Source organism: Marinobacter aromaticivorans, assembly GCF_002806975.1.
GTDB lineage: Bacteria > Pseudomonadota > Gammaproteobacteria > Pseudomonadales > Oleiphilaceae > Marinobacter > Marinobacter aromaticivorans.
Window position 1 is genome coordinate 1 of record NZ_NIHD01000015.1, and the last position, 57,671, is coordinate 57,671.

General features: G+C 55.5%; 54 protein-coding genes (1 of these 54 running past the window's edge). 20 read left to right on the forward strand and 34 right to left on the reverse strand.

The annotated features are described in order from the left end of the window. Positions 1–645 (forward strand): ATP-binding protein (locus CDH48_RS16485; RefSeq protein WP_157807855.1); only part of this gene is annotated, 645 nt, incomplete at its 5' end. A gap of 290 nt (positions 646–935) precedes the next feature. Here CDH48_RS16485 and CDH48_RS16490 read toward each other — a convergent pair. From CDH48_RS16490 to osmF, 5 genes are read right to left on the reverse strand one after another with little or no spacing between them, the layout of a single operon-like run. Beyond that, on the reverse strand, positions 936–1,553 hold the full coding sequence (locus CDH48_RS16490) for a hypothetical protein (RefSeq protein WP_100689833.1): 618 nt from the start codon (positions 1,551–1,553) through the stop codon (positions 936–938). Positions 1,554–1,604: 51 nt separating this feature from the next. Then, a complete protein-coding gene (locus CDH48_RS16495) occupies positions 1,605–2,336 on the reverse strand; it encodes an ABC transporter permease (protein ID WP_100689834.1) in 732 nt (243 codons plus the stop codon). Further along, complete coding sequence (locus CDH48_RS16500; protein ID WP_100689836.1) at positions 2,336–3,283, reverse strand: ABC transporter ATP-binding protein; 948 nt, start codon at positions 3,281–3,283, stop codon at positions 2,336–2,338. Before CDH48_RS16500 ends, CDH48_RS16495 begins: the two co-directional genes overlap by 1 nt. Then, entirely contained in the window at positions 3,280–4,440 is a 1,161-nt protein-coding gene (locus CDH48_RS16505; protein WP_227521134.1) for an ABC transporter permease, read from the reverse strand. The genes CDH48_RS16500 and CDH48_RS16505 overlap by 4 nt, the downstream gene beginning before the upstream one ends. A 3-nt stretch (positions 4,441–4,443) precedes the next feature. Further along, positions 4,444–5,277 carry a glycine betaine ABC transporter substrate-binding protein OsmF gene (gene osmF / locus CDH48_RS16510; RefSeq protein WP_264754775.1) on the reverse strand — a complete coding sequence of 278 codons (834 nt, stop codon included), beginning with the start codon at positions 5,275–5,277 and terminating at the stop codon, positions 4,444–4,446. A gap of 448 nt (positions 5,278–5,725) precedes the next feature. On the opposite strand from osmF, the gene CDH48_RS16515 reads away from it, so the two are divergent. Both CDH48_RS16515 and CDH48_RS16520 read left to right on the forward strand, forming a co-directional pair. Next, positions 5,726–6,652 (forward strand): pirin family protein, encoded by a 927-nt coding sequence (locus CDH48_RS16515; RefSeq protein WP_100689839.1) that lies wholly within the window; start codon positions 5,726–5,728, stop codon positions 6,650–6,652. Positions 6,653–6,719: 67 nt separating this feature from the next. Then, positions 6,720–7,367, forward strand: a complete 648-nt coding sequence (locus CDH48_RS16520; protein WP_100689840.1) for an MBL fold metallo-hydrolase — start codon at positions 6,720–6,722, stop codon at positions 7,365–7,367. 31 nt (positions 7,368–7,398) lie between these two features. Here the strand turns inward: CDH48_RS16520 and CDH48_RS16525 are convergent, their stop codons facing one another. Both CDH48_RS16525 and CDH48_RS19605 read right to left on the reverse strand, forming a co-directional pair. Then, entirely contained in the window at positions 7,399–8,529 is a 1,131-nt protein-coding gene (locus tag CDH48_RS16525) for an aminotransferase class V-fold PLP-dependent enzyme (protein WP_100689842.1), read from the reverse strand. Positions 8,530–8,745: 216 nt separating this feature from the next. Then, complete coding sequence (locus CDH48_RS19605; protein WP_264754776.1) at positions 8,746–8,880, reverse strand: hypothetical protein; 135 nt, start codon at positions 8,878–8,880, stop codon at positions 8,746–8,748. Positions 8,881–8,911: 31 nt separating this feature from the next. Between CDH48_RS19605 and rnk the strand changes: the two genes are divergently transcribed. After that, complete coding sequence (rnk, locus tag CDH48_RS16530; RefSeq protein WP_100689843.1) at positions 8,912–9,295, forward strand: nucleoside diphosphate kinase regulator; 384 nt, start codon at positions 8,912–8,914, stop codon at positions 9,293–9,295. Between the two features lie 46 nt (positions 9,296–9,341). Here rnk and CDH48_RS16535 read toward each other — a convergent pair whose 3' ends face one another. Continuing rightward, positions 9,342–10,964, reverse strand: coding sequence for a methyl-accepting chemotaxis protein (locus tag CDH48_RS16535; protein WP_100689845.1), 1,623 nt, complete (start codon positions 10,962–10,964; stop codon positions 9,342–9,344). A 269-nt stretch (positions 10,965–11,233) separates the two neighbouring features. Between CDH48_RS16535 and CDH48_RS16540 the strand changes: the two genes are divergently transcribed. Beyond that, complete coding sequence (locus CDH48_RS16540) at positions 11,234–11,899, forward strand: hypothetical protein (RefSeq protein WP_100689847.1); 666 nt, start codon at positions 11,234–11,236, stop codon at positions 11,897–11,899. Positions 11,900–11,902: 3 nt separating this feature from the next. On the opposite strand, the gene CDH48_RS16545 is transcribed toward CDH48_RS16540, so the two are convergent. Together CDH48_RS16545 and CDH48_RS16550 are read right to left on the reverse strand one after the other, a co-directional pair. Beyond that, complete coding sequence (locus tag CDH48_RS16545; RefSeq protein ID WP_100689848.1) at positions 11,903–12,526, reverse strand: L-threonylcarbamoyladenylate synthase; 624 nt, start codon at positions 12,524–12,526, stop codon at positions 11,903–11,905. Then, complete coding sequence (locus tag CDH48_RS16550; protein ID WP_100689849.1) at positions 12,523–12,894, reverse strand: BolA family protein; 372 nt, start codon at positions 12,892–12,894, stop codon at positions 12,523–12,525. The genes CDH48_RS16545 and CDH48_RS16550 overlap by 4 nt, the downstream gene beginning before the upstream one ends. A 223-nt stretch (positions 12,895–13,117) precedes the next feature. On the opposite strand from CDH48_RS16550, the gene CDH48_RS16555 reads away from it, so the two are divergent. From CDH48_RS16555 to CDH48_RS16570, 4 genes are all read left to right on the forward strand, one after another. Then, positions 13,118–15,280, forward strand: coding sequence for a DNA topoisomerase III (locus tag CDH48_RS16555; protein WP_100689850.1), 2,163 nt, complete (start codon positions 13,118–13,120; stop codon positions 15,278–15,280). A gap of 128 nt (positions 15,281–15,408) precedes the next feature. Next, a complete protein-coding gene (locus CDH48_RS16560; protein WP_100689851.1) occupies positions 15,409–16,173 on the forward strand; it encodes a response regulator transcription factor in 765 nt (254 codons plus the stop codon). After that, the gene (locus tag CDH48_RS16565; protein ID WP_100689852.1) at positions 16,166–17,803 is read left to right on the forward strand and encodes a FecR domain-containing protein; all 1,638 of its coding nucleotides are present in this window, start codon (positions 16,166–16,168) and stop codon (positions 17,801–17,803) included. Before CDH48_RS16560 ends, CDH48_RS16565 begins: the two co-directional genes overlap by 8 nt. A 29-nt stretch (positions 17,804–17,832) precedes the next feature. Beyond that, on the forward strand, positions 17,833–20,400 hold the full coding sequence (locus CDH48_RS16570) for a CHASE2 domain-containing protein (RefSeq protein ID WP_100689853.1): 2,568 nt from the start codon (positions 17,833–17,835) through the stop codon (positions 20,398–20,400). Positions 20,401–20,445: 45 nt separating this feature from the next. On the opposite strand, the gene CDH48_RS19460 is transcribed toward CDH48_RS16570, so the two are convergent. The 7 genes from CDH48_RS19460 to CDH48_RS16610 all read right to left on the reverse strand — a co-directional run bounded on the left by CDH48_RS19460 (position 20,446) and on the right by CDH48_RS16610 (position 30,555). Then, positions 20,446–20,856, reverse strand: coding sequence for a fibronectin type III domain-containing protein (locus tag CDH48_RS19460; protein WP_227521136.1), 411 nt, complete (start codon positions 20,854–20,856; stop codon positions 20,446–20,448). A gap of 486 nt (positions 20,857–21,342) precedes the next feature. Beyond that, positions 21,343–22,521, reverse strand: coding sequence for a metallophosphoesterase (locus CDH48_RS16585; RefSeq protein ID WP_100689855.1), 1,179 nt, complete (start codon positions 22,519–22,521; stop codon positions 21,343–21,345). Then, complete coding sequence (locus tag CDH48_RS16590; protein ID WP_100689856.1) at positions 22,518–23,570, reverse strand: alkaline phosphatase D family protein; 1,053 nt, start codon at positions 23,568–23,570, stop codon at positions 22,518–22,520. Before CDH48_RS16590 ends, CDH48_RS16585 begins: the two co-directional genes overlap by 4 nt. 543 nt (positions 23,571–24,113) lie before the next feature. Further along, entirely contained in the window at positions 24,114–24,956 is an 843-nt protein-coding gene (locus CDH48_RS16595) for a DUF7281 domain-containing protein (RefSeq protein ID WP_100689857.1), read from the reverse strand. Continuing rightward, complete coding sequence (locus CDH48_RS16600; protein ID WP_100689858.1) at positions 24,946–26,190, reverse strand: hypothetical protein; 1,245 nt, start codon at positions 26,188–26,190, stop codon at positions 24,946–24,948. Before CDH48_RS16600 ends, CDH48_RS16595 begins: the two co-directional genes overlap by 11 nt. After that, positions 26,190–26,825 (reverse strand): condensin complex protein MksE, encoded by a 636-nt coding sequence (locus CDH48_RS16605; protein ID WP_100689859.1) that lies wholly within the window; start codon positions 26,823–26,825, stop codon positions 26,190–26,192. Before CDH48_RS16605 ends, CDH48_RS16600 begins: the two co-directional genes overlap by 1 nt. Then, positions 26,818–30,555, reverse strand: coding sequence for an ATP-binding protein (locus tag CDH48_RS16610; protein ID WP_157807856.1), 3,738 nt, complete (start codon positions 30,553–30,555; stop codon positions 26,818–26,820). Before CDH48_RS16610 ends, CDH48_RS16605 begins: the two co-directional genes overlap by 8 nt. A 125-nt stretch (positions 30,556–30,680) precedes the next feature. Between CDH48_RS16610 and CDH48_RS16615 the strand changes: the two genes are divergently transcribed. Further along, the gene (locus CDH48_RS16615) at positions 30,681–31,883 is read left to right on the forward strand and encodes an esterase/lipase family protein (protein ID WP_100689861.1); all 1,203 of its coding nucleotides are present in this window, start codon (positions 30,681–30,683) and stop codon (positions 31,881–31,883) included. A gap of 9 nt (positions 31,884–31,892) precedes the next feature. Here CDH48_RS16615 and wrbA read toward each other — a convergent pair whose 3' ends face one another. From wrbA to CDH48_RS16635, 4 genes are all read right to left on the reverse strand, one after another. Then, on the reverse strand, positions 31,893–32,492 hold the full coding sequence (gene wrbA, locus CDH48_RS16620) for an NAD(P)H:quinone oxidoreductase (RefSeq protein ID WP_100689862.1): 600 nt from the start codon (positions 32,490–32,492) through the stop codon (positions 31,893–31,895). 117 nt (positions 32,493–32,609) lie between these two features. Next, the gene (locus CDH48_RS16625) at positions 32,610–33,308 is read right to left on the reverse strand and encodes a pirin family protein (protein ID WP_100689863.1); all 699 of its coding nucleotides are present in this window, start codon (positions 33,306–33,308) and stop codon (positions 32,610–32,612) included. Positions 33,309–33,355: 47 nt separating this feature from the next. Further along, entirely contained in the window at positions 33,356–34,315 is a 960-nt protein-coding gene (locus tag CDH48_RS16630; RefSeq protein ID WP_100689895.1) for a quinone oxidoreductase family protein, read from the reverse strand. A 25-nt stretch (positions 34,316–34,340) separates the two neighbouring features. Further along, positions 34,341–34,799 carry a DoxX family protein gene (locus CDH48_RS16635; RefSeq protein WP_100689864.1) on the reverse strand — a complete coding sequence of 153 codons (459 nt, stop codon included), beginning with the start codon at positions 34,797–34,799 and terminating at the stop codon, positions 34,341–34,343. Between the two features lie 162 nt (positions 34,800–34,961). Between CDH48_RS16635 and CDH48_RS16640 the strand changes: the two genes are divergently transcribed. Next, positions 34,962–35,861 (forward strand): LysR family transcriptional regulator, encoded by a 900-nt coding sequence (locus CDH48_RS16640; protein ID WP_100689865.1) that lies wholly within the window; start codon positions 34,962–34,964, stop codon positions 35,859–35,861. Here CDH48_RS16640 and CDH48_RS16645 read toward each other — a convergent pair. Continuing rightward, entirely contained in the window at positions 35,821–36,678 is an 858-nt protein-coding gene (locus tag CDH48_RS16645; RefSeq protein WP_100689866.1) for a sterol desaturase family protein, read from the reverse strand. The genes CDH48_RS16640 and CDH48_RS16645 overlap by 41 nt on opposite strands. Before the next feature lie 141 nt (positions 36,679–36,819). On the opposite strand from CDH48_RS16645, the gene CDH48_RS16650 reads away from it, so the two are divergent. The 8 genes from CDH48_RS16650 (at position 36,820) to CDH48_RS16685 (ending at position 42,538) form a co-directional block, all read left to right on the forward strand. Next, positions 36,820–37,845, forward strand: coding sequence for an AraC family transcriptional regulator (locus CDH48_RS16650; protein WP_100689867.1), 1,026 nt, complete (start codon positions 36,820–36,822; stop codon positions 37,843–37,845). 174 nt (positions 37,846–38,019) lie between these two features. Then, positions 38,020–38,094: a pyrroloquinoline quinone precursor peptide PqqA gene (gene pqqA, locus CDH48_RS19730; RefSeq protein WP_099617646.1), complete on the forward strand. Its 75-nt coding sequence runs from the start codon at positions 38,020–38,022 to the stop codon at positions 38,092–38,094. A gap of 174 nt (positions 38,095–38,268) precedes the next feature. Beyond that, entirely contained in the window at positions 38,269–38,466 is a 198-nt protein-coding gene (pqqD, locus tag CDH48_RS16660) for a pyrroloquinoline quinone biosynthesis peptide chaperone PqqD (RefSeq protein ID WP_319826656.1), read from the forward strand. Continuing rightward, positions 38,435–39,592, forward strand: coding sequence for a pyrroloquinoline quinone biosynthesis protein PqqE (gene pqqE / locus CDH48_RS16665; RefSeq protein WP_100689868.1), 1,158 nt, complete (start codon positions 38,435–38,437; stop codon positions 39,590–39,592). The genes pqqD (CDH48_RS16660) and pqqE (CDH48_RS16665) overlap by 32 nt, the downstream gene beginning before the upstream one ends. Beyond that, positions 39,573–40,079, forward strand: coding sequence for a urate hydroxylase PuuD (locus CDH48_RS16670; protein WP_100689869.1), 507 nt, complete (start codon positions 39,573–39,575; stop codon positions 40,077–40,079). Before pqqE (CDH48_RS16665) ends, CDH48_RS16670 begins: the two co-directional genes overlap by 20 nt. Next, positions 40,079–41,170: a 3-phosphoserine/phosphohydroxythreonine transaminase gene (gene serC, locus CDH48_RS16675; RefSeq protein ID WP_100689870.1), complete on the forward strand. Its 1,092-nt coding sequence runs from the start codon at positions 40,079–40,081 to the stop codon at positions 41,168–41,170. Before CDH48_RS16670 ends, serC begins: the two co-directional genes overlap by 1 nt. Continuing rightward, entirely contained in the window at positions 41,145–42,065 is a 921-nt protein-coding gene (locus CDH48_RS16680; RefSeq protein ID WP_100689871.1) for a phosphoserine aminotransferase, read from the forward strand. The genes serC and CDH48_RS16680 overlap by 26 nt, the downstream gene beginning before the upstream one ends. A 47-nt stretch (positions 42,066–42,112) precedes the next feature. Next, positions 42,113–42,538, forward strand: coding sequence for a GFA family protein (locus CDH48_RS16685; protein ID WP_100689872.1), 426 nt, complete (start codon positions 42,113–42,115; stop codon positions 42,536–42,538). A 60-nt stretch (positions 42,539–42,598) separates the two neighbouring features. On the opposite strand, the gene CDH48_RS16690 is transcribed toward CDH48_RS16685, so the two are convergent. From CDH48_RS16690 to pedF, 12 genes are all read right to left on the reverse strand, one after another. After that, positions 42,599–44,335: a PAS domain-containing hybrid sensor histidine kinase/response regulator gene (locus tag CDH48_RS16690; protein ID WP_100689873.1), complete on the reverse strand. Its 1,737-nt coding sequence runs from the start codon at positions 44,333–44,335 to the stop codon at positions 42,599–42,601. Further along, positions 44,319–45,482: an alcohol dehydrogenase-like regulatory protein ErcA gene (gene ercA, locus CDH48_RS16695; protein ID WP_100689874.1), complete on the reverse strand. Its 1,164-nt coding sequence runs from the start codon at positions 45,480–45,482 to the stop codon at positions 44,319–44,321. Before ercA ends, CDH48_RS16690 begins: the two co-directional genes overlap by 17 nt. 61 nt (positions 45,483–45,543) lie before the next feature. Further along, on the reverse strand, positions 45,544–47,442 hold the full coding sequence (locus tag CDH48_RS16700; protein WP_227521137.1) for an alpha/beta hydrolase family protein: 1,899 nt from the start codon (positions 47,440–47,442) through the stop codon (positions 45,544–45,546). Further along, a complete protein-coding gene (gene pqqE / locus CDH48_RS16705; RefSeq protein ID WP_100689875.1) occupies positions 47,408–48,565 on the reverse strand; it encodes a pyrroloquinoline quinone biosynthesis protein PqqE in 1,158 nt (385 codons plus the stop codon). The genes CDH48_RS16700 and pqqE (CDH48_RS16705) overlap by 35 nt, the downstream gene beginning before the upstream one ends. Then, positions 48,562–48,861, reverse strand: a complete 300-nt coding sequence (pqqD, locus tag CDH48_RS16710; protein ID WP_100689876.1) for a pyrroloquinoline quinone biosynthesis peptide chaperone PqqD — start codon at positions 48,859–48,861, stop codon at positions 48,562–48,564. The genes pqqE (CDH48_RS16705) and pqqD (CDH48_RS16710) overlap by 4 nt, the downstream gene beginning before the upstream one ends. Then, complete coding sequence (pqqC, locus tag CDH48_RS16715; RefSeq protein WP_100689877.1) at positions 48,861–49,616, reverse strand: pyrroloquinoline-quinone synthase PqqC; 756 nt, start codon at positions 49,614–49,616, stop codon at positions 48,861–48,863. The genes pqqD (CDH48_RS16710) and pqqC overlap by 1 nt, the downstream gene beginning before the upstream one ends. Beyond that, positions 49,613–50,548 carry a pyrroloquinoline quinone biosynthesis protein PqqB gene (pqqB, locus tag CDH48_RS16720; protein WP_100689878.1) on the reverse strand — a complete coding sequence of 312 codons (936 nt, stop codon included), beginning with the start codon at positions 50,546–50,548 and terminating at the stop codon, positions 49,613–49,615. The genes pqqC and pqqB overlap by 4 nt, the downstream gene beginning before the upstream one ends. Before the next feature lie 56 nt (positions 50,549–50,604). Beyond that, a complete protein-coding gene (gene pqqA / locus CDH48_RS16725) occupies positions 50,605–50,676 on the reverse strand; it encodes a pyrroloquinoline quinone precursor peptide PqqA (RefSeq protein ID WP_007153157.1) in 72 nt (23 codons plus the stop codon). A gap of 331 nt (positions 50,677–51,007) precedes the next feature. Further along, positions 51,008–52,528 carry an acetaldehyde dehydrogenase ExaC gene (gene exaC, locus CDH48_RS16730; RefSeq protein ID WP_100689879.1) on the reverse strand — a complete coding sequence of 507 codons (1,521 nt, stop codon included), beginning with the start codon at positions 52,526–52,528 and terminating at the stop codon, positions 51,008–51,010. 189 nt (positions 52,529–52,717) lie between these two features. Then, positions 52,718–54,493, reverse strand: a complete 1,776-nt coding sequence (locus CDH48_RS16735; RefSeq protein ID WP_100689880.1) for a PQQ-dependent methanol/ethanol family dehydrogenase — start codon at positions 54,491–54,493, stop codon at positions 52,718–52,720. A gap of 177 nt (positions 54,494–54,670) precedes the next feature. Then, on the reverse strand, positions 54,671–55,627 hold the full coding sequence (locus CDH48_RS16740) for a substrate-binding periplasmic protein (RefSeq protein WP_100689881.1): 957 nt from the start codon (positions 55,625–55,627) through the stop codon (positions 54,671–54,673). An 86-nt stretch (positions 55,628–55,713) separates the two neighbouring features. Further along, positions 55,714–56,142 carry a cytochrome c-550 PedF gene (gene pedF / locus CDH48_RS16745; protein ID WP_100689882.1) on the reverse strand — a complete coding sequence of 143 codons (429 nt, stop codon included), beginning with the start codon at positions 56,140–56,142 and terminating at the stop codon, positions 55,714–55,716. A 357-nt stretch (positions 56,143–56,499) separates the two neighbouring features. On the opposite strand from pedF, the gene CDH48_RS16750 reads away from it, so the two are divergent. After that, positions 56,500–57,671: the 5' portion of a methanol/ethanol family PQQ-dependent dehydrogenase gene (locus CDH48_RS16750; protein WP_100689883.1), read on the forward strand. It continues 685 nt past the right edge of the window; only the first 1,172 of its 1,857 coding nucleotides appear in the window; its start codon is at positions 56,500–56,502; its stop codon lies beyond the right edge, outside the window.

Sequence of the window (57,671 nt, forward strand, 5' to 3'; positions counted from 1 at the left end):
TCTCTTGATCAACGGCTTGAGCGCTCCCGGGAGGCCCTCGCAAATCTGTCTCACAGTGTAAAAACGCCCATCGCGGCAGTCAGGCAGGTTCTCGAAGACAGCAGCCGCCCGCTGGATAACGACCTGAGGCATGAGATGGGATCGCGACTTGGCGATATCGACAGGCAGCTGGAAGCAGAAATGCGACGCAGCCAGTTTGCCGGGCCCCAGGTGGGCAAAAGCGCCTACCCCGTAAAGCAGGCCCGCGACCTTTTGTGGATGATGGGCCGACTTTACCCGGAAAAGTCCTTCGAGTTATCAACGTCACTCACTGATGAATCCCGTTGGCCAATTGAAGAGCATGACCTGAACGAAATATTGGGGAACCTGCTCGATAATGCCGGGAAATGGTCGACCTCGTGCGTTGAACTTTCTCTATCACAAGGAAATAGTATTGCCAGCATAGTTGTGACTGATGATGGCCCCGGAGTCAAAGCAAATGAAATATCCAGCCTGGGTCAGCGCGGGTTGCGTCTGGATGAACAGACACCCGGACATGGCCTTGGACTCGCCATCGTAAGAGAGATAGTTGAACGATACGGTGGGAGCATTACCTTCTCATGCACTTCTAGGGGATTGAGGGTAACCGTCGAGATTCCCGGTTAGCCTTGTATCTGACGCTTTTTATCCGCCACGTTCAAACTGGTCAAAAAAAACAGTACTTATGCTAGCCATATGCTAGGACAATTACTTAAGGGAACCATTCCAAATTACAGAAACGGTTATGGGGGTACATCTTGGGGTACATATAAAACATATGAATTTTAATAACTATAAAAAAACAATTCGGTACATATAAATAAGAGTCCTGCCGGGGGGCACCACCCCCTCATCAAACACAAACATACCGGTAAAAGCCGGCAAGCCTGCTGCTGATTAACTCGCAAATTACAAAGTTACAGGCGGAAGACACGAACCAGCGACGGGTCGTCGGCGTGTTCCAGCAGCATTTTGCGAACGCGTGCCTGCCAGAGGCGAGCAAACTCCACCTGCTGTTCAGGCGTCTCTCGGTTTTGCATAACGGCCAGCATTCGGTCGCGCTGGGATGCATCCGGGGGTATCCGGCTGGCGTCGAACCTTACGGCTACTGCCGCGCCAGTATCCATGCGCTCAAAACGCACGGCCCCGTCATTCTCGCCACTTTTGTCAGCAAAGCTCAGCAGCCCATTGCGTGCAAAGCGGCCCCCTATCCCCTTGAACCCGCCCTGAGCTGAGGCGCCCGTCAGAAGTGTTATCACCTGTGCGACAACCCCGATAGTGCCCTCTGTTTCCGGGGCGGGCATGTGCACCAGGATGCCACCGCGCTCAGGCAATGAGTCCGGGTAAAGCACGTTCAGTGCCGCCCGAACACTCAAGTAGGCACCGGCAACAGTCGGGCAGGAATGCCCCGCCAGCCTTACCGCATCGGCATAGTGATACTCTATGACGCCGCCTTCTGCCGCGCCCAACAGGTCCGCCAGCGGGTCACGCACAGTAACCACAGGTGCGTCATCAAAAAATTCCGGAAATGTCATAACTGCCTCCAGGGAACAGATGTTTTGGTTCGCTCTCCAGCCAACCTGAAATCAGATTGAAAATGCCCGAGCCCAGGCCCGCTCTGTAGCTTCAAACAAGCTGTCGGTCGCCAGCGCCAGCAGGCCGATCAGTATTGCGCCTTGCAATACGTAGGCAGTATTACCATTAACCAGCCCCGCAATCACCGGGTCGCCTAATGTGCGGGCGCCGATAGTTGAGCCGATCGCTGCGGTGGCAATGTTAATGGTGACGGAGGTACGGATGCCCGCCAGTATCACCCGCCCCGCCAGAGGAAGCTCCACTTTAAATAGCACGTGTGCGGAAGACATTCCCATTCCTTTGGCGGCTTCAAGCACCGCCGGGTTAATACCACCCAGCCCTGCGAGGGTATTCCGCAGAATCGGAAGCAAGCCATAAAGCACCAGCGCGAAGAGTGTGGGCTTTTCACCAAACCCCATGGCCGGCACCGCCAGCGCCAGAACAGCTACGGGCGGCACCGTCTGCCCGATGGAGGCTATCTGGCTGACCAGCGGCAAAAAATCGCTGCCGGCGGGGCGGGTAACAAAGATGCCTGCAGACACAGCCACCAGAGTGCCAATCGTGGCAGACACCGCTACAAGCCATATATGGCTCTGCAGCAGAAAATAGAAGCTGTCTCTGGTGTAGATCAGATTGTCGGTGCCGGGCTCCACCCAGGAAAACAGCGGTGTCATTACGGGGAGCAAGGCGGCTAATGCGCACAACAGTGCAATCCAGGCAGCCGGAGCAAGCCACAGGCGCATCAGGCTCCACCCTGCAGAAGTTGTTCGCGCTTTACTGTGCCAATCTCTTCACCAGCCTCGCTGAAAACCGGGAGTTCCGCAGAGTTTTGCCAGACCATAACGGATAACGCAACCCGCAGGCTGTCCGCCTCATTAACGCCATTGCTATAAGGCTCGGGCCGCCGGGGCTGTGGGTAGCGTTCCATCAAATCACCTACCGTGCGCAAAGCCAGGAGTTTCAGGCCGCGATCACCCTTGCCTATCAGATTTTCTACAAAGGCTGATGCGGGCCGCCGAAGAATCGCCTCTGGCGTATCGTGCTGGATAATCCGCCCCTGATCCATCACTGCGATACGGGTAGCCAGTTTCAGGGCCTCATCAATATCGTGGGTCACAAACACAGTGGTTTTATTGAGTTGTCTCTGGATGCGCAGCATTTCCTGCTGCAGATTTTCCCGGGTGATGGCATCCAGTGCGCCGAAAGGCTCATCCATCAGGAGAATATTGGGATCCCCTGCCAGCGCTCGCGCCACGCCAACGCGCTGGGCCTGGCCACCGGAGAGCTGATGGGGGTATTTGTGGGCATCGGTTGCCGGGTCCAGCCCCAGCAGAGTTAGCAATTCATTTACCCGCTCATCGCGTTTGCGGCTTGGCCATTTAAGCAGGTCGGGCACCACGCCGATATTACGGGCGACCGTCCAGTGGGGGAACAACCCGGTGCTCTGTATAGCGTAACCCATATTCAGCCGCAGTGCCTCGGGGTCGGCTTTGTTGATGTCCTCACCATCCACTAGAATTTCGCCGCTGGTGCGAGGCAGAAGACGATTGATCATCCGTAGGGTGGTGGATTTACCACAACCGGAACTGCCCACAAGAACGCAGACTTCACCGGTTTCTATGGTCAAATCGATATTATCAACCGCCACGACGTCGCCGAACCGTCGAGTGACGCCTTTCAGCTCAATCACCTTGATGCCCCCTGGAATTTCAATGCAGATAAAATGGCATCGGCCGCCAATGCCAGGAAGACTGTGGGCAAAGCACCAAGCAGCACCAGATCCATAGCCGCCTGGCCCAGCCCCTGAAAAATAAAGGTTCCAAACCCCCCGGCACCGATCAACGCAGCAACCGCGGTCAGGCCGATGGCCTGTATTGTTGTAATTCTCACGCCTTCAATAATGACCGGTAAGGCCAGAGGCAGCTTTACCTGCACAAATATCTGGCGCTCGCTCATTCCCATGCCACGCCCGGCATCGACCACAGGCTCGGGGACTTCCATCAAAGCCACATAGGTATTGCGCATGATCGGCAGCAGGCTATAGGCAATCAGCGCCAGCATCGCGGGCGCCCAGCCAATGCCCCGTATGCCGAGTGTCTGAAGGAAGGGAAAGGCTGCGGATAATGCCCCCAAAGGCGCAATCAGCAGGCCGAAAAGTGCCAGGCTGGGAATGGTCTGCATAAAACTGACCAAGCCCAGCAGAGGCCGGCGCAGCCGTTCCCGCCTCACCATGGCCAGGGCCAGGCCGAAAGCCAGCACCAGGCTGATAGCAACAGCACCCAGCGACAATGACAAATGTATGGCCAGGGCCTGGGTAAACTGATCCGCCCGGTTGGCATACTCACGGATAAGCGACAGGCTGGACAGCCCTTCACGGGTGGCGCAGAACCACCACCCAGCAACAATCAGTAGTACCGCTGATAACTGCAGGCGGCGGGATGCTTTGAGCTGCCCCAGTGTTTCCAGCAGCATCAGGGCCAGAAAAAAGGCCAGACACCAGAACCCGGCACCTATACCAATCCGGGCATACTCGGAATCCTCCGGAAGTTTGCGCAGCGCAAACACTTCAAGCAACAACGGCTGGGCCATCAGTGCGGTGGTCAACAATAATGCCAGCATCCAAAAACGGTTGTGTATGGGCTTTGTTGCGAGCACAACCGCAGCCACCAGCAGGGACGATACAACCCCTGCCCCGAGCCAACCGGTTGCAGCATAAAGGCCGTAACCGGTGCCAGACACAATGCGGTTGGGCTGTACCACACCGAGATCCAGCAACCACATGCATGCAAATGCAGCCAGCGCCAAGGCGGGTATTACACGGTTTGGTAGCCTTGATGATGAGGGCACGGGTCAATCCAGGCCAAGGCTTTCCAGATAGTCCCGGGCCACGGCCTCTGCAGGAGCTCCTTCAACCGCCACCTTCGCATTCAGCGCCTGCAGCGTTTCCAGATCAAGGGATTCAAACACGGGCTTCAGCAGCGAGCGTATTTGCGGGTATTGCTTCAATACGCTCCCTCTGATGATGGGTGTCGGCTGATAGACCGGCTGCACGCCTTTGGTATCCTCCATCACTTTCAGGCCCAGGGCATTGAGCCCGCCATCCGTGCCATAAGCCATGGCCCCATTAACGTCATTGGAATTGATTGCAGCTGCCCGCAGGGTGGCTGCGGTGTTGCCACCAGAGAGAATAAGAAGCTGATCAGACGTCAACTTGAACCCGTAGGCTTTCTGGAACGCCGGCAGGGCGCTGGGCGATTCGACAAATTCGGCACTGGCCGCAAATTTAAAGGCTTCACCAGCGTTAATATAATCCGCCAGATCCTCCAGGGTTTTAAGATTGTGCTTTTCGGCCAGGTCGCCACGCACGCTCATGGCCCAGGTGTTGTTGGCGTTCGCAGGGGTGAGCCAGACAATATCCTCAGCTTTGAGATCAAGCTCGGCTGCCATGTTGTAAGCCTTTTCAGCATCTTTCCACACCGGGCTGTCTGCTTTGTCGTAAAAGAATGCGGCGTTGCCGGTGTACTCCGGATAAAGGTCAATCTCCCCGGCTTTGATTGCACTGCGTACAATGCTGGTACTGCCAAGCTGCAATCTGTTTTCCACCGCAATATCCGCACGCTCCAGGCGCTGCAGAATCATCTGGCCGAGAACGCCGCCTTCCGTGTCGATTTTTGAGGAAACCACCACCGGCTCCTTGGCAGAAACAGCGCCCGTCACACACAGCAACGCAAGAGCAAGGCACCGCAGCAACGATTGTGAAAGCCCGCGACACGATCTGTGCTGGGCCAGGGCTCTATATTCACGCTTTACTCGACATGTTCCGGAATTTGGCAGAAACACAGGCATTCCCCTTTGTCATTGGGCCGCACGGGGCAACCCAAAGTTCATTGAGTTGTATGACTTTATTATATGGTAGACCAAAAAATCCATTTGGCTCTTGCGGCCCACCCTGTCGCATTGGCTCAACTCAGAGCGGCATTCGACGGTCAGATCTGCAAATACCACAACAAAAGTGCTATTTTCGACAGGTTCACTTTGACTGAACCCACTGTGACATGCTCTATGAACTCACCGCCAGACTGGTCGCAGCCCCGGTTGACTGGCCACGGCAATTGCAGGCAGGAGAAAAGCCATGAGTACACACGCACTGAAGCCAGATGAAGCCTTTGAACAGGATTGTATCAAGCCGGCAGGGTGCAAGGCGGTCGAGCTGTTGATTGAGCCCCGGGACCGGGATATTGGCGGCTTCTCGGTCAGGCGCCTGCTGCCCACCAGACAACGCCGCATGGTCGGGCCCTGGGTTTTCTTCGATCACATGGGGCCGGCCGAGTTTGCCGCCGGCGATGGCATCAATGTGCTGCCACACCCACATATCAACCTGGCCACGGTCACTTATCTGTTTGAGGGTGAGATACTGCACCGGGATTCGCTGGGCAGCCTCCAGCCTATCCGCCCCGGGGATGTCAATCTCATGGTCGCCGGCAAGGGCATTACCCATTCCGAACGGGAGCGTCCGGAGGTCACGCAAAGGGTACATCGCCTCAATGGTCTTCAGCTCTGGCTGGCTCTTCCCGAGGCTGCGGAAGAGATGGATCCGGTGTTTTACCACTACCCGGGTGCCGACCTTCCCCGTATTGAGGTTGATGACGTGCCGATTCGTGTGATGATGGGCAGTGCCTTCGGGGTGTCCTCGCCGGTGAAGGTGTATGCGGATACGCTCTACGTGGAGGCGCACCTTCGCGCCGGCCAAAGTATCAAGGTGCCGGATGCGGAAGAACGCGCCGTTTACGTGGCGGAAGGTGAGTTAACCTCTGGTGGGACGTCAATACCTGAGTACGCCATGGCTGTGCTCTCGAACGCACCCGGTATCAAACTGACGGCGACACGGGATGCCCGCATTGCAATTATCGGCGGGCAAAATCCGGGTACTCGCTATATGGAATGGAACTTTGTATCCAGCCGCCGCGAACGCATCAGGCAGGCGAAGTCTGACTGGAAAGCCCAGGTCTTCCCCAAGGTGGTGGGTGACGAGAAGGAGTTTATTCCGCTGCCGGAATGAACGGGCTCTGCCCACTTGGCTGTTGGAAAGAACGCATGTAATTCCCCCGGTTTATCTGAGGAACGGTATGTCATTAAAATACAAAATTATCCCGGTCACGCCTTTTCAGCAAAATTGCTCTTTGATCTGGTGCGAGGAAACCCGCAAGGCTGCTGTGGTGGACCCGGGCGGGGATCTGGCGCGGATTCGTTCTGCGATTGATCAGGAGGGCGTTACTGTCGAGAAGATTCTGTTGACCCATGCCCATATTGATCATGCCGGCGGTACGGCGGAGCTTTCCAAAACCCTGGGTGTTCCTATTGAGGGGCCGCATAAGGAAGACAACTTCTGGATTGTCGGCCTGCCCCAGCAGGCCCAGATGTTCGGGTTTCCGGCACCGGAGGTTTTCACCCCGGACCGCTGGCTGGAGGATGGGCAGCAGGTAACGGTGGGCAAGCAGATTCTGGATGTGCTCCACTGCCCCGGCCATACTCCCGGGCACGTGGTTTTCTTCCACAGGGAATCCGCTTTGGCACTGGTGGGCGATGTGCTGTTCCATGGCTCCATCGGTCGCACAGATTTCCCCAAGGGCGATCACGGAACCCTGGTCCGCTCGATCCGGGAAAAGCTGTTCCCTCTGGGCGACGAGGTTGCGTTCATTCCCGGGCACGGCCCCATGTCTACCTTCGGTCGGGAGCGGGCAAGCAACCCCTTTGTTTCCGATCATCGGGGCTGAGAAGCCCACCGGTCTCCAGGAACAAGGATTTCTAGCCGCAAATCGCCGTCAAAGCCACTCTCAGGTTCTCCACTGTCCGGTCCACATTGTTCAGCTTTTCCAGACCAAACAGCCCCATGCGGAAAGTGCGAAAGCCCTCCGGCTCACCGCACATCAGGGGCACGCCGGCTGCCGTTTGCAGGCCCTGTTCGCGGAACAGACTGGTGTTATGGATATTGATGTCATCCGTGTGCAGAACCACCACGCTGGGCGATTCAAAGCCCGGAGCGGCAGCGCTTTTGAAGCCGGCACTGTAAAACAGCTCGCGCACCCGGTTGCCCAGCTCTACCTGGCGCTGATACAGCAGATCCGGACCGGTTTCCAGGGTCTCGAGCATAGCGTCACGCAGTACCGCCAGAGTATCGGTAGGCATGGTGGCATGGTAAGCGTGATTGCCAGACTCATAGGCCTGCATAATCTGCGACCATTTGCGCAAGTCGCCTGCAAAGCTGCTGCTGGTGGTTTCTTCCATGCGCGCTATGGCACGCTCGCTCAGCGTGATAAGCGCGGCACACGGTGAGGCACTCCAGCCTTTCTGGGGCGCACTGATCAGCACGTCCACGCCACAGGCTGCAGTGTCTACCCACAAAGCGCCGGAGGCAACGCAATCCAGCACGAACAAGCCATTGACGTCTTTGACGGCTTCGCCAATGGTTTTCAGGTAATCGTCCGGCAGCACGATACCGGCAGCGGTTTCTACATGGGGCACGAACACAACTGCAGGCTTTTCTTCGCGGATGCGTGCCGCAACATCTTCGGCAGAAACCGGGGCATAAGCTGCCTGATGGGATTCATCCGAGGCCTGTGCCTTGAGCACGGTCACACTGTCGGTGATACGGCCTGCTTCGAGGATTTGCGACCAACGGTAACTGAACCAGCCGTTGCGAATCACAAGGCAGTGTTCGCCATTTGCAAACTGGCGCGCCACAGCTTCCATCCCGAAACTGCCGCCACCGGGCACAATAACCGCCCCACTGGCGTTATACACTTGCCGCATGGTGGAGGAAATATCCCGCATCACCTGCTGGAATGGTACAGACATGTGGTTCAGTGAGCGGTCGTTAAAAACCACGGAGTATTCCAGTAGTCCGTCGGGGTCAACAGAAGGATACAGTTTGGACATTGGCGATCAATTCCTTACCTGGTGCAGGCTGTGAGTGATTCGTTGTGCAGACATATTAGCAAATACGGTGCTCTGCGCTTTATTTTTCATGTTTTCTGCACGCCCACTTGTGGAACCCGACAAAAGCTTATAAATTGAACAAAGCGGGCATGCTCCCGCTTTTCCTTTTTTATTTATCCAGCTAACGCATCGGGTGAGCCTGTGAGAGCGTTTTTCTCAGAGACCATTTCTTTCCAGTTCTCCAGTATCTGCTTTCAGGCAGGCACTGCTGGTGCGTTGCCCGCTTTTCTCTTTTCTCGCTGAATCCGCTGAAGAAACGCCGGATTCGGCGCCTGAATCCTGAATTTTCAAATTATCTGTTACCTTTTTTATGGAGATTACTATGTCTGATATGCCGGCAATACTGGTTGCTGAAGAAGATTTCAACCGCTTGACGACCCTGATTGAAAAACAGGGTGATTCCGATGTTGCGGACGGCCTGGATGATGAGCTTAGCCGCGCCACGCTGGTGCCGCTGGCAGAAATGCCAGACGACGTAGTAACCATGAATTCCACTGTCCGTTTCCGGAACGAGGACAGCGGCCAGGAGCACGAACTGACTCTGGTTTATCCGCACGAAGTGGGCACCGGGGAAGGCAAGATTTCCATTCTCGCGCCGGCGGGTTCAGCCCTGCTCGGGCTTTCGGTGGGGGAATCCATCGAGTGGCCAATCCGTGGCCGCAATAATATCCATCTGAAGATCATTAACGTTACCCGGCAGAACTGATTGCCGGGAACAGATTACGGGAGCGGCCTGCAAAAACGCCGTCCCGTCAGCTGTTGTCCCGGTATAGCCGGAACTGCTCAATGGTTTCCCTGAGCGCCTCTGCCATCACAAGCAAATCCCCCGCAATACCGGCAGTTTCCTGAGCATCTGTTGACGCCTGCTCTGCAGAACGGCTGATTTCAATCACGTTCTGATTAATGGCCTCGGATACATCGCTTTGCTCGTTGGCCGCACTTTCCATCTCTTCGTTGAGCGATGCGATTTCCCGTACCGCCGCAGCAATGCTCTGCAACTCGGATTCCACTTTCAGAATGGCCTCTACCTGATGCCCCGCCATATCCGAAGCATGGCGCATTGTGGCCACACAATCGACCACCTCGCTTCTGAGGCCGTTAATGGTACTGCGGATTTCTTCTGTGGAAACCTGTGTGCGGGAAGCCAGCGCACGCACTTCATCAGCAACCACCGAAAAGCCACGGCCCTGCTCCCCTGCTCTGGCTGCTTCAATAGCCGCGTTCAGGGCGAGCAAATTGGTCTGCTCTGCAATGTTGGAAATTTCTTCCAGCATGCTCGCCATCTGGCTGGTGCGCTGGTTCAGATCCTCGATCCGTTTGGCGCCGCCCTGAACCTCGGTGTTGAGCGCCTCGATACCTTCTACTGCCGCACGTGCCAGTTGCTCGCCGCTGCTCGCAGACTCGGCTGTCTCTGCCGATTTGCAGGTTGTATGATTGGCGTTTTCCCGCACCTGCACAGCCGATGCGGCCATTTCTGTGGTTGCACTGGCAACCTGGTCGGTATTGTCTTTCTGCGCCATCACCTCATTGCCGGTGGTTTCGGCTTTTGCAGCAATACTGCGAGCCGCCTCTTCCACTCTTGCAGCGTTATCCATAACCGTGTGCATGCTCTCCCGGATTTTTGCCATCATACGGTTGAACGCCAGTGAGACAGAGCCTATTTCGTCGTTGCGGGACACGTCCAGCTCGATGGTGAGATCGGAGTTTCCGGATATCTGGTCCATACTCCTCTGGAGCCTGCGCAACCGGGAAAAAACCAGACGGTTCAAAACCAGCCCCGTCAGAAAAAATACCGCAGCAAAGATAGCCGCCTGAATACCGCCGCTGGCAAACAGCTGCCGATGCAGCCGGTCGTCGCTTTCGGCAAGAGAATAATCCACACGAATGGCTCCCAGCACATCGCCTTCCCGGGCCTGGTGGCAGCCCAGACAATTCACACCCTGATAGTCCTCCCGGGCAATCACCGGATCAATCAGCGTGTAAACGCGCCCCTCGCCGTTGCTTGAGTAGCGCTCAATCCTCTGCCCTGCGAGGGCTTTTTTGTCGTCGGAATCACGCGCCTGTTCCGCCTGCAAGCCACTGCCAAACATCTGGTTCATCTGGTCACTGCGAATCACCCTCACATCCAGAACATTCTCCGAAGCCATCACTTTGCCCCGGAGTACATCACGATTGTCGATTGTGCCGGTTACCATCATGGTGTTCAGGCCGTCAAAATAGGATTTGGCCAAACCATCCACATACTTGTGACTGAAATCTTCCATATGGTCACGCTGGGCATTCGCGCTATAGAGCACGGTGAACACAAGAATGAGGGAAAAAGCAGCGGCCAACGCGGCGAGCAGCAGAAAGCGGATGGAATAGTGTTTTTTCATAGCAACCCGGTAGAAAATCGATACAAAAAAGTTTCAGCACATTCGTGCAAGTGTCGCGGAAAGACCAACAAACACCAGATCCCAACCGGAATTTCCAGACACTGACTGTTATGACGGCAAAGCGGCGGTTAACTTTATAGATACGCGTCAAATATTTCCTGACCCAGATCAGAAAGGCACTTTTAAGACTGGCCTGAAATATGCTTATTGGGTGTTATCGACGATCACTTTCCGGCACGCGGTCTGCTGCCGGCGGAGGAGTACTGGCCATGTCATTGCTTTCATCTCTCATACAGGCAGGCACCCGCTTTCAGCAAAGCCTGGAAAACCGCCCAACCGCAAAAGGGATGAATGAACAAAAGAATCAGGGTCCTGGAAAAGCGGAGGCTGCGCCCTCCGTAAGTACGGGTGATGACCGCTTTACGCCAACGGGGGATTTCCTGAACGCAAAGGAACAACTGAAAGCGCAGAAGTTGCCGCTGGCAGATTACAAGCAAACGGTGGGGCAGGATCTTGCCTTCATCCGGGAAACACTGCGGCACAAACTTGCCGAATACAACCTGAACCCGGCCTCAAAAATAAGCGTTAACAAAAATGAGGGTGGCAGGATTGAAGTGGGCGGAAACCTTGCAGAAGAAGCACGTACCCGCATTGAAAATGATCTTAACGTGAACAGGAGTTTCGCAGATGCCTTCAGCCGCCTGAGCGTAAACGAGCCGACACTGCACTTTATGGACAATGCCCTGAAGCTCAACCAGGCTTACGGCGTCAATAATTCACTGCTGGACACACTGATCAGCGAAAACCAGCAGTTCAACGGCCTGCAGGACCTCGTGCATCGCTACGACACCCTGCGCCGCTCCGCCCGGACTGATCAGTTTAATGTTGCAGAGAACCGCTCTACCTATGCCTTCAACCTGAATACCCGGGCCTGAGCATCAGGTTTCAAACGGTGCCGGATCGCCCTTGCCCACACGGGTAACCACCGGCACTTCACCCGTAAAGTTCACCACCGTGGTGGGCTCCATACCACAGAAACCGCCGTCGATAATCAGGTCCAGTTCATGCTCCAGCGTATCCCGGATGTCATAAGGATCTGTCATGGGGTCGGACTCGCCCGGTAAAATCAGCGTGCTGCTCATGATGGGCTCGCCTAGCTCACCCAACAACGCCTGAACGATCGCGTTATCGGGAACCCTTACTCCGATCGTGCGGCGCTTCGGGTTCAGCAGACGCCTTGGCACCTCGCTCGTCGCATCCAGAATGAAGGTATAAGGCCCCGGCGTGAAGGTCTTGAGCAGCCGGTACTGGGTGTTATCCACTTTGGCATACACCCCGATATCCGAAAGATCACGACATACCAGCGTAAAATTATGCTTGTCATCCAGTTTGCGAATCCGCTTGATCTTGTCGGCAGCCGGCTTCTCCCCCAAATGACACCCAAGGGCGTATCCCGAGTCCGTGGGATACACAATCACACCGCCATTACGAAGAATCTCAACCGCCTGCCTGACCAACCGTTTTTGCGGATTTTCCGGGTGAATCTGAAAGAACTGGCTCATGAAAGCCCTCCGCTCTGATTTTTCGAACCTGAAGCCGCTGGCCGGGCATCCGCCTTGGAACCTCCCATGCAATTCGGCGACGCCGGCACCGACTGCCCGGACGCTTCCCACTCCTCCGGAGAGTATAGATGAAGTGCCAATGCATGCACGCCACCTGCCATCTCCAGCTCTTCAGAGAGCACCTTGTAAATAGCCTGATGCCGCTTGACCTTCATCTGACCCGCAAATGCCGGCGACACCATGGTCACCTTGAAGTGCGTTTCCGAGTTCGGCGGCACACTGTGCATATGGCTTTCGTTCTCCACCTGAAGAATACTGGCGTCAAACGCCTCATTCAGCTTGCTTTCAATTGCGTTCTGCATTTTCATAATTATTTAACTCTCAACATTCGCTCTGGCAACATTCGCTCTGGGTTGATTGGCGACACCCCGGTGTACGAAGACGGCGTGTTTTGAAAAGGCCAGCTGCGCGCCCGACTAACCCCAAAGCAAACAGTCTACTACAGAAGATGCACTTCCCCGAACCTTGACACCCATCCACCAAACAGCCACATTCCCTTGCCAGCCAAAGACCGGAAAACCTTACCCAGCCATGCTCCTGTACATCGCGGAAAAACCCAGCCTCGGCAGAGCCATTGCCGCCGCCCTGCCCGGCCCCTACCAGAAAGGCCAGGGCTGGATTCGCTGTGGCAAAGGCAACGAAGCTGCCACCGTGAGCTGGTGTATTGGCCACCTGCTGGAGCCGGCCGAACCGGGAAGCTACAACCCGGCGTGGAAAACATGGCGCCAGCACGACCTGCCCATGTTCCCGGACACATGGCAGCTAACCCCCAAAGACAGCGTGCGCCAGCAACTCAACACACTGGAATCCCTGATTCGGCAGGCAAATACCATTGTTCATGCCGGAGACCCGGACAGGGAAGGTCAACTGCTGGTTGATGAAGTGATCCGCTACTTCGGAACCCGGGCCCCGGTAAAACGCATACTCATCAACGACCTGACCCCGGCGGCCGTTACCAAAGCCATACAGCAACCCCGGGACAACTCGGAGTTCCGCAGGCTCTCGCATTCTGCCCTCGCCCGGCAACGGGCCGACTGGCTCTATGGCATCAACCTCACCCGTTTTTATACGCTGAATTACCAGCAGCAAGGGCAAAAGGGCGTTTACTCCGTGGGCCGGGTGCAAACACCGGTACTGGGCCTGGTGGTGGAACGGGACAACACCATCGAGAACTTTGAGCCCAAACCCTACTTTCGCATAGAAGCCCGCTTCCGGGCACAGGAAGAAGAGGCGGACCAGCAAGCGTTCACTGCCCGATGGCTGCCGAACGAACAGTTTCAGGATTATCTGGACGACGAGAACCGCCTGCTGGACCGCGCAACCGCCGGGCAGATTGCCGCCAGCATTCACCATCGGCCCGGGTCGGTGATTGAATCCCGCTTTCGCGACCGCCCGGAAGCGCCGCCCTTGCCTTTATCCCTGTCGGCGTTGCAAATCGAAGCGGGGCGCCTGTTTCGCATGGGAGCGAAAGACGTACTGGACACGGCGCAAAATCTTTACGAACGCCACCAGCTGATCACCTACCCCCGTTCCGACTGCCGACACCTGCCTGAAGGCCATTTTGCCCAGCGCGAACAAATCGCGGGTGCTATCGGCCGCGTTCTGCCAGACCTGGCTGAAACCTGTAATCAGGCCGATTTCAACCGCAAAACAGCTGCCTGGAACGATAAAAAAGTAGATGCCCACCACGCCATTATTCCCACCAGCCGAACGGCACCCAATGGCCGGCTCAGTGATGCTGAACAGAAAATCTACGATCTTGTCAGCCGTTATTATCTGATGCAGTTTCTCGCAGATGCCATACACCGCGAAGGCCGGTTGACCGTGCAGGTTGCAGAACACCGGTTCCGTGCCACTGAAACTGCCGTGCTGGAACCCGGCTGGAAGGCTCTGGAGTTAAAACTCCGGGACAACAACAAAGAAACTGAAAAACCCCCACTGCCACGCCTGGGCAAGGGTGAACCGGTATTCTGCGAAGACAGCACCGTAAACGAGCGAAAAACCCAGCCACCCCAGCACTTCACCGATGCGACGCTGCTCTCGGCGATGACCAACATTGCCCGGTTTGTAACCGACCCGGAGCTTCGGAAAACCCTGAGGGAAACGGACGGCCTGGGCACAGAAGCGACCCGCGCGAGCATTATCGACACCCTGTTCAAGCGGGACTATCTGTACCGGGACAGCCGGCACATTCGTGCGACCGACAAAGGAAAAACGCTGATCGGGGCTCTGCCGGAATCTGTCAGTAAGCCCGACAGAACGGCAGTCTGGGAAGCAACTCTGGAAGCCATACGCAGAGGTGAAGGCGACCCCAGGCAATTTCTCGAGGCACTGAAAACAGAAATCCGCCTGTTCATTGGCACCAAGGCTGAAACGCCGGCAGCAGCGCCACAAACCACATTGCCGAACTGCCCCAAATGCCGGGCACCCATGACAGAGCGAAACGGCAAGTTCGGTCATTTCTTTGCCTGCACCCGATACCCTGACTGCCGGGGAACCCGCCCGCTTGAAGACGCCAACCCGGCAGATGGCACCGGGCAAAAACCTGTGCCCTGCCCCCACTGTTTTTCCCCGCTCGTTCGCCGGAACGGCAAAAAAGGCTGGTTCTGGGGCTGCAGTAATTTCCCGGCCTGCCGACAAACACTGAATGACGACAACGGAAAGCCAGCAATTCGCTTACGCAAGTCTACATAACGATACTGAATGCCTTGCAGCAATTTGCGATAATCGACTGATATGGCGGGAGATCCTGTTTCTCACCCTGATTATGTCAGAGGGGAACAGCATCGCAACAAGGCATCATCTAGTCCGGGAGATACGCAATGCGCATTGCTCTGCTTGAAGACCAACAGGAACAGGCGCAGCACATCCAGTCCATTCTGTCTGAGCGCGGGCATCACTGCGACAGCTTCCCCACCGGCCAGAGTTTTCTGAGTGCCGCACTGCACCGCAGTTACGATCTGATGATTCTTGACTGGCAGATACCCGATATGACCGGTATCGATGTGCTGAAAAGTGTAAGGGCGCAAATTAACTGGCCTGTTCCCATTGTATTTCTCACCCAGCGCGACAGCGAATCCGATATTGTTGAGGCACTGGATGCCGGCGCAGATGACTTCCTTGCAAAGCCGGCACGGGCCGCGGAGCTGGTCGCTCGTATCAACGCCCTGGCGCGCCGTGCCAATCCGGACAACGAGAAAGAAGTGCTGCAATACGGACCTTTTGAAGTCAACACCCAACACCGAACCATTTGCCTGCACGGCGAAGAGCTCACGCTGACCGATAAAGACTTCGACCTGACCCTGTTCCTGTTCCTGTTCCAGAACCAGGGCCGCCTGCTCACCCGTGAGGTGCTGCTGGAGCGTGTCTGGGGGCTGGCTAAAGATATCAACACCCGAACCGTTGACACCCACATGAGCCGCCTCAGGCGCCGGATGGGATTGAACCCGGAGAACGGCTTCCGTATCAAGACGATCTACCAGCGCGGCTACCGCCTGGAAGCCATGAAAAGCGAAGCCGCGAACGAAGATTTAACGAAAGCGAAAGCCCCGGATTCGAACCGGGAAGCACAAATACTGGATGACTGAACACTCTATGCCATTTCTCACCAAAGCATTTCTGGTGCTGGCTTTTCTGGTGATGGGTGCGCCTGTGAGTGCGGAGCTTTCCATTACCCGTGGCTCCGCGACGGCTCTGGCAAGCCCTGCCAGCAAGACTGCGCCCGAGTGGACTTACACCCTGAAGCCCGGTGAGAGTTTTTCCGAAGTGGCCAAAGAGCTCCTGACCAGCAACCAGAGCGTAGCCCGCCTGCTTCAGTATAACGCGATCGAAAACCCCGCCACTCTGGGAGAGGGCGACCGTTTTCGCATTCCCTTGTCCTGGCTGAAAAGACAACCTGACCCAGCTCGGGTCACCTCGGTTACCGGCAGTGTGCAACTGATATCCGGCGTTGATGGCGGGAAAAAAAACCTGACCAAAGGCGCTCTTGTGCGAGTAGGTGACGAGGTGCTATCGGCTGCCGGAGCAGCGACCATCACCCTGGCAGACGGCTCGGAAGTCCGCCTCTCACCCAATTCCAGGCTGATTTTCAACCGGCTGACCCAATACGGCAAGTCCGGCATGGTAGATACCCGGCTACGCCTGAACCGGGGAGAAGCCCATACCCGCGTGAAGCCTGTAATTGAGGGTGGCGCCCGCTTTGAAATAGAAACCCCCTCGGCCGTGGCCGCCGTGCGTGGGACCGCCTTTTCACTGCAAACCGGGCCTGAGGGTACTCGCCTGCAAGTGACCGAAGGAGTCGTTGATTTCGGTGCCCCAAACCGGACCCACCGCATACCCGCCGGTTTCAGCGCCACGGTTGACAGCAGCAGTAGCAGAAACATGAGCATACGCAGAATGCCCCCGGCGCCGGAAATCAATCCGTTCCCCTCTGTGCTCACCCAGCTTCCGGCAGAAATGACCTGGAAACAGAACGCATCCACCCGCTATCGCCTTGATATTTTTGAAACAGAAAGCGGGCGGTGGGTTGAAAGCCGTGAAATCGACGGCAACCGCTTTGACATCAGCCGCCTCGACAATGGCGGGTACAGGGTTCATCTGGCTGCACTTGACCCACAAGGCGCGCTGGGAATGCCCGCCATTCTGCCTGTCGAGGTGGATTTACGGGCCCGCGCTGCAACCCTGCTGGCGCCTGAAAACGGCGGTAGCGTCAATGACGACATGCCGGAATTCCGCTGGGCACTCAACGGTGAAAACGAGGTTGCACGGGTTGAGATTGCCGAAGATGAAGCGTTTCGGAACCTGACAGCAACCAGTGAGTGGGCTCCGGACACATCTGCCCTGCCCTCGCGCCCCCTGAGTCCGGGCCAGTATTACTGGCGAGTGGTTACAGAAGCCGGCGGTAACTCCGTGGCCACCACCGAACCCCGTAAGCTGATTGTAAACGGGACCTTGCCGCCGGTTCGGATTATCAGTATCAATTACATCGACAGCCAGGTTCGGGTGTTTTGGGAGAAGATCGACACAGCTGTAAACTACCGGATGCAGCTCTCGGAAGAGCCGGATTTTGAAAGGGTTATCAAAGAAGCCACATTACCGGATACTACAGCGGCCTTGCGTCTTATTCCCGGAAGGCGGTATTTTGTGCGCCTGAAAGCACTTTCCGACGGCCCGTTGCAGAGCCGCTGGGGGCCAGGGAGGGAACTGTACCTGGAGTAACACTGAACAATTAACACACAGCAGGATTCATGAACCGGGATTGGCTGCCTTTAAAAACGACACCTTGGACACTCGGCCTGGCAATCCTGTTGATGTTTGTGCTGACCGGAACCACGGCCCTGCCACAGCGTATTGATTACTGGCTACTGGATTCAGCATTGCTCGCCCACCCCGCTGACGCCTCTTCCGATATTGCCCTTGTTGCGATTGATGATTTCAGCCTGGCTCAGCTGGGCCGCTGGCCCTGGCCACGACACACCCACGCCGGGCTGATCACCAAACTGCACGAATCAGGCGCAGAAACCATCGTTTTCGACGTGCTGTTCACCGAGCCCTCCCGGGACGATGCCGCGCTGGGACGCGCCATGCAGGCCCATGGTAAGGTTATCCTGCCAGTACACCTTTCCCCTGCAAGTTCCCGCATGCAGCTCAGTGAACAGTTACCGGCGGCCCCACTCCTCAGGGCGGCCTCAGGTATCGGCCATGTACATGTTGAGCTCGACCATGACGGTATCGCCCGAGGCCTTTATCTGTTCAATGGTATGGGACAACAGCTATGGCCCAGCCTCGCCCTTGCAGCCTCTGGCGCTGCCCCTCGAGAGACGGAGATCAACGGCTTACCGCCCTTTGTAAATGTGCGGGATGACTACCGGATTGTTCCGCTTACCGGCGGCGCGGGCACGTTGCCCACCTATTCCTACAGTGACGTGCTGAACGCGCCGCCAGCACCGGAACTGTTCCGCGGCAAAACCGTCTTCGTGGGAGCTACCGCCGCGGGGCTGGGAGACATACTGCCAACACCGTTTTCACGCCTCAGCCGGCCCATGTCCGGCGTGGAATTTCATGCAAGTACACTGTCTGCCTATCAGCAGAAACTGCTTATCAAGCCGGCACCGGCATGGGCCAGCATAGCTCTGGCCGTTATCACACTAATGGCCTTATCCTTCCTGCTACCCCGCATGCGCCCGATACGCACCGTGTTCGCATGTATCTTGGCTGGTGCGGCGATTCTCGGGCTGTACACAGTGATGCTGGGGGCATTCCGGGTGTGGCTGCCGGTAGCTCATGCGCTGATCATTGCCGCGCTGGCGTTTCCCATAGCCAGCGGTTTGCGTCTGGCCATGACCAACCGGTTCCTGAACCGGCAACTGGATGAATTGGTGCGCAGCCCGAGGATTACACTGCCCGAGCCCTCAAAGCGCCCGCCAACCCAGCTTCTGGAGCATTTTCAGGCATTATTTCAGCCGCAAAGCTGGTTATTGACAGAAGACGCAGACGTACTTTCCCTCCGGCATCTGGACCTTTCGGATGTGCCTGCAGAACTGGAACCGGGGCGTTGGCATCACACTGGCAACCAGAGCTGGATTCGGTTTTACCGAGGCAATACGTGCTACACCCTGGGTTTTTCCCTGCCCAACGATCTCAGCCGCGATGCCATACAACGCTACCTGAGCCGCCTGAAGCTTTCCAGCGACACTTCGGCTGAAATCCAACCACAGCCCAGGGAAAACATTTCGGCCCGAATCGAGCGGGTCAAAGTGGCAACCGATCGCCTGAACCACATGCAGGAATTCATTCGCCGCAGCTTCGAGCGTATGCCTGATGGCATCATTGTAACGGACGAACTCGGCATCATCCGGTTTGCCAACGGGCACATTGAAGAGTGGTTTGGAGAGCCCATGCCAAGCCTGGGCGGGCTTCCCCTGACACGACTTCTTGAAGGTTACGACCCGCGCGAAACACCACCCTGGCATGAGACCGTGTCTGAAACGCTCACCTTGCTGCAGAGCCGGACTGTAGATCTGAAAGTCCGGGAAAAAGACTTTCTCATTCATTTTGCCCCCTTCGCACTTCCGCACAGTACACAATACGGAATTATTGCCAATATCTCCGATATCTCGGAACTCAGGGAACAACAACGGCAGCACCGGGAAGCCATAGACTTTATTTCCCACGATGTCCGTTCGCCTCTGGTGTCACAACTGGCCCTTATAGAGCAGTTGAAGCGCGATCCCGGCCATATTAATCAAAGCCAGCTGGAACAGTTAGGGCGGCTGGCGCGGCGAAGCTACCATCTTGCAGAAGAGTTTGTGCAACTGGCCCGTGCCGAGCAGCTGAGCGAAACACGTTTTTATGAATGCGAGCTGCTGGCCATCGTTGAAAATGCCCGGGACAGCGTGAGCGAACAGGCGCTGGAAAAAGGTATATCATTGCAGCTTCAGGGAACCGAGGATTTATGGCTGAGAGGCAACGCAGAATTGCTCGAGCGCGCGGTGATCAACTTGTTAACCAATGCCGTTCAGTACAGCCCACCCGGGTCTGCTGTAAGCCTTCAGGTGTTTCGCGCAGGGCACCAGGCCTGCCTCACGATTGACGATGATGGCGTAGGGATTGACGCTGAAGAGCTTCCCTATCTTTTCGATCGTTATCGCCGCCAGAAAAGCAGCGAACTGGCGGGCATTCACGGTACCGGGCTTGGCCTTTCTTTCGTAAAAACTGTCATCGAAAAACACCGGGGCGAGATCTACGTAACCTCCAAACCCGGGGAAGGCTCATCCTTCACACTGAAACTTCCAATTGCAGACCCCCTGACCTGAGGCCCGGAAGGCCGGAGCCCGTGAGCCGACCGGGCTCTGCAATATTCAGGATTTGATTTCCTTGTACACAACATCAGAAGGAGCGCTCAACAAACCGTTGTAATCCTGCACCTGGATTGTGAAATACCAGACGCCGTCGTCCAACCCTGTCACTTTATGGCTCATATGCGCATTCGCCTGAGCGTCGGAAATAACAATCTTGCGATCCAGTTCGTCGGCGTTCTGACCGTAGCGGATAATATACTTGTCCAGCTCTGCCATTTTGATGTATTCGCCATTTACACGGCTCTCAGGGGCATTCCAGCTCAACACAGCAGATTTTTCTGTCTCTGGAGCAGCAGATCTAAAATCTGAACTGACGGCTTCGGAATCAGAGGATCCACCACACCCTGTGAGCAGACCAACGAAAGCAAACGCGGCAATCCATGCCTTTGACACTTTAATGACGCGCTTCATATGACTTTAACACCAATAAATCGTCGAATTCGCTAAATAATACAAAACGCGGAGAATTATCGGTGTGAAGCTTGTCATTTTATTAGTTAAAAATTCGTCAATATCCCGTCAGAAAACGGTAATAAAACGCCTGTTCCGGCGTGCGCCCTTGATTGATCAGGCAATTTTTTGCTCGGCGGAAAAGAAACTGCACAAATAGACCAACATAAAGTTAATCTGTACATTTTCGGGGGGTTGTATTCCAGCGCAAAAGGGTATCAAGACTGCACGATTGCCGGGGAGCGAATGCTGGCAGCGTACCCGCTGGGGATGATCGCCAACATCCACCCTGGCGACTTCCTCCGCACGCTCTATATTGATGACTGACATCTGACGTCCCACTTCAGGAAACCAAACAGTTCTTTCGAGGTTTGTCGCGGGCAATCCTGTCGTTCTCCATGCCATCTTCCAAAAAGCCGTGGATGGATACGACCGATTGCACAGCCATCATGCAGGTGCGGGCTCGGTTGCAGACACCGGCTTGGTCTCATCCCGGGAGTAGGCAAGGCGGAAATCGCCGGTGCTTTCATCCACCAGGTAGAACTCCACTTGCATACGCTCCTCAGTAAGGTTTACCCAGACAAAGCCCAGTTCGTTCTCTGCCTGAAAGTAAACAGGATTTCGGTCCGGGTCCTGAAACTTGTCTGTTTTCCCCGCTGCGCCAGAAACGATAATGTGAGCGGGCCCCATGCTCTCAGTCGGTTTTAACCACTGCAGCAAATGATCATGGCCTGTAACCAGCATGTCGACGTTATTGCCAAAAGCCTCCTCAAGGAAAAGCTTATAGCGTAAGCCGTCCGCGTCGGGGCTGGTGAACAGCATTCGCATCCCTTGGTCCAGGTCGCCAGCATTGCCATGCTTGCCATTTGAGAGGTAAGGCACGTGGGTCATGGCAATTTTCCAGTGTGCCTTGCTCTCAGCTACCTTGTGCTTCATCCACAGTTGCTGCGGGTAGCCATAGTCTTTCCAACTGAAACGCTTGTCGTAATCCTGATAGAAGCTGGTGAGCGGATTGGAGTCCACAACAAACAGGTCCAGAAACGGGCGTTCCTCAGCAAGCTTGCCAAAGGATTGCTGGTAGTAACGCTCTGGCATGTGCCACTTGGTGGAATAGCGCTGGTCGCTGTAGTGATAATCCACCTGATAATCGCCGCGCTGGTTGTCGCTCCCGCCACCAAATATCGTGCTGGCACAATCGTGATTCCCCAGGCACATATAAAAAGGCACATCCAGGTTTTGATAGGGATACTCGAAGCTCTCGAGAAAGCCGTTATCGTCCACCGAGGTGACACCGTCTTCATAGATGTTGTCGCCCGCTCCCAGAACAAAATCACATCCCTGGTCACGAATGATCTGGCGCATGGCTTCAGCTACGCGGTATTGGCCGATATTACCGGTGCCCATATCGCCGATGGCAATAAAACTTAACGACTCTACTGGTTTTTCTGGCTCGGGTGTCTCCGTACCCGGGGTCTCCGGAGAAGCAGGATTGGTCGGTTGGTTCACCTTTGGAAGTTGAAGGTTTTCGTTATTCAATGTGCTCTCGCCACCGCAGGCAGCCAGGGTAGATACACTGGCACCGCCAATCAGTAACTGCCGCAGGAACGTGCGTCTGTCTGTACTCATGCCATGGCCTCCTCTGGCTCGTTGCTGACCGGCGCCAAAGGTGGCGCATTACGTTTTGGCTGGCTTGGGGTATGGCGGGCCTGAATATGGTTCTCACCACTTGCGGTGAACCAAGCGATCGCGAAGCGTTCCTGGTTACTGGGCTCCGCCACGGTTTCCAGGTGGAACCAATCGGCCTGGCAGTGCTCTGCCGTGATATCCAGGACCATGTAGCCGCGATTGAAGAGGTCTAGCCATTTGAGGTGCGGGTTGGCGGGAATCAGATACGCCTTGGCGATATCCGAGAGGCCTTTGGTGGGGGCAGCAGGGGACGTAACCGCCGGGGTCACGAATTCCACGCCCAGCGACCCGCTGCCGGTAAAGCGGTCGTAGACAAAAGCGTTACCCGGGTCGAGGCTGAGATCCATGGCCCAGGACGAATGAATATCACCAGTCAGTACAACTGTATTATTCAGCCCCATGGCTTCTATCCGGCCAAGCAATGCGCGCCGGCTGGTTTCGTAGCCATCCCACTGGTCGTAATTCACCTGGGCACCGCCACCAAGATCAAGGTTAGGCATGTCTGGCAGGCCGCCGAGCGTTAGCGGTGCGAGCATCACCTGCTGGCCAATCAGATGCCATTGGGCGCCCCGGCTTTGGGACAGCTCAAGCTGGTCAAACAGCCACGCCTGCTGATCATCGCCAAGCAATGAACGGTTGCGGTCCCTGGCGGTTACCGGAGAGTTTGTTTGCTGATCACGGCCTACCACACGTGTATCAAGCATCATTAATGAGGCCAGGCTACCAAACTCGAAAAACCGATAGATACGAATCTGCCTGTCCGGCAATACCGGCCGTATGGGAAGCCATTCGTAATAGGCCTTTATGGCTGCGCGTTTACGGTCAGCGAACTCGCCCTGGTCCGGGCTGTGATTCTCTGCACCATCTTGCCATGTATCATTTGCAATCTCATGGTCATCCCATACACAGATAAACGGGTGTTGACGGTGGCATTCCTGAAGGTCGCCATCGGTGCGGTACAGGGCGTAGCGCCTGCGGTAATCATCCAGTCATCCAGTCCTTCCGCGCTGATCCCTGTCCACAAAATAACCTGTCGGGGCCAGGGATCGCCGCTGGCAACACCATGTTTGACGGGTGATGGCCCGGCCCAGGAAGGCATTTGAGCCTGAACAGTTTGTATTTTGTCCACCGCATCCTGGCCTGCTGCCGCTTGCCCGATGTCACCGCTTTCGGGAGGGCTCTTATAGCCTGAACCACCTCCTTTGCATGCCGACAAGGCCACCAGCGAGGCACTCGCCGCACCGCTTTTGACGAGAAACTCTCTGCGTTTCATCTGGCACTCCTGTGCTGATTTTTTGTTTGAGTTATGACGGTCACTGCAGAAATGTGACGCAATCCTCAGACAACGTTAACAGGCAGAAACGGACCCGAGTATGGCAACACTGACACAGGCTCTGGCTCCTGGGCCAAAACAGGTGATCAAACAGCTTCATTAGCTGATGGATGGCGCGCGGATGTTGATGGAGGGTATGGTTTACGTTGGCAGGTGGCGCTTCAATGCAAAGGCACCCGCCCGATTAGGAGGTAGCACCTTATTCAAAGGACAAGGCTGACATTTTCACCTGTCGCAGCACCAGGTGCTCCTGCATCAGCGCCAGCTCCTCTTTTTCCATGTGCTCAGCTATCTTTAGCACCTTACCCACGCCGCGGACTTTCAGTCTTTTTAATGCATTCATCTGGTTGCGGTGGGTCTTGGGCTGGTTGAATGCGGTGTGTCTGCCAAAATCGAACCAGGCCTGTGGTATCAACGCATTCCCTCGGCCCTGATCAAGCGCCATCGCCAGCCCGGCAGGATCAAAATCGAAAAACCAGGCGAGATTGTGCCCTGGTTGCTCGCGGGCTATGTCCGCTACAAAGCGTGCATTTTCCCGGTGGCCACGGTACAGAATTACCGCATCTTTCCAGGATTCTGTGAGTTGGAGGTCTGCCCAGTGCGGCATCAAACCGCCATTTTCGATGATAATGAGCTTTTGAGTGTGAAGGTGCTCTGCGTTCAGGCAGTCGGGCAACACACTGAGTACACTGCCTGGCGGCGTTGAAACCCCTTTGCCAGTCACACGCACTGTTGACTGACCGGCGGTAGCCATCACAAGCAAGTGGCCAAAAACCGAGGCTGTGCTGAGCTTTTCGCTGGCGTCCTTGCGGGCCATGGCCATGCGCCCACCGGCGCGGGAATCGAATTGCGGATCTATGCCATGCTCGGCCAGAACATAGTCGCGCAGGCGCTGCTTGTCATCCGGCGTAAAGTGAATCTCCCTGCCAATAACCTGCCCGACGCCATTTTCACGACAGATCTGCTCCCAGGTCGGGTTAAGCCGGACTTTTGTTTTGCCACCTCGCAGAAGTCGCTCAATGGCGGCGATTTCAGCTGGCATGGTTATGCCTCAGGGTCAGGTCGGAAACCATCACATTGTCCGCATAGATTCTGTGAGGAATCTGATGGTAAATCACCTCAATCTGCTTCTGATCGTCGTCTGGCAGGGATTCAATCTCTGACACAACCGCCTGCAGCCAATCGGCCTTGTCGATCTCCAGGCCGGTACTGGCGAGGGCTTCGGACGCCAGTATGGTTCGATCGCCAAGATCACCGTCTACCAGTAGCTGGATCAATTCCTCAATGGCCTCTTCCACGGGGTCGTTTTCTTCAGCTTCGGTTTCACCCGCAACGTCAAAGCTCACACCCGCTACATTGTCCGGAGCCTCTACGCTTTCCGGTTCTGCAGGCACTGTCCGGGCTTTGGCCGCCAGCTCTATCAGTTCAAGGTCATCCGCGGAATCGTAGATATCGCCGAAGCCGCGTATCTGGAAAGGCGCCACCGTATTGAGAAATTCCGGTATCTGCCTCAGGTCCAGGTGATCTATGGACGGCTCGAAGCCGGGATGATTGACAAAGTGGGCCTCGAAAGCACCCACCATGCGACTCAAACGCTGATCCTCACGCATGCGCACCAGCATCTTGCGCAGCTGGTTGAGGGCGTACGACAGGTTTTTCTGGGAAGATTCGAGGGTCGCCGGTAAATGACGCAGTAACAGGCGTTTGAGAAAAGCATCAGAGCCGGCCTGTTCCGCCAACTCGCGAATACGGAAGCTTTCAAACAGGGTTATCAAGCGACCGGCCCGCTCAATAACCCTTTCGTTCTCACGAATACGCAGATTCAGATCGGTAATGTACGCAAAACCGGTATTGATGTAGGTGGCAAAGGCTTCCGTTGCGTTGCGGATATCCTCGATCACATCCGCAAGGCATTCCTTGATTTCCCCTTCCAGCCGGTCGATGTCACTCAGGGCGGAGCGCTTCTTGGCCTCTTTGTATTCCAGGAAAAGCTCGCTCAGCTGCTGCCAGAGAATGTGGACCTGGGCACTGGCGTACCGACGCCTCTCCGATTCGGTAATGTGATCGAGAAACTGGACCAGCACTTTCTTCAGCTGGAGATCCTCGGATTCACCAATACGCCACACCAGGCGGTGGTGTTCGAGTGTTTCAATCAGGCCAAGATTATCATCGGAATCCGGAATACGGTTTCCGTTGCGCAGGTGCGCTTCCAGAATCGCCTCGCCGTATTTGGCCAGGGCCCGAAGCGTGCTGTGTGCATCCTGAGCGCGGGCCATCAGTGAAGCCTCATCTGTTCGGACTCTGCTTCTTCAGCGCCCTGAATACCTTCGTGGGTCTGGATAAAGGTCATGGCGTCGTACAGCCAGCTCCAGCGCCCGGTGGCCCGATACAGGCTGCCGCTGGTGCCAATGGGCTTCAGGTACCCCATTTTCTCCAGACTGGAAAGCACCGCACGAATCTGGCCTGCGGAGTCCGAACGCTTGGTTTGGAACACTTTTTTCTCGGCCAGTGACCGGAGCCTCGACTCCAGCGCCGGTGCAGCAGCAATGCGGTCCAGCATGTGGCCTTCAGACAGCTTGTCACCGGGTAAAACCGGGCGGTCATTTGCTTCCAGCATCATTACCAGCCGCAAAAACTGCACGAAGGCTTCCAGATTGTTGGCCACATCCCGGAACTGCTGCCGAACGGCCTCTTTGGTGCCGGCATCGGAGATATCCAGATAGGCGCAAACAAAGGCGTCGCGGGCACTGGTTTGCCGCAAAGTGCGGTTGATCTGGCCCAAAAAACGGTTCACCGCATCCTGGTTACCCGGCATCAGCAGATAGTTATAGAGTTCATCGTCACTGACCTCACAGATCACCCGTTCCTGAAGCAGGGCTGTAACGGTGCGCTCAAATAACGGGCTACTCATGGTTTGGTACCTCCCGGGCCTGGGTCTGCGATGCCGGCGCTCCGCGGCTCACGCTTGTGAACATCCCCGAATGCTTTGCCTCGCTGCCTGATGTTTCATAGGTATGAATCCGGCCCTGCTTGAGCGAAATCTTGTTCTCAAAGAACTTGCGCAGGCTTCTGTCCAGTTTGGGGCATGCCGAAATCATGGTCAGATTATTTGCCTCCAGCATATCAGCCAGATGAGAGATGTTGTTGGGGCTGAGGGTGGCCAGTTCATCAATGGGCCAGGTAATCCGGGTGTTGAAATCCGGGCACAGGTAACGGGTCAACCCCATGAATACAGTCATGATGGCCAGGTAGGTCAGGCCGGTGGAGCTGGCAGACAGAAAATCCGCATCGGTGCGAATTACCACTTGCCGGCCGTTTTCCTTCATTTCAAGGCGCATGTCGATCATCGACTCAACACTTTCTTTCACCTTGGCATCGCTCAGGGTGTCGGTAACCAGTTTGAAGCGCCTTACAATCGCTTCATTCGGCAGGGAGCGGCGATTCATGTGAACCCAGGTTTGCCACTGCTCCACAAATTCCTTCAGCGGCTGCCAGGTTTCGTCTTCGTAGATTCTGGGCTCAAGCACCACCTGAATGTCGCTCAGGCTTTCGATCTGCTGATCCGTGTTGATCTTGCGCTTCAGCAAACTGGAGACGGCTTTCACCTCGCGGGCCATAACCTCCAGGCTGTCGAAGTACTTCACCAGACTACCCGCTTCCGACACAAACTGATCAATGAGGGCATCCCGTAACTGGGGTATGTCGGTATCCAGCAACTCACGCAGATCGGGAACCCGCGCCAGCTTGAAGCTTTCCTCATGATCCAGCACTTCCCCGGCCATCTGGCTGCGCCGGTGGGCCGAGAGTTTCTGCCAGGCTTGCTGAATCTGGGTATTGTCGTACCGGTTCAGAATGGCTGTCGCCTGATCAAAGGTACCGATAACCGTTTTGCGCAGCTGTTCCAGCTTCTGGAAGGCCCCCTGGAGCTCCTGTGTGAGGTCGCTGATATTGCCCGGGAAGCCTTCGGCAAGGGTCTGCTGCGGGAAATGTTTAAGCACCGTTTCCGCGGCTTCTGTTTGTTCCCGCAGCTGTCTGACCGCCTTCTGGTGCTCCGCAATGGTTGCCTTGAGCTTGCCGTCCCGCTCCTTCCACGCGCGCTCGGCGTCGTCGCGTTTGCGGGACGCCGCTTCACGCTTCGCTTTTGCCTGGCTGGCCTGCTCGGTCAGGGTCTCAACTTTGCTCCATTCCTGCTCACGCCATTTACGATACCCGCGCACGCGATCTTCGGAGGCCACAAGGTTTTCAACGGTTTCGCGGAGTTTCGCCAGCGCTTCCCGGGCCTCACGCACCACGTTTGGATCAATGCCTTCTTCAGAGAGGCGCTGGTCGTATATCCGCCGTTTTTTCTTAAGCCGCGCCTTGTAATCCGACTCGGCGGTTGCAATCAGCTCAGCCTGCTGATCAATGGCAGCTTGCAGTTCAGATTCCTGCTCGGCCCAATGGCCCAGCATGTCTTGCTTTTGCTGCTCGAAACCGGATTCCACTTCCCGGATGCCTTTGCCGGTTTGCTCATCAAAAGCTTTGAGTTTGCCCTCCACCGCTTGCAGATCCTGGGTGATCTTTGCGGCCCGGGCAGCCTGGGCCTCCTTTACCCGCAGTCGCACATTGGCAAGCTTGTTCACGGCATTGTTGCGGGTGCGCTCAACCAGTAAAAACTCGGTTTCCAGCCGGTCAGCGGCCTCAGCGCGGTCTTTGAAGGTTTCGTGGCGCCGGCGGGCTTCGCTTTCAGTTGCTGTGCGCTGCTTGATGGCGGCCTGCCGCTCTTCATCCAGGCTGCGGCTGCGCGCCTGCAAGGCGTCTTCAGAGGCGGCAAAATCCGGTACAGCAATATTTTCCAGCGCAAGCTGCCATCCCATCACGGAGGTGTCTGGCGCCCCGGTACCCCGCGCGGGAGCCAGATCCTTCCTGTGCAGCAAAGCCGGATTAATCACCTTTGCCAGATGCTGGCTCCAATCCGGGTCCTCGGTTCGCAGCAGCGACAACCAGGTGCCATCTTCCGGCGCAATCTGCTTTTGCAGCTCGTTAAACCGGTCCTCCAGCCCCTGGACTTTTGCGTCCATCTGCTGCACCTGTTCCTGGGCCGCTTTCCAGTCGCGATCCGCCTGCTCGCGCTTGCGGCCAGCCTCCAGGCGATTTTCGTGAACCTGGGCAACCTGCTCTGCGGCTTCCTCAGACGCCTGCTCAGCCGAAGCAAGCTCCTCTTGCTCAGCCTCGGTCTGACCGGAACTCTCCCGCAGTGCGGCCAGCCGGGCCTGTTCGCTGGTGAGTTCAGACCGTTCAACCGATCGGGTCTCTTTATATTCGGAGACAGCCGTCACTTTGTCTGTCGCAATCGAGTTCAGCTTGAGATCAAACGCGTGTTTTGCCGCGGTCAGAGCGTCAGTCGCTTCCCTCAGGCGTTGCTGGCGCTGGGCCTGGTGCTTCTCATGCTCATGCCGGATTGCCTGTTTCTCACGGTCGTATTCGCCCTCAATGGCCGAGGCTTTACCAGTGAGATCGTCGTAGTCTGCTTGTGCTGTGGCCAGGCGCTGGCGGTAATCGGCCAGGTTGTCAAAGCTCTGCGCCAGTTCTGGCAGACCATCGCTCTCATATTTGTCGTTTTGCCGATACAGAACCGCGATCTGCCCATCGAGGGCTCCATACTCGGCATTATAATCCGCGATCTCACGGGCCAGATGGCGATCTGACTCTTCAAACGCGGCCAGCCGGTCAGCCCTTTCCGTCTCAAGGCGCTCTTTCTGCTGGCTGAGCTCCCGGGCCTTTTCCCGGGCCTCTTCAACACTGGCTATCAGGTTAGCGACGGTTTTGTCGGTTTGCTCCAGTATTGCCCTGCGCTCGGCATCTTTTCTCAGGCATTCCCGGATTTTTTCTTCTTCACCGGCAAACGCAGCAAGGCTCTGGATATCGGCAATCAGGTCTTTGCGGTCAATGGCCCGGGGCTTGGCGTGCTGGTGAATGTTCTCGAACTGGGTCTCGCAGATCATGGTTTTGAAACTGCTGAGGAGCCGGTGCTTGTTCAACACTACATGGGTGAGGCGTTCAATATTGGTCATCTGGGTGTCGCTATCCCCCAGACCAAACTCGGCAGCCAGTGCGCGCAGGGCCCGGGCATCCGCAGGAAGCCGCTTCAGCAGTTTTTGGTTGCGCTGAATGATCGCCCGGTAATTGGTAATGGTATCAATGATTTTCGAAACGGTAGTGCCTTGCTTACGGAGCGCTGCGAACACATCGTCTGCACTGGCACCGTTCTGAAGCAGTTCCTTGATCTCCGGCGCAAAAAAGGTTTCTTCTGCAGAGCCGGCCACAAAGCGATAACAGGGTTTGCCCTGGGAGTGGCGATACATAACCGCGCAGTGGAGGCCGGTGTGGCGGCGATATTCAAATATGATCAGGCTCTGAAAGGTGGGCAGATAATAGTCCAGAAAGGATAGTTTTCCCGATGCCTTGGTAACAATCCGTTCCGGCTCTTCGCCGTAAAATGCTGGCACCAACGCCAGAACCGAGGTCTTGCCCGCCCCGTTCACACCACCCAGGTGCGTTCGTTCGCGGCAGTCAATTTTAATGGTGCGCCCTTTCACCTGCTTGAAGGAATGGTGCAGAACGATGCTTTCCAACCCGTAATTTTCAGTCTCGCCAGACAAGCTGATTTCCCCGTAACGGCAGATCATTTTTGAAGCGTGCAGTATACAATGAATAATCCAGAGACAAACCCACCAGACTGGCGGCACTGCGCGAGCCTTCAGAACAGCAGTCAGGGAGCAGTTACATGGTATCCATCAGATCGGTACACGGTTCGGCTCAACTGCTCCTGGATGTCACCGGGGGCGTTACTGACATCGTCGAAAAGATGCATCGCACGATTGCGAGGGAGGTAAACCCGCTGAACCGGCTGCGGGACATGACAGGAGAAACGCCGGTGGCGAAACAGGGCCATACTTACCGGATCATTCAGTCGACCACCTCCTTGCTAAAACAGGGGTTGCACCGGTCACTTGATGGGCTCTCAGCGCAAGAAGAGTGGGAACTTTCGCCACAAAGCCTGAAAATCACAGCTGCACTGAACGGGGTGTGCGGGGACCATCTGGAAGCCAGCGGCAATCCTCTGGCAATCAGCATGCATTTGCGAAACAGTCGTGGTGAGAAACTTCAGCCGGGTTCAACAAGTCTCAGCACTATGATCCCGGACGCCAGCCCTCGTATCGCGGTATTGGTTCACGGCTTATGCCTCTCACATGAATACTGGAAAGGGCACAATGAAGGGAATCTGGGCACAGAGCTACAAAGTGCCCATGGTTTCACTCCGTTGTATCTCAATTACAACACGGGCCGACATATCTCCCGCAATGGCAGGGAGCTGAGTCAGCAACTGCAACGGCTGATTGAAACCTGGCCGGTTGAAGTAGAGGAGCTGACCCTGATTGGCCACAGCATGGGCGGGCTCGTTATCCGCAGCGCCTGCTGGTACGCCGGTGAACTTGATCTGCCCTGGACCAGCCGGTTGAAAAATGCAGTGTATCTTGGCTCACCCCACCACGGCGCTGCACTGGCCAAGGCGGGGCACTTGCTGACCTCCGTCATGAGGCAGTTCCGCTACGCCAGCCCGTTCGCGCTCGTAAGGCATACCAGCGCGGGGATCAAAGACCTGCGACACGGCAATTTGCTTGACGATGACTGGGCGGGCGTTGATCAGGATGACTTTCACCCGGACTATCGCAAACCGGTTCCACTGCACGAAGGGACTCGACACTATTTCATAGCCGCTGCTATCGGCAAACAGGTGTGGGATTTGCCCAGCACTATGCTGGGCGATCTCCTGGTTCGGCTGGATAGTGCCAGAGGTCAGCATTCTGATGATTTGAAAAAACTGTCTATCTGCGCGGAAGACTGTCGCGTATTCGAAAAGCTGAACCACCTGGACCTGCTCGACAACAAGGTTGTGCACGAGCAGATCCTGGGGTGGTTAGCCTGACCGGTTTTTTCAGCCTTTAAGCTTGACCGCTATTTTTGCAACATGCTCACCCTGATGACGGGCGATGCCCAGCTCACGCTCGTCTGGCTGGCGTGAGCCATCGCCGCCGGCAATGGTCGAGGCGCCGTAAGGCGTGCCGCCACCTACCTGGGAGACATCGAACAGCGCAGGCGTGGTGTAACCAATTGGCACGATGATCATGCCGTGGTGGGCAAGTGTGGTCCAGGTTGAGGTGATGGTCGTTTCCTGGCCGCCGCCGGTACCCGTTGACGTGAACACACTGGCCACCTTGCCAGCGAGAGCACCCTTGGCCCAGAGCCCACCGGTCTGGTCGAAGAAGGTGCGCACCTGCCCGGACATGTTGCCGAAACGCGTGGGCGTGCCAAGGATGATGGCGTCGTAATCTGCCAGCTCCGTTGGCGTGGCCAACGGCGCCGCCTGATCAACCTTTCCGCCCGCACCTTTGAAGGCTTCGGCGTCCATGGTTTCCGGTATGCGCTTAACGGTTACCTCAACCCCGGCAACTGCGCGGGCGCCTTCGGCAACCTCGTTTGCCATGGTTTCAATATGGCCGTACATGGAATAGTAAAGAACCAGAACTTTAGTCATTGATGTATCCTTCCTTCTGTTTGGTTTTAAGTGCATTTCTACTTCTTTAAACCGAGGGAGGCGGGCAAACTCCCCCTTAATCTAGTCGTACAACCCGCATCTAACAAGCTGGCCTGCTTATGCCACATCCACCAGCACGATTTCACTGTTGTCCAGGGCACTGACCTTGAGCAGCCGTTCGTCGCTGATCGCGACGCCATCACCGGCAGAAGCCACCACCCCGTTTACGTCAATCCTGCCGGTTGCCGGCACCAGATAAACCTTGCGCCCCGGGGCAATGTGGTAGTCGGTGCTCTTGCCTGCCTCCAGAGTTGCCGCTGCCAGGCGGGCATCCGTGCGTATTGGCAAAGCCCCTTCGTCACCGGCAATGCCGCTGGCGAGAGTCACAAATGAACCGCTGCGATCGCCCTTTGGAAACGGCTTGGTGCCCCAGGTGGGTGCCAGGCCCACTTCATCGGGCATGATCCAGATCTGGAAGAGCTGGGTAGTCTCATCCTCTTCATTCATTTCACTGTGAGCAATGCCTGTTCCGGCACTCATTACCTGCACATCACCAGCCTCAGTGCGGCCCCGGTTACCCAGACTGTCCTGATGGGTGATGGCACCCTTGCGCACATACGTAATGATTTCCATGTCCCGGTGCGGATGACGGGGAAAGCCCGAATGTGGTGCAATCGTGTCGTCATTCCACACCCTGAGATTGCCCCAGTGCATGCGGTTGGGGTCGTAATATTCAGCAAATGAAAAGTGGTGGCGAGTATCCAGCCAGCCATGGTGGGCACCGCCAAGTTCGCTGTAGGGTCGAAGTTCAATCATTTCAGAATCTCCTGTTTCATATATATCGCGACGGTAAAACCTTTGCCTCAAGGGATCAGAACAATCTTCTCAGCGCCACCCTCATTTACCCTGTGGTAACCCGCCACGGCCTCCGAAAGCGGCAGCTCGGTAAAATCCTCAGGTGTCGGAAGCGCCCCTTCAAAGGCGTCGCTTATCTGTTCAAACATCCGGGCACAGTCTTCCAGCGTGTACAGCAGCGAGTTAACGCCGATCACCGAGCCGCCGCGGCGGTACAGGTTGAGAATGGGCATATCGATCATCCCATCCACCGGAGCTGCAATAACGGCGATGCGACCGAGTGTCGCCAGGGAGCTGACCGCGGCAGGCAACCAGAAGCCGGTGGTATCGAAAACTACCTCTGGCAACTGCTGCTGAAAGTGCGCTTGCGCCTGCTCTGGCAGCTGATCCGCCTCTGGCAATTGAAACGCGCTGATGCCTTGTGCTTGCAGCTCCTTCACAACCTCTGCGCGGCGCACACCCAGCACAACACGGGCACCTCTCGCTGCTGCCAGCGCTTGCGCTGCTCTGGCCACCGCACCGGCACCGATAATCAGAAACCGGGTGCCCGCCCTCACCTGGCTGCGCTCCAGGGCATCCCACGCTGTGATGTATGGAACGCCAAAGGTTGCAGCCTGGGCAAAGCTCAGCGATTCCGGCTTGGGTGCAACGGCATTCGCCGGTACAACCACATACTGCGCATGGCTGCCATCCCGCGTGAAACCGAAACCTTTACCCGTACCGCCCCAGACCGCTTTGCCCAGTAATTCTTCAGGCCCCTCCACCACCACACCTGAGAAGTCCCTGCCGGGAATGCGCGGCGTGGTTGTGTAAGGAAAGCGCCCGAGAACATTCTTCAGGTCGCTTGGGTTCAAGCCAGTTGCCCGAACCTCCACCAGAACCTCGCCGGCACCAGGCACAGGCCTGGGCAGGTCTTTTAATTGCAACGAATCGAGTGAACCGGTTGCTGAAAACTGTAAGGCTTGCATAATCGACCTCGATATCAGGTTTATGTTATCGGCCAACGCCACCGAAACGCTCCAGAAGCACTCTGTCCATTGCGAACCGTCCGGCGCCTTGTATGGCAAGGGCGAGAGAAACCACAAACAAGGTCAGGGCGAACTCATAACCGTTGTTTTCCATGAACAGGCCGTTTCCGATATGTACGGCGAAAACAGCGATCAGCATGGCAAAGGCCGAAGCCACTGCAGCAGGCCGCGTCAGCAGGCCCAAAACCAGTGCCAGCCCCCCGAAGAACTCCACACTGCCAGCTATCAGTGCCATCAGGTAGCCAGGCTCCAGGCCCAGGCTGGCCATCCACTGCCCGGTACCTTCCAGACCATAGCCACCGAACCAACCGAAGAGTTTCTGGGCACCGTGCGCCGCCAGAATCAGACCCACCGGTATCCGCAATACCAGCGCAGCGTAACCGCCACTGGAGTTGAACAGTGCTTGTGAAAGTTTGGAGCCCATGATAATTCCTCGCTTGATAATCTGTTGGTTGCCCCTGAAGCCTCGCTCCAGATGATGAAACCACTTTACTATCGCCTAATTGAAAGAATAAGCGGGCAACTATTGAGTCACTATCAACATTTCGTTGATAATAACCGGAAGCCAAACAGCCAGGATGAACCTATGGACCGCCTCGATGCCATGCGCGCCTTTGTTACGGTGGTGAACGAAGGCACCTTCACTCGCGCCGCCGACCGCCTGAACATGTCTCCTCAACTGGTCAGCAAGTATGTTTCCCGGCTTGAAGAGCACCTGGGGGTACGCCTGCTCAACCGCACCACGCGGCAGATACACCTCACCGAGGCAGGCGCGAGCTATCACCAGCGGGCACAACAGGTGCTGCATGACATTGAGGATCTGGAGTGTCAGATTGGCGACCTGCAGACCGAGGCCCGGGGCATGCTAAGGATCAGTGCACCTGTATCCTTTGCCATCCGCCACATGGCGCCCTTGTTAAGCGAGTTTCAGCAAGCCCACCCGGGTGTGGGCATCGACTTGCAACTGAATGATCGCAAGGTGGATCTGGTTGAGGAGGGGTTCGATGTTGCCTTGCGAATAGGCCATCTTAAAAGCTCGTCTCTGATCGCAAAGCGGATAGCACCCATCCGGATGGCGGTGGTTGCCGCACCGGATTACCTGAAGCAAAATGGCACCCCCCAAAAGCTTGAAGACCTCCAGGGGCACCGCTACCTGCGCTACAGCTACATTGAGCTGGATTCGAGCCAACCCCTGCACCGCTGGCTGCAAAACAACGGCCAGAACGACAGCAATGGCATGACCAGCAACAACGGGGATGTACTGATGGAAGCCGCTGTTGCGGGTGCCGGAATCGCCTTGCAGCCCACGTTTATTTCAGGCCCCGCTATCAAGGCAGGAAAGCTGCAGGTTATCCTGCAGGAGTATGAACCCGAACCCATGGGGCTCTACGCGGTGTATGCCCACCGGCAACTGCTGGCCAGCAAGGTTCGGAGTTTTATAGATTTTATTGACGGCTACTTTGGCGACCCGCCCTACTGGGATTGAGTTCCTCCCTGTTTTGCAGATCTATCTCCGCGGCGGTTAATCCCTTATTCTTCGCTTTCAGGTAGTTCAGGTACGCCGGAATGTAGGTTTTACCCATGTATTTATCGAGATAGGGTAAAAAACCGGCGTAATTGCCTTTGAATCTGGCGTGGTGAAAATCGTGATAAACGGGGCCCTGGTACACGGGAAGCAGGTGCACCGGGTTCCATGGAATGTCGTAGCCGATGTGGCCATCCGCACCTTCAATTTGCCGGATGATCACCCAAAGCCAAACCACATAGATGTGCGCACCCACAAGAACCGACCCAACCAGGGTCAGGGTTGCGGTTAAAACGTATTCCAGCCAATGCATGTAGTTACCGTTGATGCCGCAGGTATTGCGAACCCGGTGGTGTACGCTGTGCACGTTCCGGAGCAACCACTTGTTCTCGTGCATGTAGCGGTGCATCCAGTAGTACAGGAAATCATCCAGCAGCACGAAAAACACCAGCTGGGCCACTACCACATACCAGTCGGGAAGCTCGTTGTTGTGTACGGCAGTAAGTTTCAGAAGTGGCCAGATGAGCACCAGAAGCGCAGCAAGAATGATGTTATTTATAAAAATGCGCCCAAGGGAAGGGAGCAGAAACTTTTTCACTTCGAATGGCTTCTGCTGAATCTTGTACTTTCTCAGCGAAACCGGATCCAGCCAGGCGACAATAGTCCAGGGCGTTGCAACAATCAGAAACGCCGCCATGCTGATGGCCAGCGTGGCCATGGGAAATTGCCAGAACCAGGGATCGTTATAGAAACCGCCCCAGTATCCGAATACATTCATAACTGCTCCAGGCAACCAGAACTCATGAGACACGTGTAATTGTATTTGTATCTTTGAATAGCTGTTTGCAAAGCATCTTAGCCTGCCTTACGCTGGCTTAATTGTCAGATCACGAATAATAATTATTAAAAGGCGGCAGATTTGAACAACAGCCGATCTTCCCATACTGCAGTTAACCACCCTGCCAACTATGTGGTCGGGCCCTACATTCAGCCCGTTCTGTTGGCTTACCTTCGACAGGGCGGTCGCCTCTCTGCGCTTGCTGACGCAGCCTGTGTTACCGACCTCTGGATGATTAACCCGCCGGCAAAAATACCGGTGGAGGATTACTTCCGGCTGATTCTCAGCGCAAGCGAACTGCTGCACGATCCCCTGCTCGGCATAAAGGCTGGTGAGAATGCGGGGTTGGAAAATTTCGATGTACTGGGCGAGGCTCTGGCCAACATACGGGCCAGATCTCTGACCCTGGGCCACGCATTACAACAGGTTATGACCCTGGAACGACTGGTACACCGCCTTGGCACTTCCAGCATAGAGACCCAAGGCGGCAATGTGCGCTTTATCTGGCGCGCCCATTTCCAGCAGCACAGGGCGGCCCGGCTGGTGTGTGAGAGCGTGCTGGCCGGTATTATTCATCTGGCGGAACAACTGTCGGGGCGACTGATTCCGGTAATGGAGGTGTGCTTTGTGCACCCAAGGCCCGCAGATTACCACGGGCCGGAGTACCAGCAGGGGTTCAGAGCCCAATGCCGGTTCAGCCAGAGTCATAACAGCATCATGATCGCCTCCGACGTGCTGGCCTGGCCCCTGCAGCATATAGCACGCCCTTCGGTGGTCGAATCCTGCGCCGGGCAGATGGTTGAGCAGGTAAAAAACCAGATCGGAAAAAATCTGATAAACAGCCCGAAACTCGCACAGATTGCAGCCATTCTGGGGCACAGCGAGCGCGGCCTGCAGCGACAACTGAAGCAACAGGGAACCAGCTATCAGCAACTGCTGGCCGACGTTCGCTTACACCATGCACAGGATTACCTGCAGTATTCCAATCTGAGCATCCTGCAGATCAGCCAGTTGCTTGGTTTTAAAGAACAAAGCTCGTTTAACCACTTCTTTTTAAGAGGCTGTGGGGTGTCGCCTAAAAAGTGGCAGGAAATGAACAGGAATTGAGGCGCCATAAGCGCCCCCTCTCCATCAGCGGTTAGCAGCCTCGAAAACTACTACCAAAGCCTCAAATTTTTAGACAACAAGTATCATTTATTCGCCAATACCTGAGCACCTAGAGTGGAAGTGCGCAGGACGTCTTTCTGCCAAAAACATTCATTTTAAATGAAGGAGATTGACATGAAGTGGACCGATCCGGATTTCAAAGACCTCAGATTAGGTTTTGAAGTAACAGCGTACGTCTACGTTCGCTGATTCCCACGCTGTTCCCGTGAGCAAATACTGCAGCGGGAACGGCAACCGAGTGATAGCCATTCAACTGGGAGGCGCCCCGTGACTGATTCAAAAAATCACAATAGTCTGTCACGTTTCCATATTGCCCCGGTATTCATGTTCCGGTGGGAGGAATCTCAACAGTCCTACGTTCTCATGTACCCGGAAGGTATCGTAAAGCTAAACCAGACCGCTGGTGAAATCCTTAACCGTTGCGACGGAACCAACACGGTTGACGACATAATACTGCAGCTTTCTGAGCTGTTTTCTGAACAATCTGAATTCATTGAGCCCCGCGTTCATCAGTTTCTGGAGGTATGTCATGACAAAGGCTGGATCCAACCTCAGTCTTGATGGCCAGGGCAACCCTGTTTGGCTGCTTCTGGAACTAACTTATAAATGCCCTCTTAAATGCGCATTCTGCAGCAACCCGACCGACCTGGATGCCTACGGGAACGAATTGAATACCGCAGAGTGGAAAAAGGTAATCCACGAAGCCCGCAGCATGGGTGCTATGCAGATCGGTTTTTCTGGTGGTGAACCCACCTTGCACAAAGATCTGGAAGAACTGGTGGCAGAGGCCAACGATCTGGGTTACTACACAAATCTGATTACATCCGGAATCGGGCTAACGCGTAAACGACTAGAAAACCTGAAAGCAGCCGGACTCCGGCACATTCAGCTTGGTTTTCAGTCTGATCATCGGGAAACAGCCCATTGGCTTGCGGGTGTGGACTGCTACGACAAAAAGATAAGCATCGCCCGGGAGATCAAGTCACTTGGTTTTCCAATGGTTCTCAACGTTCCCATCTCAAGCATCAATATCCATCAGGTACCGGGTATTATTGAACTGGCGACCGAGATTGGTGTTGAGTATCTGGAACTGGCAAATGTTCAGTACTACAACTGGGCTCTGGTTAACCGAAACCAACTGATGCCCACCAGAGAAGCGTTAGAAAAAGCAGAGCTTCAGGTTGCCGAGGCCAGAGCAAGGCTCGGTGACAGGATAACCATTTTCTTTGTGATTCCTGATTATTACGAAGATCGCCCAAAGGCATGCATGAATGGCTGGGGCAGTATTCACCTGACCATTGCACCCGATGGCGTGGCGCTCCCGTGCTCTCAGGCACGCGCCATACCAGGCCTGGACTTCCCCAGTGTTCGTGACCATGACCTTAGATGGATCTGGCACGAGTCTGACAGTTTCAACATCTACCGGGGGGACAGTTGGATGAAAGAGCCTTGCCGAAGCTGTTCCGAAAAGGAAATCGACTTTGGTGGCTGTCGTTGCCAGGCCATGTTGCTGACCGGTGATGCGGCCAATGCCGATCCGGCATGCAGCAAGTCACCTCACCACCACATTATCCAGCAAGCTGTGGCAAAAGCTCTTCAAACTGAACAGGATCACAAACACCTCATTGCTCGGGATGTGGGCTGGGTATCCACGGAGGTCTGGCATAATGACCTGGACACTAATTGATATTGCCCTGCGCTGGCTGCACATTGTGTTTGCGCTGATCTGGATCGGACATAATTATGCCAATGTGGTGAAGACCCCCAGGTTCATCCCCTTACGAATTGAAGCCGATGAGGAAAATGCACGATCGTCGGACCTGGTTCGTCGCATGCAGCAGGAGCATGGAACCTTCCGGTATGCGTCTCTGGTGGTATTGATTTCCGGAGCCTTTATGTTGTGGAACCGCGGCATCCTTGTGGACGCGCTAACGCTACAGGGTCACCATGCCGTCATCGGTATCGGCGCGTGGATCGGTATTATCATGGTGCTGAATCTCTGGTTTGTTCTCTGGCCTCATCAAAAGAAAGTTCTGGGTTTTGTACCGGCATCATCGGAAGAACGCATTCGCTGCTCCAGAGTCACCTTTCTGTCCTCCCGAACCAATACCATTCTCTCGTTACCATTGATTTTCTTCATGGCGGCGAGCAGCCATGGGTTATCACTGTTCTGATGGGTAGTTTCAGGCGAACTTATAACTTTGCGGCGGGACCGGCAACCTTACCGCAGGAAGTACTGGAGCGGGCACGGGCAGGCCTGGCCGACTGGCAGGATCTGGGTTACTCGTTATTGGAGGCACCCTTCACTGGTGATGAATTCAAAGCTTTGATGGAGACTACTCAGCAGCAGATAAGAACAGCGCTGGCACTGCCTGACCACTATCATGTTTTATTCCTACAGGGTGGAGCATCCGCACAGTTCTCGCTTATTCCTTTAAACCTGCTACCACCGACTGCCACCGCCGGCTATGTGGAAACAGGCCACTGGTCGACAAGAGCGTTTGAGGAAGGGCAGAGATATGGTCCTGCCCAAGTGATTGCCAGTAGCCGGGACAGCGGCTTTGACCGCATCCCCCCGGTTTCCCAGTGGGCATTGTCGGAACATCTTCACTACTGCCACATAACGCCGAACGAGACCGCTAACGGTGTTCAATTCCAGAGTGACCCGGATTGCGGTAGTGTTCCACTGATTGCAGACATGACCTCCGAGTTTTTGTCACGTCCGATCGATATCAAGCGCTATGGCATGATTTACGCCGGAGCACAAAAAAACCTGGGCCCTACCGGTCTGGTCATTGTCATCGTCCGTGAGGATTTGCTGGGAGGCGCAAGGCCAGAAACCCCCACGGTATTTAACTACCAGTTACAAATTGCACAACAGAGTCGTATCAACACTCCTCTGATGTTTGCTGTCTACCTGACCCATCTGATGCTGGTCTGGCTTGAAGAACAAGGCGGCTTGAAGACTGTTCAGGCTCACAATATCTCGCAAAGCCAATCGGTCTATCGCCTTATTGATGAAGACGATTTCTTCCACTGCCCGGTAATTCCCGAGCATCGATCTGTTATGAACGTCTGTTTCAGCATAAGGGCTACGCAATTAACCCAACGTTTTCTTGCCGAAGCCTCAGCCCGCGGCCTGGTAAATCTGGCTGGCCATAGCCAGGCAGGCGGCCTCCGTGCAAGCCTCTATAACGCCCAGCCAGACGATGCTGTATCTGCCCTGACCTCTTTCATGAATGACTTCCGCCGACGTTATGGATAGCCTGCTTAAAACTACAAACGCTCGGGAAGCGGCTTTTTTACATGCCCTCAGTCAGGCACGTTTACCCAGGGCTGACTGGAAAGATCTGGCGAAGGCTGCCACGCCAATCACCCTTATGGGTCTGTCATTTCCTAACCGCCTGGGTATCGCTGCGGGCTTTGACCGTCTCGGCCGGCTTGGCAGGCTTGCCGGCAACCTGGGCTTTGGTGCAATCGAACTTGGAAGCTGGACACAAGAGACCTGGCCTGACAAACCGATTTCTGCCGGTCCGCAGACGCTACTCAATACTCAACTGGGTATCCGGTTGGCAGTGGCCGCGCCAGTGTCGCCGGAACTGGAGACCCGGGAACTTGCGCGACTGATGGAAAAAGCATGGCAAACCGCGGACTATCTTTGCCTGTCGCCCGAATGGCTGCAGATGCCGGTCTCTCATGTGCAACACCATACCAACATGCGCACTTTGCTGGAGTTCCAGCAGACGTTAGTTCAAAAAACGCGAAAAAAATGCCCTGTTGTTTACAAACTGAAGGTCGTTCCCGGTGGCGAAGAGCCCTTTGCCCTCGCACATTACCTTGCCTGCCAGGGTGTCGATGGCATTCTGATAAGTTTTGACTTCGGCAAAGGGGCTATCAGGGAGCGTTACCGCAGCTGGCTGGACCCTGAATTTCAGGCCACTGTCTGCCGCAGCCTCGAAACTTTCCGGCGCCATATCAAGGATGCCTCAGTGCTCATTACCAACGGCGGTATCCTCTCGCAGCAAGACTTCTTAAACCGGGTTCAAGCCGGCGCAGACCTGACACAGGTTCATAATGCGCTCGTGCTTAAAGGCGCTGATATTGGCTGGAAAATTAATGATCCGGCTTCGGCTCAGCCGGATCATGGAAGTGTGGGTTAGACCCACTGTCAAGAGCATGCAAATAACAATGACACGAGGGCGAATCAATGAATCAGTATCAAGGTAAGTGTTTTTGTGGAGCGGTACAGTTTAAGGTCAGTGGCACACCGGAGGCGATGGGATTTTGCCATTGCGATTCCTGTCGGCGCTGGTCAGCGGGGCCGGTGAATGCGTTTTCGCTATGGCCCTCTGACACATTGGAGGTTCTATCGGGCGCCGATCAGATCGGCGAGTTTCATCTGACCGAACGGAGCCACCGCAAATGGTGTAAACAGTGCGGTGGTCATATCTTTACCGACCACCCGCAGTGGGGCCTGGTAGACGTTTACGTCGCGAACCTGCCGCAACTTGGATTTGAGCCGGCTCTTCACGTGCACTATCAGGAATCAGTGTTGCCGATCAGGGACGGTCTTCCTAAGATGAAAGACTTGCCTGCTGAAATGGGCGGTTCAGGGGATACAATACCTGAGTAATGGTAAGGTAAGGGGCCAGTGCCACAATGATCCCACTTGAAAAATGAGCGGTCATTACTGTTAGCTTGCAGACAGCAAACTCGTCAGTAATGCCCGCAGGCGGTTAGGTTTTACCGGTTTGTTCAGGATGGGCAAATCCTGCGCTCGCATCTGCTTGCGTAGCTCATCGCTGCAGTTTGCCGTAACCAGAGCGGCAGGCAGTGGTTTGCCCAATAACTTGCGTATCGCATCAATAGCCTGCAGACCTGTTCTTTCATTATCAAGGTGATAGTCTGCCAGTACCGCAGCCGGCAAAACATCAGTCTGCTTGAGATACTCCACTGCCATTTGTTCGTCAGGGCTGGCGATCACTGAACAGCCCCAGCACTCCAGCAATAACTTCATACTCTCAAGTACCGCCGGCTCGTTATCAATGACCAGTACCTGAGTACCCGCCAAACCAAGTCTGACCGGAGCATCGGGCAGCCCGGCTCGGCGGGCAGTGAGCCTTCCGGCCGGCAGCTGTATAGAGAACCGTGACCCCCGGCCCGGGCGTGACACAACATCCATCTTGTAGCCCAATACCGACACCATACGTTCAACAATGGCCAGGCCCAGCCCGGCACCCTGACGCCCGCCTGTTCCCTGTGGTAACAGCTGATGGAATTCTGTGAAAATGTCCTGGAGTTTGCTTTCTTCGATACCTACGCCAGTATCCCATACTTCAATGCGCAAGCTTTCGTTCCGTGCTCGCAATGCCAGCAGAACGCAGCCCCTGGGAGTATAGCGAAAGGCATTACTCAGCAGATTGCGCAGAATACGAGTAAGCATGCGCTGGTCGGTTTGCGCCATTGCCGGGACTGTACGCACCCGCAGTTCAACCCCGGCATTCGCCGCCACGGCTTCAAATTCCTCACCCAGGCTCCGGACCAACGCCGCTATGTCAGTCATTACCATATCCGGCACCATTGCCTGCTGGTCCAGTTTTGATATATCCAGCAGGTCTGCCAGCAAATCCTCTGCGCCTTCCAGAGCACGGTGCACCTGGGCCACCATCCGCGCCTCCTCTGCCGGCAGCGCGCTGTCCTGAAGCGCCGATATGACCAGGCGTGCGGCATTCAGTGGCTGGAGCAGATCATGGCTGGCCGCTGCCAGGTATTTATCCTTGCTACGATTCGCATCCTCTGCCGCCTTAGCAGCAATCACCAGCTCACGTTCAACCTTTTCGCGCTGTGCGATCTGGAAATGCAATCCGGCGTTGGCATCCTGCAGGGCCCGGGTACGTTCTTCGACTCTGCGCTCAAGATCAGCGTTGATCTGCACCAGCTTTTGCTGCGCCTGAACCCGCTCGGATATATCTGCCACAAAAGCTTCAACCACTTCTGGCCCCAAGTCCGGTCTTCTTAACAGGGTGATGGCCACATAAACCGCAGTATTGTCAGCACGGCACAGGCGAGTTTCGCGCGCCCTGATACTGCCTTTATCAAGTAACTCCTGGCGCAACGTATCAAACTCATTGGCACTGCAAAAAAGCTGTTCTCGCAAACGAATGACGCGAGTCTGGATCTCCTTCGGACCTGGGTATCCGCAAATCCTGGCCATGGCCGGGTTACAACCCAAAAAACCGCCCCGCAAATCGCCCTGGAAAATGCCATGCAGCGCATTTTCGAATAGCCACTTATAACGGTTCTTCTCTCGCTCCAGTTCCTCTATTCGCTCTTGCAGCGCCGGATAATAGTTCTTGCGGCCGGACTGACTACCAAGGCCAAGAAGATCTCTGACATCATAAACACCCGCGCGATCAAAGGGCTTCTTCATACACTACCTGAACATCTCTTAGCGACGATTTCCGGGGGTTGGTCAGAATACAAGGGTCCTGTAGTGCGAACCCGGAAAGCGAAGGAATATCAGACAGGCTGACTCCCAGTTCAGAGAGTTTAGTTTCCAGCCCAACCGCGCGCTTGAGTTGAATGATGCGATCCACAAGGCGTTTCTGAACCTGCGCTTTACTCATGCCACGGGGGTCAATTCCCATTGCTTCGGCGACCCGGCAGAAACGTTCGTCTGCAGAGCCGAAATTATAAGCTACTACGTGCTCCAGCAGCATGGCATTGCATAAACCATGTGGTAAATCCAGAAAACCACCGAGGCTGTGGGACATTGCATGAACGGCACCGAGGATTGCGTTGGAAAACGCCAGACCCGCTTGCATGGAGGCCAACATAATCTGTTCGCGCAGATAGGTATCAGCGGTATTGGCCACCAAGGGCTCCAGATTGCGGTTAATCAGGCCGATCGCCTGCAGCGCATGGGTATCTGTCAATGGGCCACTACCGGTGGATACATACGCCTCTATTGCGTGAACCAGAGCATCAACGCCGGTACAGGCCGTCAGATAACTGCTCATGGTTTCGGTCACTTCCGGATCGATCAGTGACACGTCGGGCACAATCGCTTTGCTGATAATGGAAAACTTGAAACGACGCTTTGGGTCCGAGATGATCGCAAATTGTGATACATCCGCTGAGGTGCCTGCTGTGGTAGGAATCAGAATCATCGGTGGTGGCGGATTGTGAATGGTGTCTACCCCTTCAAAATCCACAATGTGGCGGTCATCGCTCGCTACAATGCCAATGCCCTTGGCGCAATCCATTGGGCTACCACCGCCAATGGCTACAATTACATCGCATTCGGAGGATTTATAAAGCTCGGCACCGGCCATCACCTCATCTACACGAGGATTCGCCGACACACCAGTGAAAACGGTGGTGCGTATGCCGGCCTCGGTCAGCAAAGTGACGATTTCATCCACCCAGCCAGCAGCCGCCACGCCAGGGTCGGACACAAGTAACACATGTTTGGCTCCAAGATTACTGGCGAAGTTGGCAACAGACTTCCTAGATCCGGCTCCGAACACGATCTCTGGTGAGACAAACTTTCTTAAAGCGGATATGTCGTGTCCCATAAACATGCTCTCGACGTCAGTTTTGTTTTTGTAAGTATTAACCGACAGTTTAACTCAAGTTTTAGTTGCATTCATTGACGTTTCTTATATGCCTCCGGTAAAAGCTGTGAAGTGCCTCCAGCATAGCTACCTGGTTCACCGTTTTCATGAAGCCGTGACCCTCATCTTCGAACCAATGCAGCTCGGATTCGTGCCCTGCCTGCTTCATCGCTGCGAACATCATGCGGGTTTGTTCGGGAACCACCACTTTGTCCTGGCCGCCCTGGAAAAAAATCACCGGGGCGGCCATTGCAGCCGCCCGTAAACGTGGTGTGCGGTCCTGCCAGCGCTGTGGATGGCTATCCGGATGCCCCAGCAACCAATCCAGATAGCCGGATTCAAAGCGATGAGTCATGCGCCGCAGTTGCCGCGGGTCCGTGACTCCAAACTGGCTGGCGCCGGCTCTGTAGCGTTGCCCCTGACTTAACGCCATCAATGCCGTGTACCCACCAGAACTGCGACCCTGAATAAAGGTGTTGCAACCATCCACCAGTCCTGACGCAGCCAGAAAATCCGCAGCTCGCGCCATGTCCTGCACTTCAATCTCGCCCCATTTTTGCGCCAACGCCAAGCGAAACGCGCGGCCAAAACCGCTGCTGCCACGGTAATTCACTTCCGCCACCGCAAATCCGCGTTGGCACCAGAACTGAACCAGAGGATTGAACACCGGGTAAGCTGCAGAGGTCGGTCCGCCGTGTGCAACCAGGATCACCGGCGGCAACTTGTCGCCGGGTGGAGACGGTAAATACAAAAATCCCTGGGGTGCAATATTTTCGTCAGCCAGAGGCGTTACCTGAAATGCCAAAGGATATGACAGGGCCTGCCCCGGCAGCGCTGGCTCACCGCCGGCAACCACTTCAACGTGGGCGTTTTGGGGATCTATTCGGAGCACTGCATCCAGTCGGTCAGGCGAACGCGCAATGGCGTACAAATGACCGCCATAGGTACATAAGTTGCGAAAATCGCTGAACGTCGCTGCCACCCGCACTGATTCTGCCTGGCCGCAGCCAGACAGCCACAGCTCGCCACAACCCTGATGATAAGGGGCGCGAGCCCAACCACCATCCGGTAATGGGCAGTGATGCACTTCACCCAACTGCCAGGGCGCATTGGCGTGATCCCATTCGGGGACAGTGGGTTTTACCCAGGCGCCAGACGGGCTTTGCGGGGAAAGCTGCCAGGGCTGCCACCAGCCAGCATGGTCGGACAACACCCACAGATTCTGCCCCGCAAACACGGGCTGCTGAACAGACGCAGGGCGTGGCGAAGGGTACACACGAGGATGTTCAAGGGTACCATCGTCAGCAACGCGCGCGACCCACAACCTGGTTTGCAGCCATGGCATATCGGGTAGTTGCCAGCTTATCCAGGCAAGGTATCGTCCATCCGCAGAGACCGCAGGCGCACCATAAAAATCTTCGCCCTGGTGCAGCACAACCATTTTGCCATTGTGCGCCACGGCCACCAGTTGCTGGCAACCTTCCGCTACTCCCTGCCCGGTTTCGCGCACGGCCAGCACGCGTTGCCGCAACGGATCCGCCACCAGCCCTCCGTACGCCGCAGTGTCCGCCGTCAGCGGCCTGCTTTGGCCACCGGACTGGGGGATAAAATGAATACGCTGATCGTCACTGACCACATACACGCCACCCACAGCAGCCGCCAATGCACCGCCGCCATAGCCATTCACCCGGCTACGAATATTCAAAAACCGGGTGCGCAGCGGCATCGCCGTCCCATCGCCAGATAAATGCCACACACGGTTGGCTCCGGTTTCAGGATCGCTTTGCAACCAGAAAACGCCTGCTTCTGCCACCACCAGGCCACTGCGCTGAACGAAACCTGCGCAGGCCCCGGTAGCAGTCAGTCTGCCATTGCTGGAATACTTCTCAGCCGCGGAAGAACATCCGAGAGTTGCTGTCATTGCGATAGGTCAGATCCTCAATACTTGCGGTAGCGCACTCAGCGGCTTGACGCGCAGCCAGAATGCGATCGTGATGAGGCGACTTGCTACACACGGGATCTGCGTTGTCGGCATTACCAGTAAGCAAAAAAGCCTGGCAACGGCAGCCGCCAAAATCCTTTTCCTTTTCATCACAGGACCGACACGGCTCTGGCATCCAACTATTGCCGCGATAATGATTAAACCCGGGGCTTTCATACCAGATGTGCTTCAGGTCTTTGTCACGCACATTGGGGAACTCGATCGGCAGCAAGCGGGCGCTGTGGCAGGGTAAGGCGGTGCCGTCCGGAGCCACCGTCAAAAAAAGACTCCCCCAGCCATTCATACAAGGTTTTGGGCGCTCTTCGTAGTAATCGGGTGTAACAAAAATCAGCTTCATGGCCGAGCCTTCATCCAGCAGTCGGGCCCGGTTCTGATTGACTTCATACTCGGCTTTTTCCAGCTGCGCCCGCGACGGCATCAGACCCTCGCGATTCCGGAAAGCCCAGCCATAATACTGACATGTGGCTAATTCGACGTAATCTGCGCCGAGGCGCTCACACAAGGCCACGATGTCATTCATCTGATGAATATTATGGCGATGAATCACAAAATTGAGCACCATGGGGTAGCCGGCATCTTTCACCGCACGGGCCATCGCCAACTTTTGCGCAAACGCCTTGCGGGAGCCTGCTACGGCGTTATTCAAGTCCGGATCTGACGACTGAAAACTAACCTGAATGTGATCCAGCCCGGCTTGAGCAAAGTCATCAACTTTGGCCTTGGTCAGCCCTAACCCGGACGTAATCAGGTTGCTGTAGTAACCCAGATGGCGAGCCTCGGCAATCAGCTCTCCCAGATCCTGACGCACCAACGGCTCGCCTCCGGAAAACCCCAGCTGGGCCGCCCCCGTTTCACGCCCCTGACGCAAAACACTGGCCCACTCCTCCGTTGTGAGTTCACTCGTGGTCTGGGCAAAATTCAGCGGATTTGAACAGTAGGGGCATTGCAGAGGGCAACGATAGGTTAGTTCGGCGAGCAGCCACAACGGAGGGCTGACGCTGGCTTGTTTCTGTTCTGTCAAACTGGATGCCAAAGCTGTCATGAGAGTTCGATCCAGTGTTGCTGCCTGGCATGTTCCAGAAACTCGATCACGTCGCTCTCCAGAGCATCGGCTTGCGGAAACGCTGCCTCTAACACAGCCACAATATCCCGCACGCAACGCTGGCCGTCGATTTCGGCCAGTATCGCACCGGCGCTCTCGTTAAGCTTCACCATGCCCTCAGGATACAGCAGCACGTGGCCGTTTTGAGCCGGCTCCCACTGGAACCGGAACCCGCGACGAAAACGAGGGATATTTGTGGTTGTAACTGCATTCGTTGCCGGATTTGCCGTTACCATTACAGCCCCCGATGCCAGATTTTCTGATCGGTCACCGTGTGAAACGGTGGTGTTTTATGACTGTAGGCCATCGTAAGTGCGTCCAGAAGGCTCCATAGAATATCCAGCTTAAACTGCAGGATATCAAGAGCCCTGGCCTGCTCAGGGGCTGTGGTGAAATGCGCAAGTGTAATCGCCAGCCCGTGCTCTACATCCCGGCGGGCTTCCGAGAGTCGCTTGCGAAAATAGTGGTAACCAGATTCCTCTATCCACGGATAATGCTGTGGCCAGCTATCCAGACGGGACTGGTGAATTTCCGGCGCAAACAATTCAGTAAGCGACGAACATGCTGCCTCCTGCCAGGTGACGCTTCGCGCAAAGTTGAGATAGGCATCTACTGCAAAACGCACTCCCGGTAGCACATGACGCTGGTCAATCACTTCCTCCCGAGTAAGTCCTACCGCTTCCGCCAGGCACAACCAGGCTTCGATCCCGCCCGGATCTCCGTCGTGACCGTCATGATCAAGAATGCGTTGCAACCATTGCTGGCGAACCTCTGCGTCCGGGCAGTTAGCCATTATGGCGGCGTCTTTACGCGGAATCATAATCTGATAATAATACCGGTTGGCCACCCAGCCCCGGACTTGCTCGGGGCTGCATTGCCCGCTGTACATGGATCGGTGATACGGGTGATGAATATGGTAATACTGGCCCTTACTACGCAGCGCCCGCTCAAACTCTGTAACATTCATGGCAGTACTGACGATGGCGTTCATAGCTTCCCCGACAGATCAATATGCATTCCGTCCCAGGCCACATCGATTCCGTGCTGCACCAATTGTGCTCGCTCGGCAGATTCCTCATTCAGAATCGGATTCGTATTGTTGATGTGTATCAGTATCTTGCACCTGGCAGGCATGGAATCCAGCACCTCAATCATCCCCCCCGGGCCGCTCTGGGCGAGGTGACCCATGGCCTGACCGGTTTTGGTACCCACGCCCTGGCGGATCATTTCGTCATCGTGCCATACCGTGCCATCTACCATCAGCACTTCGGCCTGGCGCATCCACTGCAAAATGTGGGAGTCGGGTTTACCTAGCCCCGGTGCGTAAAACAGGGAGGCACCACTACCGGTGTCCTCAATATATACGCCAATGTTGTCGCCCGGGTGGGGCTGATCCCTGCGCGGCGAGTAGGGTGGCGCGTTACTCAACAGAGGAATAGCTGTCAGTTTCAGATTCGGGGCACAAGGTACAATAAAGGTTTCTGGCGCACCCTCACCAAGCGGGATTTCACGCCACTTAAACCCACCGTTCCAGTGCGCGAGCATGGGGAACAGCGGAAAACCGGAACTCAGATCTTCGTGTACCTGAGCGGTGCACCATAGATCAAGTGGCAACCCTTCCCGCAGGGTCAGCAGACCGGTTGTATGGTCTACCTGACTGTCCATCAGCACCACAGCTTCAATACCGGTGTCACGCAAGGCTCGTGCTGGCTGCAGAGGGGGAAACGATGCCAACTGGGCACGAATATCGGGAGAAGCATTGAAGAGAATCCAGCGTTCGCCATCTTCACTGACGGCAATGGACGACTGCGTACGTGCACAGGCCTTGATTGCGCCCTTTCGCAGCCCATCACAATTGGCACAATTGCAGTTCCACTGAGGGAAACCTCCACCTGCCGCCGAACCAAGAACCTGAATGTACATAGACAGGAGCTCCGGAACTAAAGCGGCCTGCGCCAGGGCGCTGGCCGCTACAGGCTTCAGCGGTTAGCGAAGTACATAGTGACTTCGAAACCGATACGCAGGTCTTCATAGGCGGGTTTTGTCCACATCGTTCTCACCTCTTTTGTCATGATTATTTGTTAATCACGGGATGTACGGCGCTTTTACCGCTCTCCCAAACTTATCCTAAAGCCCCCCTCAGGGAATCTACATGGTACTTTCGCACTGTTTTCGGCCAGCCTTAAGTTGCACCTCCAAAATGCTTCAGGCCAGGCAAACAAATCCCGAGAAATAAAAAAAGGCCCGAGCAGGGCCAAAAGAGAGCGACACAGTTGCCGGAGTCTCAACAAAAACACCCCGGCAAGCGCCGGGGAAAAGGCACACACGCTGTGTGCAATTACCAACCAACCTGTGCGGAGGAGTTGGCGGGCAGCATCGTCATCAGAAAAAGCCCAGCGGATTAATATCGTAACTTGTCAGCATGCACTTGGTTTGCTGATAGTGCTCCAGCGCCAGCTTATGTGTCTCCCGACCAACACCGGACTTCTTGTAGCCGCCAAATGCCGCGTGGGCAGGGTAGGCATGGTAACAGTTCATCCAGACTCGTCCCGCCTGAATCTGGCGACCCATGCGATAAGCAATATTAGTGTCACGGGACCAGACACCCGCACCCAGGCCAAACTCGGTGTCGTTGGCGATGGCCAGAGCTTCTTCCTCGGTTTTGAACGTGGTTACCCCCACAACCGGGCCAAAGATCTCTTCCTGGAACACGCGCATCTTGTTATCGCCCTTGAACAGCGTGGGCTGGATATAGAAGCCGTTAGTAAACTCCCCTTCCAGATGCTCACGTTCACCGCCGATGATTACTTCCGCGCCTTCCTGTTTACCAATTTCAAGGTACGAAAGAATCTTGTCGAACTGTTCCTTGCTGGCCTGGGCACCTACCTGCACATCGGTATCCAGCGGGTTGCCCCGTTTGATTGCCTTGGTACGGGCGACCACTTTTTCCATGAACTCCTCGTACATATCTTCCTGTACCAGGGCGCGGGATGGGCAGGTGCAGACCTCACCCTGGTTAAAGAACGCCAGAACCAGACCTTCCACACACTTGTCAACGAATTCCGGCTCGGCCTTCATCACATCGGAGAAGTAGATATTGGGCGACTTGCCACCCAACTCCACAGTGGAAGGTATGATGTTCTCAGCAGCACATTTGAGAATGTGGGAACCGACAGGTGTAGAGCCTGTGAACGCGATTTTGGCGATTCGTTTGCTGGTCGCCAACGCCTGGCCAGCTTCAATACCGTAACCATTGACCACGTTGAGCACGCCAGGTGGCAGCAGGTCACCGATAATCTCCATCAGCACCAGAATGCTCGCTGGTGTCTGCTCGGCCGGCTTCAGTACGGTGCAGTTACCAGCGGCCAGGCAAGGACCCAGCTTCCAGGCGGCCATCAACAGAGGGAAGTTCCAGGGAATGATCTGCCCCACCACCCCCAGTGGCTCATAGAAATGATACGCCACGGTATTGTGGTCAATTTCACCCATATGGCCTTCCTGGGCACGAATACAACCGGCAAAATAGCGGAAGTGGTCGGCCGCCAGTGGAATGTCGGCGTTCAGGGTTTCGCGAACCGCTTTGCCGTTATCCCAGGTTTCCGCAACCGCCAATTTTTCCAGATTAGCTTCAATACGATCAGCAATTTTCAGCAAAATATTGGAGCGTTCAGTTGCCGAAGTACGGCCCCAGGCTGGTGCTGCCTTGTGCGCAGCATCCAGTGCCAGGTCGATATCTTCCGCCGTGGATCGGGGAACCTCACAGATTACATCCCCGGTCACCGGCGTAATATTTTCGAAGTACTCCCCTTTTACCGGGGCAACCCACTCACCACCAATGTAATTCTCATAGCGGGACTTGAAAGAAACGATGGAGCCATCCTTTCCTGGTTGTGCGTAAATCATGGTTTCGACCTCTTTTTGTGTTTGTCGCTCGCCAATGTGGGCTTTTGCGCTTACCAGTTCAATATAGACACTAAATCCTGTTCGTTGAATGCTGCGATGGAGGCGAAAAACTCCTCCCTTGGTAGTAGGGCGTCAGCCGGCCAGTTATTGTCTGCGGCCAGCTGGCGCTTGAGTTATTGCTTTCCGGACTTACTGGCTCGCAACACGATCTTTCGGCAGCTTAAAGGTCCAGACCATACCACCCTGGTTAAAGTGCTTGACCACCTTGGCTACCTCACCTCCCCAAAGCGGAACCGCACCACCCCAGCCAGAAGAGACAGAGACATACTGCTCCCCGTCCATCTGCCACGTAACCGGCGTGCCGACTACACCAGAGCCAGTATTGAATCTGTACAGTTCTTCGCCTGTTCTGGCATCAAAGGCTTTCAGGTAGCCCTCTGGCGTGCCGGTAAAAACCAGGTCGCCCGCCGTAGTCATTACGCCGCCCCACAAAGGCGCCGTATTCTCATGGCGCCACACTTCCTCTCCGGTTTTCGGATCCATCGCGCGCAAGACACCAATGTAATCGTCGTTGGCAGGCCTTATTGTGAAACCGGCACCCAAAAATGCGCCACCTCTTTTATAGGAGACAGGTTCATTCCAGATATCCATGGACCACTCATTGGAGGGCACATAAAACAGGCCGGTTTTCGGGCTGTAAGCCATAGGCATCCAGTTTTTGCCCCCGAGAAACGCAGGTTGCACTACGACTGCTTTGCCTTTCGTACCATCAGTGTCAGATGGGTCCCCCGGGCGCCCGTCCTCGGCATAGATAGGCCGACCGGTTTCGGGATCGAGCCCCGTGGCCCAGGTGATTTTGTCCACAAACGGGAAGCCGCGAATAAAGTCCCCATTTTCCCGATTCAGAACGTAGAAAAAGCCGTTTCGATCAGCGGTAGCCGCGGCCATAACGGTTTTTCCGTTTTCTTCGTAGTTAAATGAAATCAGCTCATTTACACCATCGTAATCCCAGCCATCGTGAGGTGTAGTCTGGAAGTACCATTTGATGCTGCCATCGTCGGGATCAAGGGCCAGTCGGGAGGACGAGAACAGGTTGTCGCCCGGGCGCAGATGCGAGTTCCAGGGGGATGGGTTACTTGTGCCAAAATACAGCAAATCGGTTTCAGGGTCGTAGGTGCCACCTAGCCAGGGTGCTGCACCACCGGTCTTCCACATGTCACCGGGCCAGGTTTGGCCCGCCTTGCCGCCAGAAATGCCATTTTCAACGGCCTTTCCATCCTTGTACACATAACCCATGTGCCCCTCTACCGTGGGCCGAGTCCAGGCCAGATCACCGGTTTCAGCATCGTAGGCTTCCACTTTGCCAACGACGCCGAACTCACCACCGGCCACCCCGGTAATCACCTTGCCTTTTATAATAATGGGAGCGGCGGTGATGGCGTACCCTGACTGATAGTCCGCCACTTTCTTAATCCACTCCGGCTTGCCGGTATCCTTGTTCAGGGCGACCAGCCGGGCATCCAGAGTACCGAAGTATACTTTGTCCCCGTAAAGGGCGACCCCACGGTTAACCACATCACAGCAGGGCATGATGCCGTCCGGCAGGCGGGCATCGTACTGCCAGATCTCCTCGCCTGTTCTTGCATCTATGGCATACACGCGGGAGTAGGAGGCAGATACGTACATCACGCCATCCTTTACCATCGGCTGGGATTCCTGCCCGCGCATCTTTTCGCTGCCAAAGGAAAATGCCCATGCCGGCTGCAAATAACGGATATTATCTACATTCAGGTGCTCAAGCGTGCTGAATCGTTGCCCTTGAGTTCCCATGCCATAGGTAACGATGTCTTCGGGTGTGTTGGCGTCGTTGAGGATGTCTTCGTCGGTGACAGCTTGGGCGCCGCATGACACCGCCAACGCAAGCGTGCTAACTGCAATGCGAATCCTGAATCTGTTCAATCTCATGGTTGCGCTCTCCGAGTCTCTTGTTGTCGGTTTCGGCGAACCGGGAAGTTTTCCCGGCTCTGGAGAGATTCTTCGCTTTGCCTGCACAATCGACAATGCCACCGCAGGAGTGGTTTTCTCATCACTTGGTCGTACTACCCGACAAAAAAGCCGGCATCAGGCACACGGTAGCACCACTCAGAGTTCGCCTTCGGCTCGTGCAATGGCCTCGTCACTCAGAAATTCCCGGTAATATTGGGGTACGCTATATCGCAGGCTCAAGTCTGAAAATAGAGCGTCTACTTCCCCGGACCGCACCAGCTTGCCAACGATTTCCTCAAGTGCATAACCCAGCTGGCGATGAGTATGTTTGATCGCCATACCTACATCCCACACTTGTTTGCTAATACCGGGAAAGCCGTTATGGGCGACTACAAAGCGGCTGTTTTCGGGTTTGGCCAGCTCGTGATCAATCTCTGCGCGCATGCCCATCACCGCGCTGACCTCGCCCTCGCGCATGGCATCGAAAGCCTCCTGCACATTGGTATAATGACGCACCTGATTACGTAACCGACCATTCATACCCGAGCTAAGGTAAAAATCCGGCAAGGTGTCAATTTCCACACCAATCGGGTGGTACTGGAACATCGCAATGGTTTCAACGGAATTCATTTGGCCCGGATCAAAAGCGATCTGCCATGTTTCCTGTTGATAAGGTCCGAACAGCACCACCTGTTCATTCATGTACTCGCCGGTAGAGTCCTGCATGTAGGCATACTGTTTGTCGTAAGGTACTCGCATCATCACATCCGCAAGGCGCCGTTTCGCCAGGTAATGGCCTTTCCAGACGTTATTACGCAGGTCATCCCCCAGATTTTCATCCGGCACAATCCAGTGCACTTTGAATTCCACCCCCATAGCCGCCGCAATGCGCTTGCCAAGCTCAACATCAACGCCGGAGGGCTCGCCATCTACAAGGTAGGAATAAGGTGGGAAGTCCTTGTAAACACCTACCTTCAGGTAGCCGGACTCAAGGATAATATCGTAGCTGCGCTCGGCGGGCCGGTTCAGCACAGCATCACCGTCGAGCACCTCCTCTGCCACGCTGGTTTGTATCACCAACATCAGTAACAGACACCGAAATAGCGTTTTCATTACTTTTCCCCTAACGACGGCAGACTGGCATATAGCCAGTCTGAAAACAGGTCCCGAAGTTCAAACGCCAGTATCGCTCACTCTGTTCAGTCTGGCTTCGGCAAAGATTCAACGTAGGTTTTAATGGCCCATATTGCGTTCTGATCCAGCGTATTCTTCCACGAAGGCATGCCACGGTCGGTGCCGTTGATAACCCGAGTGATATAGTACTCATCGTCCCACTCGGACAATTCGCGCAGATCCGGTGTTAACCCGCCGGACATCGCCCGAATACCGTGGCAGCCGGCACAATTGCCCGCATAGGCACTTTCGCCAACCTCCACAGCCAGAGCATTTGCATCACCAAGAGAATTGCCCTCACGGAACGGGTTTTCCGTCAAAATTTCATCGCCCAACTCCGGAAGGTTTCCGGTATCCACTGGTTGCGGGGTGACGTTGCCGTGGGCCATCACCAAACCTGCAGTAACCAGCAGGGCTGCAGTCGCCAGTGTTTTGAGTGAGAAAGAGATTGCCATTGTTCTTACCTCTGCCAGTTTTCGTGCTCTGGGTATCGAATTTGAGAATTGTCGGTAGCTGCAGCCAGTCTATGGAGCGGACCGGCAAATCCGAATGCCACTTTCGAGGTTTTGGCTTAGTTCCTTCGTAGTAGGCAGTCGGAGCGAAGGCCAAAGCACGAGATCTGTCACGAGGAGACAGAAACTGACCAGTTATCAGCGATCAAACGATCTTTCAGGCATTTTTCCCGGTTTTTACTGGCTTTTTCCCGATTTTCGAATGAGTTTTACCGTCGCTGCAGGCCGCGCTTCAGACCAATACTCATGGCGTCGAATGCAACAGCGAAGACGTCACAACAAAAACGTGAGGAATTGAGTATGAAGATCATCAGCCAAAAACGTCCATTGATCCGCGGAATCAGCCTGGCCCTGCTTCTGGGTTCCGGCTCTGCGCTGGTCGCTACGCATAGTCATGCGGCCGAAGTCACCTGGGAAGATATCGCAAACGACGCCGAAACCGTACACAACGTGCTTGGCTACGGAATTGGTCCCAAAGCCCAACGATACAGCCCCCTGACCACAGTGAACCGGGACAACGTGGAGCGCCTGGTTCCAGCCTGGTCATTCTCATTCGGAGACGAAAAACAGCGCGGCCAGGAATCACAGGCGCTGGTTCATGACGGCGTGATATACGTTACGGCCTCTTACTCACGCATTTTCGCGCTTGATGCGAAATCCGGAAAACGGCTCTGGGAGTATAACCACCGCCTGCCCGAGGGTATCCGCCCCTGCTGTGACGTGGTCAACCGCGGTGCGGCAATCTTTGGCGACAAGGTGTTTTTTGGCACCCTGGATGCCGGTATCGTTGCGCTTAACAAAGACACTGGCAAAGTAGTCTGGCGGGAGAAATTCGGCGACCACGAAGCTGGCTATACCATGACCGGCGCACCGACTCTAGTGAAGGATCAGAAAACCGGCAAGGTTCTGCTGATTCATGGCTCTTCCGGCGACGAGTTCGGCGTGGTGGGCAAGCTCTATGCCCGGGATCCGGAAACCGGTGAAGAAATATGGATGCGACCCTTTGTAGAGGGGCATTACGGCCGCCTGAACGGAGAGAAAAGCACACCCACCGGCGACCCTGCCGCACCCAGCTGGCCAGACGATCCGAACACTGAAACCGGAAAGGTTGAAGCCTGGAGCCACGGCGGTGGCGCACCCTGGCAAAGTGCCAGCTTTGATGCAGAAACCAATACCATCATTATCGGTGCCGGCAATCCTGCACCCTGGAATACCTGGCACCGCACCTCGCCCGGCGGCAACCCGGCCGATTACGACAACCTGTACACTTCAGGCCAGGTGGGCGTGGACCCGACCACCGGTGAAGTAAAGTGGTTCTACCAGCACACCCCCAACGACGCCTGGGATTATTCAGGCAACAACGAACTGGTCCTGTTTGAGTACAGTGAAAACGGCGAAACGGTAAAAGCTACGGCTCACGCCGACCGTAACGGTTTCTTCTATGTCGTTGACCGCACCAACGGCGAGTTCAA

Bases quoted from the DNA above. Each gene is read 5' to 3' on its own strand.
- CDH48_RS16735 (WP_100689880.1), bottom strand. From the start codon at position 54,493: ATGAGATTGAACAGATTCAGGATTCGCATTGCAGTTAGCACGCTTGCG.
- CDH48_RS16565 (WP_100689852.1), top strand. From the start codon at position 16,166: ATGACTGAACACTCTATGCCATTTCTCACCAAAGCATTTCTGGTGCTG.
- CDH48_RS16740 (WP_100689881.1), bottom strand. From the start codon at position 55,627: ATGAAAACGCTATTTCGGTGTCTGTTACTGATGTTGGTGATACAAACC.
- pqqE (WP_100689875.1), bottom strand. From the start codon at position 48,565: ATGACAGCTTTGGCATCCAGTTTGACAGAACAGAAACAAGCCAGCGTC.
- pqqC (WP_100689877.1), bottom strand. From the start codon at position 49,616: ATGAACGCCATCGTCAGTACTGCCATGAATGTTACAGAGTTTGAGCGG.
- CDH48_RS16545 (WP_100689848.1), bottom strand. From the start codon at position 12,526: ATGAGCCAGTTCTTTCAGATTCACCCGGAAAATCCGCAAAAACGGTTG.
- CDH48_RS16645 (WP_100689866.1), bottom strand. From the start codon at position 36,678: ATGAATGTATTCGGATACTGGGGCGGTTTCTATAACGATCCCTGGTTC.
- CDH48_RS16585 (WP_100689855.1), bottom strand. From the start codon at position 22,521: ATGAGTACAGACAGACGCACGTTCCTGCGGCAGTTACTGATTGGCGGT.
- CDH48_RS16535 (WP_100689845.1), bottom strand. From the start codon at position 10,964: ATGAAAAAACACTATTCCATCCGCTTTCTGCTGCTCGCCGCGTTGGCC.
- CDH48_RS16700 (WP_227521137.1), bottom strand. From the start codon at position 47,442: ATGACAGCAACTCTCGGATGTTCTTCCGCGGCTGAGAAGTATTCCAGC.
- CDH48_RS16625 (WP_100689863.1), bottom strand. From the start codon at position 33,308: ATGATTGAACTTCGACCCTACAGCGAACTTGGCGGTGCCCACCATGGC.
- CDH48_RS16515 (WP_100689839.1), top strand. From the start codon at position 5,726: ATGAGTACACACGCACTGAAGCCAGATGAAGCCTTTGAACAGGATTGT.
- CDH48_RS16495 (WP_100689834.1), bottom strand. From the start codon at position 2,336: ATGCGCCTGTGGCTTGCTCCGGCTGCCTGGATTGCACTGTTGTGCGCA.
- pqqD (WP_100689876.1), bottom strand. From the start codon at position 48,861: ATGGTAACGGCAAATCCGGCAACGAATGCAGTTACAACCACAAATATC.
- CDH48_RS16555 (WP_100689850.1), top strand. From the start codon at position 13,118: ATGCTCCTGTACATCGCGGAAAAACCCAGCCTCGGCAGAGCCATTGCC.
- CDH48_RS16630 (WP_100689895.1), bottom strand. From the start codon at position 34,315: ATGCAAGCCTTACAGTTTTCAGCAACCGGTTCACTCGATTCGTTGCAA.
- pedF (WP_100689882.1), bottom strand. From the start codon at position 56,142: ATGGCAATCTCTTTCTCACTCAAAACACTGGCGACTGCAGCCCTGCTG.
- CDH48_RS16615 (WP_100689861.1), top strand. From the start codon at position 30,681: ATGGTATCCATCAGATCGGTACACGGTTCGGCTCAACTGCTCCTGGAT.
- CDH48_RS16635 (WP_100689864.1), bottom strand. From the start codon at position 34,799: ATGGGCTCCAAACTTTCACAAGCACTGTTCAACTCCAGTGGCGGTTAC.
- CDH48_RS16640 (WP_100689865.1), top strand. From the start codon at position 34,962: ATGGACCGCCTCGATGCCATGCGCGCCTTTGTTACGGTGGTGAACGAA.
- CDH48_RS19460 (WP_227521136.1), bottom strand. From the start codon at position 20,856: ATGAAGCGCGTCATTAAAGTGTCAAAGGCATGGATTGCCGCGTTTGCT.
- CDH48_RS16690 (WP_100689873.1), bottom strand. From the start codon at position 44,335: ATGAAGAAGCCCTTTGATCGCGCGGGTGTTTATGATGTCAGAGATCTT.
- CDH48_RS16680 (WP_100689871.1), top strand. From the start codon at position 41,145: ATGACTTCCGCCGACGTTATGGATAGCCTGCTTAAAACTACAAACGCT.
- CDH48_RS16600 (WP_100689858.1), bottom strand. From the start codon at position 26,190: ATGGCCCGCGCTCAGGATGCACACAGCACGCTTCGGGCCCTGGCCAAA.
- CDH48_RS16550 (WP_100689849.1), bottom strand. From the start codon at position 12,894: ATGAAAATGCAGAACGCAATTGAAAGCAAGCTGAATGAGGCGTTTGAC.
- ercA (WP_100689874.1), bottom strand. From the start codon at position 45,482: ATGGGACACGACATATCCGCTTTAAGAAAGTTTGTCTCACCAGAGATC.
- CDH48_RS16560 (WP_100689851.1), top strand. From the start codon at position 15,409: ATGCGCATTGCTCTGCTTGAAGACCAACAGGAACAGGCGCAGCACATC.
- pqqE (WP_100689868.1), top strand. From the start codon at position 38,435: ATGACAAAGGCTGGATCCAACCTCAGTCTTGATGGCCAGGGCAACCCT.
- CDH48_RS16685 (WP_100689872.1), top strand. From the start codon at position 42,113: ATGAATCAGTATCAAGGTAAGTGTTTTTGTGGAGCGGTACAGTTTAAG.
- CDH48_RS16540 (WP_100689847.1), top strand. From the start codon at position 11,234: ATGTCATTGCTTTCATCTCTCATACAGGCAGGCACCCGCTTTCAGCAA.
- CDH48_RS16605 (WP_100689859.1), bottom strand. From the start codon at position 26,825: ATGAGTAGCCCGTTATTTGAGCGCACCGTTACAGCCCTGCTTCAGGAA.
- pqqD (WP_319826656.1), top strand. From the start codon at position 38,269: ATGTACCCGGAAGGTATCGTAAAGCTAAACCAGACCGCTGGTGAAATC.
- CDH48_RS16520 (WP_100689840.1), top strand. From the start codon at position 6,720: ATGTCATTAAAATACAAAATTATCCCGGTCACGCCTTTTCAGCAAAAT.
- CDH48_RS16595 (WP_100689857.1), bottom strand. From the start codon at position 24,956: ATGCCAGCTGAAATCGCCGCCATTGAGCGACTTCTGCGAGGTGGCAAA.
- serC (WP_100689870.1), top strand. From the start codon at position 40,079: ATGGGTAGTTTCAGGCGAACTTATAACTTTGCGGCGGGACCGGCAACC.
- CDH48_RS16490 (WP_100689833.1), bottom strand. From the start codon at position 1,553: ATGACATTTCCGGAATTTTTTGATGACGCACCTGTGGTTACTGTGCGT.
- CDH48_RS16670 (WP_100689869.1), top strand. From the start codon at position 39,573: ATGACCTGGACACTAATTGATATTGCCCTGCGCTGGCTGCACATTGTG.
- rnk (WP_100689843.1), top strand. From the start codon at position 8,912: ATGTCTGATATGCCGGCAATACTGGTTGCTGAAGAAGATTTCAACCGC.
- pqqB (WP_100689878.1), bottom strand. From the start codon at position 50,548: ATGTACATTCAGGTTCTTGGTTCGGCGGCAGGTGGAGGTTTCCCTCAG.
- exaC (WP_100689879.1), bottom strand. From the start codon at position 52,528: ATGATTTACGCACAACCAGGAAAGGATGGCTCCATCGTTTCTTTCAAG.
- CDH48_RS16525 (WP_100689842.1), bottom strand. From the start codon at position 8,529: ATGTCCAAACTGTATCCTTCTGTTGACCCCGACGGACTACTGGAATAC.
- wrbA (WP_100689862.1), bottom strand. From the start codon at position 32,492: ATGACTAAAGTTCTGGTTCTTTACTATTCCATGTACGGCCATATTGAA.
- CDH48_RS16570 (WP_100689853.1), top strand. From the start codon at position 17,833: ATGAACCGGGATTGGCTGCCTTTAAAAACGACACCTTGGACACTCGGC.